Annotated in this window: 51 protein-coding genes (1 of these 51 running past the window's edge); 35 read left to right on the forward strand and 16 right to left on the reverse strand. The window is 60.9% G+C overall.

The window, feature by feature from the left end:
* On the reverse strand, positions 1-22 hold the start of the coding sequence (locus EM858_RS18975) for a MarR family transcriptional regulator (RefSeq protein WP_127757613.1). It extends 434 nt beyond the left edge of the window; 22 of the gene's 456 nt are visible here — the first part of the coding sequence; its start codon is at positions 20-22; the stop codon falls past the left edge of the window.
* 312 nt (positions 23-334) lie between these two features.
* On the opposite strand from EM858_RS18975, the gene EM858_RS18980 reads away from it, so the two are divergent.
* Entirely contained in the window at positions 335-1831 is a 1497-nt protein-coding gene (locus EM858_RS18980) for a replicative DNA helicase (protein WP_003520716.1), read from the forward strand.
* A 64-nt stretch (positions 1832-1895) separates the two neighbouring features.
* Here EM858_RS18980 and EM858_RS18985 read toward each other — a convergent pair whose 3' ends face one another.
* From EM858_RS18985 to EM858_RS19000, 4 genes are all read right to left on the reverse strand, one after another.
* On the reverse strand, positions 1896-3590 hold the full coding sequence (locus EM858_RS18985; RefSeq protein ID WP_127757614.1) for an ABC transporter ATP-binding protein: 1695 nt from the start codon (positions 3588-3590) through the stop codon (positions 1896-1898).
* 188 nt (positions 3591-3778) lie between these two features.
* Positions 3779-4081: an AzlD family protein gene (locus EM858_RS18990; RefSeq protein ID WP_127757615.1), complete on the reverse strand. Its 303-nt coding sequence runs from the start codon at positions 4079-4081 to the stop codon at positions 3779-3781.
* Positions 4078-4782: an AzlC family ABC transporter permease gene (locus tag EM858_RS18995; RefSeq protein ID WP_127757616.1), complete on the reverse strand. Its 705-nt coding sequence runs from the start codon at positions 4780-4782 to the stop codon at positions 4078-4080. The genes EM858_RS18990 and EM858_RS18995 overlap by 4 nt, the downstream gene beginning before the upstream one ends.
* Positions 4783-4919: 137 nt before the next feature.
* On the reverse strand, positions 4920-5777 hold the full coding sequence (locus EM858_RS19000; protein WP_164865484.1) for an AraC family transcriptional regulator: 858 nt from the start codon (positions 5775-5777) through the stop codon (positions 4920-4922).
* An 86-nt stretch (positions 5778-5863) separates the two neighbouring features.
* Between EM858_RS19000 and alr the strand changes: the two genes are divergently transcribed.
* From alr to rarD, 14 genes are all read left to right on the forward strand, one after another.
* Complete coding sequence (gene alr, locus EM858_RS19005) at positions 5864-7039, forward strand: alanine racemase (RefSeq protein WP_127757617.1); 1176 nt, start codon at positions 5864-5866, stop codon at positions 7037-7039.
* A gap of 65 nt (positions 7040-7104) precedes the next feature.
* Positions 7105-7374, forward strand: coding sequence for a type II toxin-antitoxin system ParD family antitoxin (locus tag EM858_RS19010; protein WP_127757618.1), 270 nt, complete (start codon positions 7105-7107; stop codon positions 7372-7374).
* Positions 7340-7681, forward strand: coding sequence for a type II toxin-antitoxin system RelE/ParE family toxin (locus EM858_RS19015; protein ID WP_236774926.1), 342 nt, complete (start codon positions 7340-7342; stop codon positions 7679-7681). Before EM858_RS19010 ends, EM858_RS19015 begins: the two co-directional genes overlap by 35 nt.
* 6 nt (positions 7682-7687) lie before the next feature.
* The gene (radA, locus tag EM858_RS19020) at positions 7688-9094 is read left to right on the forward strand and encodes a DNA repair protein RadA (RefSeq protein WP_003520708.1); all 1407 of its coding nucleotides are present in this window, start codon (positions 7688-7690) and stop codon (positions 9092-9094) included.
* Between the two features lie 89 nt (positions 9095-9183).
* Positions 9184-9771: a CvpA family protein gene (locus EM858_RS19025; RefSeq protein ID WP_035261832.1), complete on the forward strand. Its 588-nt coding sequence runs from the start codon at positions 9184-9186 to the stop codon at positions 9769-9771.
* Between the two features lie 139 nt (positions 9772-9910).
* Positions 9911-11419: an amidophosphoribosyltransferase gene (purF, locus tag EM858_RS19030; protein WP_003520704.1), complete on the forward strand. Its 1509-nt coding sequence runs from the start codon at positions 9911-9913 to the stop codon at positions 11417-11419.
* A 144-nt stretch (positions 11420-11563) separates the two neighbouring features.
* Entirely contained in the window at positions 11564-12304 is a 741-nt protein-coding gene (locus EM858_RS19035; RefSeq protein ID WP_080817292.1) for an SDR family NAD(P)-dependent oxidoreductase, read from the forward strand.
* 217 nt (positions 12305-12521) lie between these two features.
* Complete coding sequence (gene cysS / locus EM858_RS19040; protein ID WP_127757619.1) at positions 12522-13907, forward strand: cysteine--tRNA ligase; 1386 nt, start codon at positions 12522-12524, stop codon at positions 13905-13907.
* Between the two features lie 249 nt (positions 13908-14156).
* Entirely contained in the window at positions 14157-14525 is a 369-nt protein-coding gene (locus EM858_RS19045) for an endonuclease domain-containing protein (RefSeq protein ID WP_127757620.1), read from the forward strand.
* Positions 14522-14995, forward strand: a complete 474-nt coding sequence (locus EM858_RS19050) for a GFA family protein (protein ID WP_127757621.1) — start codon at positions 14522-14524, stop codon at positions 14993-14995. The genes EM858_RS19045 and EM858_RS19050 overlap by 4 nt, the downstream gene beginning before the upstream one ends.
* The gene (locus tag EM858_RS19055; RefSeq protein WP_127757652.1) at positions 14995-15459 is read left to right on the forward strand and encodes a GFA family protein; all 465 of its coding nucleotides are present in this window, start codon (positions 14995-14997) and stop codon (positions 15457-15459) included. Before EM858_RS19050 ends, EM858_RS19055 begins: the two co-directional genes overlap by 1 nt.
* The gene (locus EM858_RS19060) at positions 15456-15941 is read left to right on the forward strand and encodes a GFA family protein (RefSeq protein ID WP_127757622.1); all 486 of its coding nucleotides are present in this window, start codon (positions 15456-15458) and stop codon (positions 15939-15941) included. Before EM858_RS19055 ends, EM858_RS19060 begins: the two co-directional genes overlap by 4 nt.
* The gene (pip, locus tag EM858_RS19065; protein WP_127757623.1) at positions 15938-16894 is read left to right on the forward strand and encodes a prolyl aminopeptidase; all 957 of its coding nucleotides are present in this window, start codon (positions 15938-15940) and stop codon (positions 16892-16894) included. The genes EM858_RS19060 and pip overlap by 4 nt, the downstream gene beginning before the upstream one ends.
* A gap of 216 nt (positions 16895-17110) precedes the next feature.
* Positions 17111-18019 carry an EamA family transporter RarD gene (rarD, locus tag EM858_RS19070; protein WP_080817298.1) on the forward strand — a complete coding sequence of 303 codons (909 nt, stop codon included), beginning with the start codon at positions 17111-17113 and terminating at the stop codon, positions 18017-18019.
* A 53-nt stretch (positions 18020-18072) separates the two neighbouring features.
* On the opposite strand, the gene EM858_RS19075 is transcribed toward rarD, so the two are convergent.
* Positions 18073-19833 carry a penicillin-binding protein 2 gene (locus EM858_RS19075; RefSeq protein ID WP_127757624.1) on the reverse strand — a complete coding sequence of 587 codons (1761 nt, stop codon included), beginning with the start codon at positions 19831-19833 and terminating at the stop codon, positions 18073-18075.
* A 187-nt stretch (positions 19834-20020) separates the two neighbouring features.
* A complete protein-coding gene (locus EM858_RS19080; protein WP_080817300.1) occupies positions 20021-20641 on the reverse strand; it encodes a TIGR00730 family Rossman fold protein in 621 nt (206 codons plus the stop codon).
* Between the two features lie 155 nt (positions 20642-20796).
* Between EM858_RS19080 and EM858_RS19085 the strand changes: the two genes are divergently transcribed.
* The 6 genes from EM858_RS19085 to EM858_RS19105 all read left to right on the forward strand — a co-directional run bounded on the left by EM858_RS19085 (position 20797) and on the right by EM858_RS19105 (position 28554).
* The gene (locus EM858_RS19085) at positions 20797-22818 is read left to right on the forward strand and encodes a LysM peptidoglycan-binding domain-containing protein (protein ID WP_127757625.1); all 2022 of its coding nucleotides are present in this window, start codon (positions 20797-20799) and stop codon (positions 22816-22818) included.
* A gap of 110 nt (positions 22819-22928) precedes the next feature.
* Positions 22929-24815 carry an ABC transporter ATP-binding protein/permease gene (locus EM858_RS19090; protein WP_127757626.1) on the forward strand — a complete coding sequence of 629 codons (1887 nt, stop codon included), beginning with the start codon at positions 22929-22931 and terminating at the stop codon, positions 24813-24815.
* A gap of 163 nt (positions 24816-24978) precedes the next feature.
* Positions 24979-25677: a phosphatidylserine decarboxylase gene (locus EM858_RS19095; protein WP_003520681.1), complete on the forward strand. Its 699-nt coding sequence runs from the start codon at positions 24979-24981 to the stop codon at positions 25675-25677.
* A 22-nt stretch (positions 25678-25699) separates the two neighbouring features.
* Complete coding sequence (gene pssA, locus EM858_RS19100; RefSeq protein ID WP_035237101.1) at positions 25700-26569, forward strand: CDP-diacylglycerol--serine O-phosphatidyltransferase; 870 nt, start codon at positions 25700-25702, stop codon at positions 26567-26569.
* A gap of 172 nt (positions 26570-26741) precedes the next feature.
* The gene (locus tag EM858_RS27650) at positions 26742-26873 is read left to right on the forward strand and encodes a hypothetical protein (protein ID WP_272872488.1); all 132 of its coding nucleotides are present in this window, start codon (positions 26742-26744) and stop codon (positions 26871-26873) included.
* 388 nt (positions 26874-27261) lie between these two features.
* Entirely contained in the window at positions 27262-28554 is a 1293-nt protein-coding gene (locus EM858_RS19105) for a PleD family two-component system response regulator (protein WP_127757627.1), read from the forward strand.
* A gap of 15 nt (positions 28555-28569) precedes the next feature.
* Here the strand turns inward: EM858_RS19105 and EM858_RS19110 are convergent, their stop codons facing one another.
* Complete coding sequence (locus EM858_RS19110) at positions 28570-29331, reverse strand: SOS response-associated peptidase (protein WP_127757628.1); 762 nt, start codon at positions 29329-29331, stop codon at positions 28570-28572.
* 10 nt (positions 29332-29341) lie between these two features.
* Entirely contained in the window at positions 29342-29665 is a 324-nt protein-coding gene (locus EM858_RS19115; protein WP_003520675.1) for a YnfA family protein, read from the reverse strand.
* Positions 29666-29797: 132 nt separating this feature from the next.
* Between EM858_RS19115 and EM858_RS19120 the strand changes: the two genes are divergently transcribed.
* The 9 genes from EM858_RS19120 (at position 29798) to EM858_RS19160 (ending at position 35773) form a co-directional block, all read left to right on the forward strand.
* Complete coding sequence (locus EM858_RS19120; protein ID WP_127757629.1) at positions 29798-30214, forward strand: NUDIX domain-containing protein; 417 nt, start codon at positions 29798-29800, stop codon at positions 30212-30214.
* Between the two features lie 113 nt (positions 30215-30327).
* Positions 30328-30765, forward strand: a complete 438-nt coding sequence (locus EM858_RS19125; RefSeq protein ID WP_035260763.1) for a TIGR02301 family protein — start codon at positions 30328-30330, stop codon at positions 30763-30765.
* Positions 30766-30870: 105 nt separating this feature from the next.
* Complete coding sequence (locus EM858_RS19130) at positions 30871-31128, forward strand: hypothetical protein (protein WP_003501987.1); 258 nt, start codon at positions 30871-30873, stop codon at positions 31126-31128.
* A gap of 14 nt (positions 31129-31142) precedes the next feature.
* Positions 31143-31910: a hypothetical protein gene (locus EM858_RS19135; RefSeq protein ID WP_127757630.1), complete on the forward strand. Its 768-nt coding sequence runs from the start codon at positions 31143-31145 to the stop codon at positions 31908-31910.
* Between the two features lie 122 nt (positions 31911-32032).
* Positions 32033-32881, forward strand: a complete 849-nt coding sequence (locus tag EM858_RS19140; protein ID WP_127757631.1) for a folate-binding protein YgfZ — start codon at positions 32033-32035, stop codon at positions 32879-32881.
* 2 nt (positions 32882-32883) lie between these two features.
* A complete protein-coding gene (locus tag EM858_RS19145; RefSeq protein ID WP_164865485.1) occupies positions 32884-33507 on the forward strand; it encodes an HD family hydrolase in 624 nt (207 codons plus the stop codon).
* Positions 33504-34022 carry a tyrosine phosphatase family protein gene (locus EM858_RS19150; protein ID WP_127757632.1) on the forward strand — a complete coding sequence of 173 codons (519 nt, stop codon included), beginning with the start codon at positions 33504-33506 and terminating at the stop codon, positions 34020-34022. Before EM858_RS19145 ends, EM858_RS19150 begins: the two co-directional genes overlap by 4 nt.
* Positions 34023-34097: 75 nt before the next feature.
* Entirely contained in the window at positions 34098-34919 is an 822-nt protein-coding gene (locus EM858_RS19155; RefSeq protein ID WP_127757633.1) for a mechanosensitive ion channel family protein, read from the forward strand.
* Between the two features lie 167 nt (positions 34920-35086).
* Positions 35087-35773, forward strand: a complete 687-nt coding sequence (locus tag EM858_RS19160) for a metal-binding protein ZinT (RefSeq protein WP_127757634.1) — start codon at positions 35087-35089, stop codon at positions 35771-35773.
* A 52-nt stretch (positions 35774-35825) separates the two neighbouring features.
* Here the strand turns inward: EM858_RS19160 and EM858_RS19165 are convergent, their stop codons facing one another.
* The 3 genes from EM858_RS19165 to EM858_RS19175 form a co-directional block, all read right to left on the reverse strand.
* Positions 35826-36644, reverse strand: coding sequence for an ABC transporter permease (locus EM858_RS19165; protein WP_127757635.1), 819 nt, complete (start codon positions 36642-36644; stop codon positions 35826-35828).
* Positions 36641-37429, reverse strand: a complete 789-nt coding sequence (locus EM858_RS19170; protein WP_162936689.1) for an ABC transporter ATP-binding protein — start codon at positions 37427-37429, stop codon at positions 36641-36643. The genes EM858_RS19165 and EM858_RS19170 overlap by 4 nt, the downstream gene beginning before the upstream one ends.
* A 210-nt stretch (positions 37430-37639) precedes the next feature.
* The gene (locus EM858_RS19175) at positions 37640-38683 is read right to left on the reverse strand and encodes an ABC transporter substrate-binding protein (protein WP_127757636.1); all 1044 of its coding nucleotides are present in this window, start codon (positions 38681-38683) and stop codon (positions 37640-37642) included.
* 290 nt (positions 38684-38973) lie between these two features.
* On the opposite strand from EM858_RS19175, the gene EM858_RS19180 reads away from it, so the two are divergent.
* From EM858_RS19180 to EM858_RS19195, 4 genes are all read left to right on the forward strand, one after another.
* Positions 38974-40533 (forward strand): VOC family protein, encoded by a 1560-nt coding sequence (locus tag EM858_RS19180; protein ID WP_127757637.1) that lies wholly within the window; start codon positions 38974-38976, stop codon positions 40531-40533.
* Positions 40534-40737: 204 nt separating this feature from the next.
* On the forward strand, positions 40738-43509 hold the full coding sequence (locus EM858_RS19185) for a DUF2339 domain-containing protein (RefSeq protein WP_164865486.1): 2772 nt from the start codon (positions 40738-40740) through the stop codon (positions 43507-43509).
* Positions 43506-44150: an HD domain-containing protein gene (locus EM858_RS19190; RefSeq protein ID WP_127757638.1), complete on the forward strand. Its 645-nt coding sequence runs from the start codon at positions 43506-43508 to the stop codon at positions 44148-44150. Before EM858_RS19185 ends, EM858_RS19190 begins: the two co-directional genes overlap by 4 nt.
* Positions 44151-44161: 11 nt before the next feature.
* Positions 44162-45004 carry an MOSC domain-containing protein gene (locus tag EM858_RS19195; RefSeq protein ID WP_127757639.1) on the forward strand — a complete coding sequence of 281 codons (843 nt, stop codon included), beginning with the start codon at positions 44162-44164 and terminating at the stop codon, positions 45002-45004.
* A 113-nt stretch (positions 45005-45117) separates the two neighbouring features.
* Here the strand turns inward: EM858_RS19195 and EM858_RS19200 are convergent, their stop codons facing one another.
* On the reverse strand, positions 45118-45852 hold the full coding sequence (locus tag EM858_RS19200; protein WP_127757640.1) for a class I SAM-dependent methyltransferase: 735 nt from the start codon (positions 45850-45852) through the stop codon (positions 45118-45120).
* 181 nt (positions 45853-46033) lie between these two features.
* On the opposite strand from EM858_RS19200, the gene EM858_RS19205 reads away from it, so the two are divergent.
* Entirely contained in the window at positions 46034-47248 is a 1215-nt protein-coding gene (locus EM858_RS19205; RefSeq protein ID WP_162934057.1) for an MFS transporter, read from the forward strand.
* Here EM858_RS19205 and recO read toward each other — a convergent pair whose 3' ends face one another.
* From recO to EM858_RS19220, 3 genes are all read right to left on the reverse strand, one after another.
* The gene (gene recO / locus EM858_RS19210) at positions 47249-48028 is read right to left on the reverse strand and encodes a DNA repair protein RecO (protein ID WP_127757641.1); all 780 of its coding nucleotides are present in this window, start codon (positions 48026-48028) and stop codon (positions 47249-47251) included. It abuts the gene before it with no gap.
* A gap of 69 nt (positions 48029-48097) precedes the next feature.
* Positions 48098-48475 (reverse strand): response regulator, encoded by a 378-nt coding sequence (locus EM858_RS19215; RefSeq protein WP_080817320.1) that lies wholly within the window; start codon positions 48473-48475, stop codon positions 48098-48100.
* Positions 48476-48613: 138 nt separating this feature from the next.
* Positions 48614-49366 (reverse strand): Crp/Fnr family transcriptional regulator, encoded by a 753-nt coding sequence (locus EM858_RS19220; protein WP_080817321.1) that lies wholly within the window; start codon positions 49364-49366, stop codon positions 48614-48616.
* Positions 49367-49809: the final 443 nt, after the last annotated feature.

Below are 49809 nucleotides of genomic sequence, written 5' to 3' on the forward strand. Positions count from 1 at the left end.
CCTTGTCGGTCTCGCGGGACATGTCAGCAAGCCTTATAATTAGCACACTACTTATTTTCTGCCTATTTATTCGTAAGACTGACGATTTTCAAGTTTCTTTCACGCCGGGTCTGCCATGCGATAAACTCATGGCAGCGAATCACCTTGCCGGAAGGATCCGGCGCCTTGTCCCCAACCCGCCTGTGGATTGCTGGGGACAACTGAAGAAGTGATCGAGCTTCGCAGAGCGGACGTCAGCCTGCCATAGAGTGTTGCAACATTATCATTGACTGCCGTGCCCCAGGAAGCCAAACCCGAGGTTCAAGGACAAAGGCAAAGGGAGATCGCGCAAACCATGAACGACGCTGTGAGAAAGATCACCCCCGCGCAACCGGCGGAACCGCACTACCGCGAAGCGCCGAACAACATCGAGGCCGAACAGGCGCTGCTCGGCGCCATCCTCGTCAATAACGACGCCTATTACCGCGTGTCGGACTTTCTGAAGCCCGTGCATCTTTACGAACCGCTGCATCGCAAGATTTTCGAGGTGGCGGGCGATATCATCCGCATGGGCAAGACCGCCAATCCGGTGACAATCAAGACCTTCCTGCCCGCCGACGACAAGATCGGCGATCTGACGGTGGCGCAATATCTCGCGCGTCTGGCGGCGGAAGCCGTATCGATCATCAACGCGGAAGATTACGGCCGCGCGATCTACGATCTGGCGCTGCGCCGCGCGCTGATCCAGATCGGCGAGGATGTCGTCAACATCGCCTATGACGCGCCGCTCGACATGCCGCCGCAGGCGCAGATCGAGGACACCGAACGCCGCCTGTTCGAACTGGCGGAAACCGGCCGTTACGATGGCGGTTTCCAGTCGTTCAACGATGCAGTAGCGCTGGCGATCGACATGGCGGGCGCCGCCTTCGAACGCGACGGCAATCTCTCCGGTATTTCCACCGGCATTCATTCGCTCGACGCCCGCATGGGCGGGTTGCAGCGTTCCGACCTTATCGTGCTTGCCGGTCGTCCGGGTATGGGCAAGACCTCGCTTGCGACCAACATCGCCTACAATATTGCCGCATCCTATGAGCAGGAAGTGCAGCCGGACGGGTCGTACAAGGCGAAGAACGGCGGCGTCGTCGGCTTCTACTCGCTCGAAATGTCGTCCGAACAGCTCGCCACCCGTATCATTTCCGAGCAGACCGAAGTGTCTTCCTCGAAAATCCGCCGCGGTGACATTACCGAGGCCGATTTCGAAAAGCTCGTCGCCTGCTCCCAGATGATGCAGAAGGTGCCGCTTTATATCGACCAGACCGGTGGTATCTCGATTGCCCAGCTTTCCGCCCGCGCCCGCCGCCTGAAGCGCCAGCGCGGCCTCGATGTTCTGGTGGTCGACTACGTTCAGCTGATGACCGGCTCCGGCAAGAGCGGCGAAAACCGCGTGCAGGAAATCACCCAGATCACCACGGGTCTGAAAGCGCTCGGCAAGGAACTCAACGTTCCGATCATCGCGCTGTCACAGCTCTCCCGTGCGGTGGAAAGCCGCGAAGACAAACGCCCCCAGCTTTCCGACCTGCGTGAATCCGGCTCCATCGAGCAGGACGCCGACGTGGTGCTTTTCGTGTTCCGCGAGGAATATTACGTCAAGAACATGGAGCCGCGCGATATTTCCGATCCCAAATATGCTGAATGGGAAGCCCTGTTCGACAAGGTGAAAGGCACGGCCGACGTCATCATCGCCAAGCAGCGTCACGGACCGACCGGCACGGTGAAGCTCGCCTTCCAGTCCGAATTCACCCGCTTTACGGATCTGGCCGATCCGAGCTTCAGCCAGTACGAAGAACATTGAGGCGCCGCCGCGCCGGCTATCGACAAAAACGCCCCGTCCTGCTTCAGGATGGGGCGGAATCTTTTCAATGGCTTGGGACTGACACCTCAGACGCCGATTCATCGATTGTACCGCTCGGCAGTGCAATGACCTGATCGCCGGCGCGGATGCTGCTCTGGCGGTGGGTGATGGCGATGATGGTAATATCGCTGTCGACCCGTCTTAACTGGTCCATGATTTCCCGCTCCGTCTCCTCGTCCAGCGCCGAGCTTGCCTCATCGAGCAGCAGAATGGACGGTTCACCGTAAAGCGCACGGGCAATGGCAACCCTCTGACGCTCGCCGCCGGAAAGCTTCAGGCCCCTTTCCCCGACAATCGTGTCGAAACCCTCCGGCATCGCCTCTATCCTGTCGAGTATCGCGGCGCGCTCGGCCGAGCGGCGCAGTTTTTCCTCATCCAGCACCCGCCCGAGCACGACATTGCTGCGCAACGTATCGTTCAGCAATTGCACCTCCTGCGGAACGATGCCGGCAACGGCAAACCAGTCGTCCCGACCGATTGCGGTCAGATCGGTGCCGTCGATGGTGATACGACCCGATTGCGGCGCCATGGTTTTCTGCAGAAGCCGGAAGAGTGTCGATTTGCCGGAACCGGTCTCGCCGGTAATGAAGGTCAGACGCCCCGGCGTTGCATTGAAAGAAACGCCTTCGACGCCGCGACCGTTTTCGTAGCGAAAACCCACATCGTCGAATTCTATCGCTTTGCCCGATAGTTGCAGCGGGTTGGCATGGGGCGGTCCCTCCTCTTCCGGCGCATTCCACATGCGGGCATAGGGCGCGAAGTGGGCGAAGGATCGGACCGCCTCGCTGATCGATTGCCCGATCAGTTCAAAAGGCATGTTGAGCTGAAGCAGAAGTGTGTTGAAGAGAACGATATCGCCTATCGACAGGGCTCCCGCCTCGTAACGCGGCAACAGGAGATAAAAGCCGATGACCATCTGCATGGCGAGTGCCAGCGAGATGGTGAAGACGAAGCCGATCCGGCGCAGGGAATAAAGCCGCCAGTTGCGATAGATAGAGCCCGCATTATCCGCAAAGCGACGCTTCATCCACGCCGTGCTGCCCGTGTGCCGCAAAGGCTCGATCATGCCGATGGCGTTTCCGACAAAACCGGCATTCTCCTGCCCGGCTTCGATAGCCTTTTCCAGAAAAGGCGTGGTCAGGCGGTTCGAAGCGAGCGTGAGCGCGATGAAGGCCGCGCCGTAAACAACGACGATGGCGACCAGATCCGCACTGAGGACCGTTCCCAGCAACAGGGTGCTGAACAGGAACGTGGCGATGCCCGGCACGAAATAAATAAGGCCGATCTGCATGATCGCCGAGGCGGCCGAAGCGCCCCTTGTCTGCGCAGCCTGAATTTCCGCCGGGTTGTGATCGTTGAAGAACGACGGTTTTTTATGGACGATGCGCTCGAAGAAGCGCGTGGTCGCGACATATTCCAGCCGCTCCGAATGGATGACCGACATATATTGCGTGGAGCGCTGAATACCCGTCGCCAGCGCCGTCAGGCCCGCATAGAGCGAAAAACCGAGCATCCATTGCAGCGGCGCATCCGGCAGATCGTCGATCAGGCGGGAAAACACGTAAGGCCCGGCGGTGGCGAGAACAGACCCGAGCAGGATCGTCAGCAGCAAAAAGGTGATGGATGGCCATGACGTCTTCAGGTCTTCGGCATAGATTCGGGAAAGCGGTCCGAATGCAACTTCGCGATTGCCTGTCATCACTCTCTCCCGCCCGGCGCTGCTTGAAAGATACGGCAGGCACTGGATAACGGCTTGGAAGCGCTTGCTCAAGTCCGGACTATCGTCCTCAGTTCACATTCAATAGTGCGCATGGAACGGGTTTTCGCCCTGTCCCGCCCGTTCTGTTCCCAAGGGAGGAGTCTTTTCAACGGTTTGACCGGATTGTCTCACAATCCGATTCCGCGCAGCAGCGCCACGGCAGCAACACCGAGCGTTGCGGCTGGCAGGAGGCTGAGGCGCAGCGCCGCGATGGCGGTTACCGCGCAGGCGATGGTTTCCGCCGGTCCGCTGGCGAGCGCCGTCGGCGTCACCACGGCCATCAGGACGGCGGGCGGCACCACGCCGAGCGCCTTTTTCAGGCGTGGTGTCAGCGTAAAATGAGTGACCAGCAACAGGCCGCCAAGGCGCGTGGCGACGGTTGCCGCCATCATGGCAAGAATTGTCAGCAGCGTATTCGGGTCGAGCGTCATGCCGGCTGCTCCGCCTGTTCCTCGTGGCCAAAGGCGGCGACGGCGAGACCCGCCAGCGCGCCGGCGGCGATATACCAGGCGCCGGGAACCAGTGCGTGGGTGAGACAGGCGGCGGCGGCGCTTGCCAGAAGCACGAAGCCGGTTTCCCTGCCCTTCCAGAACCCCATGAGCAGCACGATGAAGACGGCGGGAAAGGCGAAATCCAGACCGATGACCGACATATCCCCCACCACCGAACCGAGCAGCGCGCCGGCAAGAGTTGCAAGGTTCCAGACGAGATAGATCGACAGCGCAGCACCGGTGAAAAAGGCCGCCGTCAGCCTGCCGGCGATGACGCGGAATTCGGACAATGCCCAGGATTCATCCGTCAGCACCAGCATGGCGGCACATTTGCGCCAGCCCCTGAAATCCTCCAGCTTGCCGGCTATGGAGGCGCTCATCAGCACATGGCGCAGATTGACCAGCAGCGCCGCAAAGCCGAGCGCGCTCCAGCTTGCCGGATGCGTCCATAAATCCATCGCCACGAATTGCGAGCCGCCGGCAAAGACCAGCAACGACATCAGCGAGGCTTCGAGCGGCGACAGGCCCTTGCCGATGGCGACAGCGCCGAACACCACGCCAATCGGCACCATGGCGACCAGCAATGGCGCGGCGGCCCGCAATCCCGCGCTGAATTCCGCGCCTTTTCCCGATATCGACATCGCGTTCTCCCTTTCGAAGGAGAGGGATTACGCTTGCGACATTATTCGGTCTTGAACGAAAGTGACGTCAGGCGGTTTTCTGCTGAAGCGTCGCTTTTCTTTTGTCGCATTTCCGAACGGAAATGCGGGCTTTGAACTCAGGCCACCCGGAACTGCCCCGGTGTGACACCGGTGCGGGCCTTGAAATGCCGGGTGAAATGCGCCTGGTCGGCAAAACCGCACATTGCCGCTACCTCGGCCGGCATCTCGCCGGCGCGCAGAAGCCGGCGCGCCCTGCGGACGCGCACATCCGTCAGATAGGCATGCGGGGTGATGTGAAACTCTTTCCTGAAAGCGCGGATGAGGTGCGCGCGGCTGAGACCGGCGATGGAGGCCAGTTCCTCCAGGCCGATATCGGTCTCGTAATTGTCGGAAAGATAGTCGCGGGCGGTATAAACCGCCGTTTTCTCCCGTGTTTCGACGGGCAGGATAATGGCGCTGCCGTGCCTGCCGAACAGGGCGGCGAGAACCGAGAACATGCCCTCATCCGCCTCCAGAGCGCCGGATTTCTCCTCCAGCCGCCGATGCGCCATCTGGAAGGCGGCCGCCACCTGCGGATCGCGCGGCAGAAATCTTGGGAAGGACGGCGTGCCGTGAAAGGCCCTGCCCGTCACATCCTCGATAATATCGCGCAGCAAGACGATATCGGGATAGATCATCCGATAGCGATAACCGCCGCCACCCGGTGCGCCATCGTGAACCTCATCCGGGTTGATGAGATAAAGATGCCCCGGCCCCGTCTGCTCGGTGGTGCCCTGAATGGTGGAAATCTGCGAACCGCTTTCGATGGCGCCGATCGAGAAGGTGTCATGCGCATGCGGCGAATATTCATGGGTCAGAAAAGTCGCGCTCAGGCACTCCATGCCGCCAAAACGCCTGTCACGCCAGAAACGGGTGGTTTCCGTCGTCGCAATCGGCATGACATCTATGGCCTGTTCCTGCGAAACATTGTGCATAGCGTGAGTTTAAAACATTCCATCCTTACCGTCTTGAACAAAAGTGCTAGGGTCCAAACCGGTTCAAGATCAACCGGACGCATGGCATGACAGACGACTTCGAAGACAGCTTTCCCGAAAACGAAACCGACATTTTCGAGCACGCACCGCTGAGGCTGACCGTCGATCTCGGCGCGCTCGCCGATAATTGGCGTGACATGAAGAGGCGTTCCGGCAGGGCGCGGACGGCGGCGGTCGTGAAGGCCGATGCCTATGGTCTCGGTATCGAGGATTGCGGGGCGACGCTTTACCATGCCGGCGCGCGCGATTTCTTCGTGGCCACGGTGGCCGAGGGTGCGACCCTGCGTTCCTATGCCCCGGAAGCGCGTATCTTCGTGCTGTCAGGCATATGGCAGGGCCAGGAACGTCAGGTCTTCGACAACGATCTGGTGCCGGTTCTGGCCTCCGAGGAGCAGCTTTCCTTCTGGATGGCGACGGTTGCCGAGCGGGGCGATCACCCCTGCGCGCTGCATGTGGATACGGGCTTCAACCGCCTCGGTCTGCCCCTCGACGACGCGCTGTTTCTGGCTGACGACGTGACGCGGCCGGCAAGTTTCGACCCGGTTCTGGTGCTGTCGCACCTCGCCTGCGCCGACACACCCTCCTCGCCGATGAACAGGGTCCAGCTCGAATCATTCCGAAAGGTTAGCGCCGCTTTCGAAGGCATCGAATCAAGCCTGTCGGCTTCCGCCGGTATCTTCCTCGGCTCGGACTATCATTTCGATCTCACTCGCCCCGGCATCGCCCTTTATGGGGGCGAAGCGGTCAACGGCATGGCAAACCCGATGCGTCCCGTCGCCACGGCCGAAGCGCGGATCATCCAGATTCGCGAAGCGGGCGAAGGCCAGACCGTGAGTTATGGCGGCACTTTCCTGCTGAAGCGCGCCAGCCGCCTTGCCATCGCTTCCGTGGGTTATGCGGATGGATACCAGCGTTCGCTTTCCGGTTCCGGCATTCCGCTGCGCGAAATGGGCCATGGCGGCGCTTATGGCGTCGTCAACGGCCACAGGGTGCCGGTAGCCGGCCGCGTGACCATGGACCTCACCATTTTCGACGTGACGGATGTTCCGGCCAATGCCATCCGTGCTGGCGACTATATCGAGCTTTTCGGTCCCAGTGTGCCCGTCGACGAGACCGCGCGGGCGGCCGGCACCATCGGCTACGAGATGCTGACGGGGCTTGGCCTGCGTTACGAACGGCAATATCTGATGGCCGACGACTGAGCCGCGCCTTTAGCCCTTGGAAAGCTGCGGTGACCTGTGCTAGAAGAGAACAAAAGGAGATCGAAATGCCCGAAATCCATTTGAGCGAGCAGGACGAGAAGTTCATCGAGGAGCAGGTGGCGGCGGGCATCTACAGCGATGCGGACGCGGTTATTCATGCGAGCCTGCAATTGTTGAGCAGTGATGAAGGCAAAAGAGCCGCACTTAAATTGCTGATTCAGGAGGGCATTGATGATGCAGAAGCCGGACGGGTTCACCGTTATGCCTCCCAGGACGACTTCCTGAGCGATATCAAACGCGTTGCTGCGCAACAAAAAACGGGGATCGATCATTAAGATTCGGATCCCTGTATGGACCACGAGGGCAAGGCGCGATCTCGTTGACGATCATGCCTATATCGAGGCTGAAAATCCCCTTGCTGCCGATCGCCTCGTTCTTGATATCTACAATAAAATTGAATCGACGGCGGCACTTGGTTTGACCGGCGTTTCAAGAAGCGGATACGGCGTTGGAATTCGTAGTATTGCGTACCGGGAGCGCGTGATTTTCTTTCGTGTCAGCGATAGCGAGCTTACTGTGATGCGCGTGCTTCACGGCCACCAAGACATCTCCGCCGACCATTTCAAACAAGAAGAAAACTGATAGAAGATGGCAAAAGCCAAGACCCAATTCGTGTGCCAGAACTGCGGCACGGTTCACACCCGCTGGGCGGGAAAATGCGAAGGCTGCGGCGAATGGAATACCATCGTCGAGGAAGACCCGATGGGCGGCATCGGCTCCGGGCCGGGCAAGACGCCCAAGAAGGGCCGGCCCGTCACGCTCACCTCGCTTTCCGGTGAAATCGAGGAGGCGCCGCGTATCCCGACCGGTATCAGCGAGCTGGACCGGGCGACCGGCGGCGGTTTCGTGCGCGGTTCGGCGGTTCTGATCGGCGGTGATCCGGGCATCGGCAAGTCGACGCTCCTCATGCAGGCCGCAGCGGCCCTTTCGCGGCGCGGGCATCGCATCATCTATGTCTCGGGCGAAGAGGCGGTGGCGCAGGTGCGTCTGCGCGCGCAGCGTCTCGGGGCTGCGGAAACCGATGTGCTGCTGGCGGCGGAAACCAATGTCGAGGATATTCTGGCGACGATCTCCGAAGGCAAACGGCCCGATCTCGTCATCATCGATTCCATCCAGACGCTGTGGAGCGATACGGCCGATTCCGCCCCCGGCACGGTGACACAGGTGCGCACCGGCGTGCAGGCGATGATCCGGTTTGCCAAACAGACCGGGGCGACCATGGTGCTCGTCGGCCACGTCACCAAGGAGGGCCAGATCGCCGGTCCACGCGTGGTCGAGCACATGGTCGATGCCGTGCTTTACTTCGAAGGCGACCGCGGACATCACCATCGCATCCTGCGCACCGTCAAGAATCGCTTCGGGCCAACTGATGAAATCGGCGTTTTCGAAATGTCGGATCGCGGTCTACGGGAAGTCTCCAACCCCTCCGAACTGTTTCTCGGCGAGCGCAACGAAAAGTCGCCGGGTGCTGCGGTTTTTGCCGGCATCGAGGGCACGCGGCCCGTGCTTGTCGAGGTGCAGGCGCTGGTCGCCGCCACTTCGCTGGGTACGCCGCGTCGTGCCGTGGTCGGCTGGGACAGTTCCCGCCTTGCCATGATTCTGGCCGTACTGGAGGCCCATTGCGGCGTGAAGCTCGGCCAGCATGATGTCTATCTGAATGTTGCCGGCGGCTACCGTATTTCCGAACCGGCCGCCGATATGGCGATTGCCTCGGCGCTCGTTTCCTCGCTTGCCGGTCTTGCCCTGCCCGCCGATTGTGTTTATTTCGGCGAAATCAGCCTGTCGGGCGCGGTGCGGCCGGTCTCGCATACGGGCCAGCGATTGAAAGAAGCTGAAAAACTCGGCTTTTCCGCCGCACTTCTGCCTTCTGCTTCGGCTGAATTGCCGAAAGGCGGCAAGGGGCGCTGGACGGAAATCGAAAGTCTTCCGGACCTCGTGGCCCGCATCGCCGGCTCCGGCAACCGGTTCAAACAGGTTGAGGACGACGAATATTGATCCTTTCGCCAAGGGAAACAGTGGTGTAAGAGGATCGCAAAATTGGCAAGGCAGCGTCTGACAAGGCGTCGCACCTCCGGAGTTGGTATATGCCCATTACAATTTTCGACGGCATCGTCATCGCCGTTGTTCTTTTCTCCGCCCTTCTTGCAATGGTGCGCGGTTTTTCACGCGAGATTCTGTCGATTGCGAGCTGGGGCGGTTCGGTCGCCGCCGCCTATTATCTCTATCCGGTCCTGCTGCCCTATGCGCGCAACTATACCGATGACGACAAGATCGCCATTGCCGGTTCGGCGGGCGTGGTTTTCCTCGTATCGCTGATCGTGATTTCCTTCATCACCTCGCGCATTGCCGATTTCATCATCGACAGCCGCATCGGCGCGCTGGATCGCACGCTCGGTTTCCTGTTCGGCGCGGCGCGCGGCATTCTGCTTTTGGTCGTCGCGGTCGCCTTCTGGAACTGGCTGGTGGATGTGAAGACGCAGCCGGAATGGGTGACGCAGGCAAAGTCCAAGCCCTTCCTCGACGGGCTGGTGGGCAAGCTGGAAGCGGTTCTGCCTGACGATATCGAACCGCAGATCCGCGCCCGCATCCTCGGAAAACCACAGGAGCCGGCAGCCACGCAGGCGCCTGCGGAAGATGTGCCGGCAACAAATCCGCCGGCAACGAATAATTGACACAGTGTCGCGCCTTGCAATGCATGCAAGGCGCGCTATTTGTGCTAAATATCAAGCACGACACAGACGGACCGACCGGGGGAAATACTCACCGGAGAGGTCTTTCTTTTTTTCTCGGTAGAGAGCAAGGGCAAGCCGGATGATTGAGCCGCTTTCGCATTCCCCGTTCCCTGGGGCCACTTTCAAGGAAGAGATCGACGGCGACACGCTGCATGAAGAATGCGGCGTGTTCGGCATTCTCGGCCATGCCGACGCCTCGGCGCTGACCGCTCTCGGCCTGCATGCGCTTCAGCATCGCGGCCAGGAAGCGGCGGGCATCGTCTCCTTCGATGGCAAACGCTTCCATCAGGAACGCCATATGGGCCTCGTCGGCGATCATTATACCGATCCGGCAACCCTTGCCCGCCTGCCCGGCTCCATCGCCATTGGCCACACCCGTTATTCGACGACAGGCGAAGTGGCGATGCGCAACGTGCAGCCGCTATTTGCCGAGCTGGAAGAAGGCGGCATTTCCATTGCCCATAACGGCAATTTCACCAATGGCCTGACGCTGCGCCGCCAGATCATCGCCACCGGCGCCATCTGTCAGTCGACGTCGGATACCGAAGTCGTCCTTCACCTCATCGCCCGCTCGCGCCACTCCTCCACCGCCGATCGCTTCATCGATGCCATCCGCCAGATGGAAGGCGGTTATTCGATGCTGGCGATGACCCGCACCAAGCTGATCGCCGCCCGTGACCCAATCGGCATCCGCCCGCTGGTCATGGGCGAGCTTGATGGCAAGCCGATCTTCTGCTCGGAAACCTGCGCTCTCGACATCATCGGTGCGAAGTTCGTCCGCGACGTTGAAAACGGCGAAGTCATCATCTGCGAAATCCAGCCGGACGGTTCGATCACCATCGATGCGCGCAAGCCTTCGAAGCCGCAGCCGGAGCGCCTCTGCCTGTTCGAATATGTCTATTTCGCCCGCCCCGATTCCGTCGTCGGCGGCCGCAACGTCTACACGACGCGCAAGAACATGGGCATGAACCTTGCCAAGGAAGCGCCGCTGGAAGCCGACGTCGTTGTCCCGGTTCCCGATGGCGGCACGCCGGCAGCACTCGGTTTTGCGCAGGAAAGCGGTATTCCTTTCGAATACGGCATCATCCGCAACCATTATGTCGGCCGCACCTTCATCGAGCCGACACAGCAGATTCGCGCTTTCGGCGTCAAGCTGAAGCATTCGGCCAACCGGGCGATGATCGAAGGCAAGCGTGTGGTGCTGGTGGACGATTCCATCGTTCGCGGCACGACCTCGGTGAAGATCGTGCAGATGATCCGCGAGGCGGGCGCCAAGGAAGTTCATATCCGCGTCGCCAGCCCGATGATCTTCCACCCGGATTTCTACGGCATCGACACGCCGGACGCCGACAAGCTGCTCGCCAACCAATATGCCGATGTCGAGGCGATGGCGAAATATATCGGCGCCGATTCGCTGGCCTTCCTGTCCATCGACGGACTTTACCGTGCGGTGGGCGGCGAAAACCGCAACCCCGCGCGTCCGCAGTTCACGGACCATTATTTCACCGGCGACTATCCGACCCGCCTTCTCGACCAGAATGGCGAGGCGATGGGCAGCAAGATTTCCATGCTGGCCAGCAACGGCTGATACGCCTTAAACAAAGCGGCCATCCGGCTTCCGGTGGCCGCTTTTTTCTTGCCTTTTGTCAGGCCCTCGCATGCGACGATATGATCGCTTGCGAAAAGCCAGCGGCGCTTCGTAGAAGGAAGCGCAATCATTTCGGGGGAGACCATGACCATCAATCTCAAGGGCCGCATCGCTCTCGTTACCGGCGCTTCGCGCGGCATCGGCTATTTCACGGCGCTGGAACTCGCCAGGGCCGGCGCGCATGTCATCGCCTGCGCCCGCACGGTGGGCGGCCTTGAGGAGCTGGACGACGCCATCAAGGCTGTCGGCGGCACGGCGACGCTGGTTCCCTTCGATCTCTCCGACATGAAAGCCATCGATGCGCTGGGCGCCAATATCTTCGAGCGCTGGGGCAAGCTCGATATTCTCGTCGCCAATGCCGGCGTTCTCGGCGTCATCTCGCCGGTTGGCCATATCGAGGCGAAAGTCTTCGAAAGGGTCATGAACATCAACGTCACCGCCACCTGGCGGCTGATCCGTTCGGTCGAGCCGCTGCTTCTGAAATCGGATGCCGGCCGCGCGCTGATCCTGTCCTCGGGCGCCGCCCATAGCTGTCGCCCCTTCTGGGGTGTCTATTCCACCTCCAAGGCGGCAGTCGAAGCGCTGGCCCGCACCTGGGCGGCGGAAACGCAGAAGAGTGCGCTTCGCGTCAACAGCATCAATCCCGGTGCGACACGCACGGCGATGCGTGCGCAGGCCATGCCCGGTGAAGACCCGGCCACCGTGCCGCATCCGTCAGAGGTGGCCGCGGCCATTCTTCCGCTCGCCTCGCCCGATCTGACCGAAACCGGCAAACTCTTCCTCGTGCGCGAGGGAAAATTCGTGGATTACCGCCAGCCGGAGTGAATATTTTCCGCTCGGGGCGGCGGTGCGGCCACCACGGTTGCTCTTGACCGGGCCGCACCGCCGCGCCATAAAGCAAGACATGAGAACGATGATCTGCACCTGCTGCTGAGATTTTTTTTGCTGGTTCGCCACCGGCCAGATCGTTTTCGTCTCCCGCAAGGTCAAGAAAGATAAACGTTCCGGCCAGGATAATATTCTGCCTTTAGGGAACTGCCGCATGTCCTTGCGCCTGAAATTTCACAATACACTCACACGCGAAAAAGCGGAATTTGCGCCGATCGACGCTGACAATGTGCGCATGTATGTCTGCGGTCCGACGGTCTATGATTTTGCCCATATCGGCAATGCGCGCCCGGTCATCGTGTTCGATGTTCTCTACCGGCTGCTGCGCCACGTCTATGGCGAGACCCATGTGACCTATGCCCGCAACATCACCGATCTCGACGACAAGATCAACGCGCGGGCGCTGAGGGATTATCCGCATCTGCCGCTGAACGACGCCATTCACGCGGTGACGAAAAAGACCGCAGACCAGTTCCATGAGGATGTGGCCACGCTCGGCTGCCTTCCGCCGACCGTCGAACCGCGCGCCACCGACTACATCGCGGAGATGATCGACCTCATCGAGAAGCTGATCGCCCGCGGCCATGCCTACACGGCCGGCGGAGAGGTGCTGTTCGATACCCGCTCGATGGCCGATTATGGCCAGCTTTCCAAGCGGCCGCTGGACGAGCAGCAGGCCGGCGCGCGCGTGGCGGTGGAAGCCCATAAGAAGAACCCCGGCGATTTCGTACTGTGGAAACTGTCCTCGGACAATGAGCCGGGCTGGGAAAGCCCTTGGGGTCGCGGCCGTCCGGGCTGGCACATCGAATGCTCGGCCATGTCCGGCCGATATCTCGGCGAGGTCTTCGATATTCATGGCGGCGGGCTCGACCTCATTTTCCCGCACCATGAGAACGAAATCGCGCAATCGCGCTGCGCCAACGGCACGCATGTCATGGCCAATGTGTGGATGCATAACGGCTTCGTGCAGGTGGAAGGCCGCAAGATGTCGAAATCCGAGGGCAACTTCGTGACGATCTACGAATTGCTGCACACGGAGAAATTCGGCGGCCGGAAATGGCCGGGCGAGGTTCTGCGCCTTGCCATGCTGATGACGCATTATCGCGAGCCGATCGATTTTTCCGTGAAGCGTCTGGAAGAGGCCGAACGCCTGCTCGCCAAGTGGCCGGCCGCGGAAGCCTCCGATGCTGCGCCGGATGAAACCGTGCTCGAAGCGCTTGCCGACGATCTCAACACGGTTGCCGCCGTGCAGGCGCTGCACGCGCTGGCCCACGCCGCCAATCTGGACCCATCCAGGCTGCCCGCCTTTGCGGCCAGCGCCGCCCTGCTGGGTGTCTTGCCGAAGAAGGCGGAAATGGATGAGGCCATCGTTTCGGCCGTCGATGCGCTGGTGCAATTGCGGCTCGAGATGCTGAAGGCGAAGAACTTTGCGGAGGCGGATCGTGTTCGCGACGAGCTTTCGGAGAAGGGCATTCAGCTGAAGGATGGCAAGGACAAGGAGACGGGCGAGCGGACGACGACGTGGGAGTTGAAGCGGTAGGCTCCGCATTCGAGGCTCACCCCCCTCTGCCCTGCCGGGCATCTCCCCCACAGGTGGGGAGATTAACTGGAGCAGCCTCCCGCTCCCTATTCAGCGTTAAAGATGGGCGAGCGATAGCCGCAATTGATCTCCCCACCTGTGGGGGAGATGCCCGGCAGGGCAGAGGGGGCCGACGGTCACCACAATCCTCTTGCGGTTTTGAGTTACCTCAACCAATCTAAGCTGAGGCACTAAACAGCGAGCCAAATCATGCCGCATGCAGACGTAGATCCGATGCATCGCAAATATGCGAAGCAGATGCGTAAAGTCATGACGGATGCCGAGCTGAAGCTCTGGAATGCCATTCGCGCTCATCGCCTTGAACGACTAAGTTTTCGCAGACAAATGCCGATTGCCGGCTTTATCGTTGATTTCGCCTGTTCGGATCATCGTCTGATTGTTGAGGTCGACGGTTCTCAACACACATCTGAAGCGGCACTGCGCTACGATCAGGCAAGAACTGCGCGGCTTCAGGAGGACGGCTGGACAGTCCTCCGTTTCTGGAACGAGGATATCCTTAGAGACATAGACAATGTCTGTCTCCACATTATCCGAACGGTGAAGGAGGACCGACCATGACGACATATACAGGCGGATGCCAGTGCGGCGCGATCCGTTTTCGCGCTATCGGCGAACTGAAAGACAGTTCCATCTGCCATTGCCGCATGTGCCAGAAGGCTTTCGGGGCCTATTACGCGCCACTGGTTTCGGTGCGCGGCGTAGAGTTTGAATGGACCCGGGGAGAGCCGAAACGCTTCCAGTCATCCAGCGTCGTTAAGCGCGGTTTCTGTCCCGAATGCGGAACGCCGCTCACCTATGAGGCGCCTGACGGTGTGGCGGTGGCGGCCGGGGCTTTTGACGATCCGGCCGCGCTGCCACCAACCATTCAGTGGGGCGTGGAGCGCAAGATCGATTTCGTCGACACGCTTCACACGCTGCCTGCCGTTGCCACCGAGGACGACCTGACGCAGGTGGACTATCTCGCAGATCTGGTTTCCTACCAGCATCCCGACCACGACACTGAAAACTGGCCACCGGAGAACAGATGATGAGCGAAGCGGGATTTTTCGGCGGATGCCAGTGCGGCGCCGTGCGTTTCCATGCGGGCAAGCTCGGCCGGGCCTCCATCTGCCATTGCCGCATGTGCCAGAAACATTTCGGCAATTTCTTCGGCGCGCTGGTCAGCGCCGATCAGGCGCATCTGACCTGGACGCGCGGCCAGCCTGCCCTCTTCCGCTCCTCGGCAAAAATCCATCGCGGTTTCTGCAACAAATGCGGCACGCCGCTGACCTATCATTATCCCGGCGGCGTGGAGATCGCCATCGGCGCTTTCGATGAGCCCGAGCTGATCGAGCCGCAGGTGCAGGTCAATTTCCACAAGCGGATGCCGTGGATCGAGCAGCTGTTCGGCAAGCCGACCGTGGAACAGGGCGTGGACGAGGCCGAAATCACCTCCTATCAGCACCCGGATCACGACACGCAGGTCTGGCCGCCGGAAGACGAGCGCGCATGAGCGAAACCGAGGGTTTCAGCGGTGGATGCCAGTGCGGCGCGGTGCGTTATCGGATAGGGGGCGGTCTTCGTTATCCGCATCTGTGCCATTGCCGCATGTGCCAGAAGGCATCGGGCAATTATTTCATGCCGCTTGCCGCAGCTGCGCTTACGCAATTTGAAATGACCCGTGGCGAAGCAGCGTGGTTCCAGTCTTCCGATCACGTGCGTCGCGGTTTCTGCGGCCGATGCGGCACGCCGCTATTCTATGACATGCCGGGCGCCGATTTCATCAATATCACCCTCGGTTCTCTGGACGAACCCCAGCGGGTAAGACCCGAGGCGCAATCCAATCTCGCCGGCAAAATGCACTGGTTCGGCGCACTCGATGGCTTGCCGGTCGAGCCGGAACCTGCAACGGATAGCCCTCCCCCTCGGGTGAACAATTGCCAGCACCCGGACCATGATACGGCCGAATGGCCAGCGAAGGACGATGACCCATGACCGAAGAATTGCGCGGCCTTTACCCCGAGATCGAACCTTTCGAGACCGGCATGCTCGATGTCGGCGACGGCCACACGATCTATTGGGAAAGGGTGGGCACGCGCGGTGGAAAACCGGCGGTTTTCCTGCATGGCGGCCCCGGCGGCGGGGTGAACCCCACGCATCGCCGCGTTTTCGATCCCGCCCTTTACGACGTCATCCTGTTCGATCAGCGCGGCTGCGGCCGCTCCACGCCGCATGCGGAGCTTGAAGCCAACACCACGTGGCATCTCGTTGCCGATATCGAAAGGCTGCGCGAACTCTGCGGCTTCGAAAAATGGCTGGTTTTCGGCGGTTCCTGGGGCTCGACGCTGGCGCTCGCCTATGCCGAGACCCATCCGAACCGCGTCAGCGAACTGGTTCTGCGCGGCATCTACACCGTCACCAGACCGGAACTGGACTGGTATTACCAGTTCGGCGTTTCCGAAATGTATCCGGATCGGTGGGGAAAATTCATCGCGCCCATCCCGGAAGCCGAACGCGGCGAGATGATGCAGGCCTATAACCGCTATCTCACCGGCACCGACGAGGCAAAGAAACTCGAATGCGCCAAGGCATGGAGCCAGTGGGAAGGCGCGACCATCGCGCTCGTCACCGATCCCGACCGTGTCGAGGATTTCGGCGAGGATAAATACGCCATCGCTTTCGCGCGTATCGAGAACCACTTCTTCGTCAATGGCGGCTGGCTGGAGGAAGGCCAATTGCTGCGCGACGCCGGCAAACTGAAAGATATTCCCGGCGTCATCGTGCATGGGCGTTATGACATGCCCTGCCCGCTGAAATATGCCTGGCAGCTGGCCAAAGCCTGGCCGAAGGCGGATTTCCACATCATCGAGGCGGCCGGACACGCGATGAGCGAGCCAGGCATTCTTGACCAACTGATCCGCGCCAACGACCGTTTTGCCGGGAAATAACCAGTCCTTTCAGCGCCTTGCAACGGCCGGATAAGACAATGATTCACGCGGGGCTTCCTGCGTGAATCATCTCCTCCAGTCGGGGTGCAGCCCATTTCAAGGGCAGCGCGCCTTTTATTAATGCAGTTTTTCTCATGGACCCTTCACGGAAATGAATTGGCCGCCACTGTGGCGATCCGTTATAAAACGCTATCCGAACAATTGGCGGTACTCCCCATGGCACTCGACAAATCGCTCCCGGCCCAGGAGGGCGGCGACAGCGCGCGCGGTTTTGCTTTCGCGCTTTCCGCTTATCTGCTCTGGGGGTTCCTTCCCTTTTACATGAAGGCGGTTGCGCATATTTCGCCGATCGAGGTCATCGTCCATCGCGTCGTCTGGTCGGTGCCGATTGCAGCTGTCGTGCTGATTGCGCTCGGACGCACGGCGGAAATCAGAACCGCGCTCAGAACCCCGAAGATGCTGGCCATGGCCAGCCTGACGGCCATCCTCATCAGCATCAACTGGGGCGTCTATATCTGGGCGATCGGCGCAGGCCGCGCGCTCGATGCCGCGCTTGGCTATTTCATCAATCCGCTGTTCAGCATTTTCCTTGGTGCGGTTCTCCTCAAGGAAAAGCTTTATCCGGCCCAGATCGCCGCCATCGGCCTCGTGGCGCTGGCGGTGGCCATCCTCACCTGGCATGCGGGCAGCCTGCCCTGGGTGTCCATCGCACTTACCGTGTCCTGGGGTTTCTACGCCTTTTTCCGCAAGACCTTGCCGATTGGCGCGACGCAGGGCTTCCTGCTGGAAGTCATGCTTTTATCCATCCCCGCCGTGCTGGTGATGATCTGGCTTGCCTTCAACGGACAGGCGCATTTCATGGGCGGCAATTCCGCCGATACCTGGCTTCTGGCGGCAAGCGGGCTCATTACGGCCGTTCCGCTCATCCTCTATGGCAATGGCGCGAAACTGCTGCGGCTGTCGACCATCGGCATCATGCAATATATCGCGCCGACGATGATCTTCCTCATCGCCATCTTCATCTTCAAGGAGCCGTTCGACATGGTGCGCATGGCGGCCTTTGCGATGATCTGGGTGGCGCTGGCGATCTATACCGGCTCCAGCCTGCTGCGGCTCAAGCGGTAATCCGGGCTGCTTCCCTCATTCCTTTACCATCACGGGAATGGGGAGAAGTAGCGTCAATAATCCACCAGCAAATGCGGGTTGGCATCATAGCCGAAACGTGGTTTGACGCCGAGAAGGCCCGCCGTCTGGGCGATGATTTCGCGGGTCATGGGGGCCGCGGTGGAGGCCGCCGTTCGCCCGCCGTTCACGCCGGTTCTCGGCGCGTCGATCATCGTCAGCACGACATATTTCGGCTTGTGCATTGGAAAACCGGCCACGAAAGCGTTGAAATTGATATCCTTGGCGTAACGGCCATTGATCACCTTGTCGGCGGTTCCGGTCTTGCCGCCCACATGAAATCCCTCCACCTGCGCGCCACGGCCGGAACCCTTTATGCCGTTCCAGTTGAACAGGTAACGCATATCGGCGCTCGTCCTGTCGTTGATGACGGTGCGCGCGAGCGATGCGGCAGCTTCTTTCGACCGCGGCAGGAAGGTCGGCGAAATCAGGTTGCCGCCATTGATCAGCGCGGCAGCGGCCACCGCTGTCTGCAACGGGGTGGTGGCGACGCCGTGGCCGAAGGAGATGGTGACGGAATTGATCTTCTTCCAGTTTCTCGGCTGGGTGGGCGTGGCAACGCCCGGCATTTCCGTGTCCATTCTGGTAAGCAGTCCGAGCTTCGTCAGGAACTGCTGATGGCCTTCGACGCCGACCCTGTCGGCCACCGCCGCCGTGCCGATATTCGATGAATATTGAAACACTTCCGGAATGGAGAGCGGCCGGTTCCGGCCCTTGAAATCCTTGATGGTGAAGCCGCCCATGCGGATCGGCCGCGACGCATCCACCACCGAACCCAGCGTGATCGCCCCGGCATCCAGCCCCATGGCGAGCGTGAAGCTCTTGAAGGTGGAGCCCATTTCGAAGGTGGCGTTGCTCATCCGGTTGAACCAGCCCTTTTCGTACTCCTTGTCTATGCTGCCATCGGCAAGGGTGCGGGAAGGCTCATTCGGATCGTAATCCGGCACCGAGGCCATGGCCAGTACTTCGCCCGTCTCCACATCGAGGATCACAGAGCCTGCCGCTTCGGCCTGATAGGCGCTTTTCGCCTTCACGACCACTTCGCGGACGATGTTCTGTACCCTGAGATCGATGGAGAGCCGCACCGGCTCCAGCGGCGCGCCGCTGGCAAGACCCACGGCGCGAAGATCGGCCAGACCCTGCTGGTCGAGGTAACGCTCCATGCCGGCAAGCCCCTGATTGTCGACATTGACGTGGCCGATAATATGCGAAGCGGTGGGACCACCCGGATAAAACCTTCGTTTTTCCGGCCGGAAGCCGATGCCCGGTATGCCGAGATTGAGAATATCCGCCTGCTGCCGGGGCGTCAGCTGGCGTCGCAGCCATTGAAAGCCGGTATCGGAGCGCAACCGGCGGTGCGTTTCACGCCAGTCGAGATTGGGGATAACGGTCGCGAGCTTCTCCACCACCTCATCCGGATCGACGATCCGGCGCGGATCCGCATAGAGCGAGACCATGTTGAGATCGGTCGCCAGAAGCGTGCCGTTGCGATCGACAATATCCGGCCGGGAGGCGACGGCGTTGGCGCCGGTATTGATCCATGCGGTCGCCACCGGTTCGGCAAGACCATATTGGACGAGACGCGCGGCGACGACGCCATAGATGACAGCGAAGACGGCGATCACGATGCCGAGCCTCATGCGCGCATCGACCCTGCGGCGGGCGGCGGAACCGAGGAGCGCCTCCCTGCCCCGCGCGGAATTTCTCTGAATAATAAAATGCGCCCGGCTTTTGAGCCGCACCACAAAAGCAATCATTTCCCGATGACACCCACTCTCATGGCGGCGAAACGAATTTCGCGACACCAACGCCTTATTGAGGCTGGCACAGGATCAGTCGCGGGGCCATGAAAAGAGAGGGCGGAGCGATGCCGCCGTTAAATCTGTATTAATATACACTAAAATTGTAACGAGCCGCCCGGGCGGCCGTTAACAAACGGCAGACCTAGAGGCGGGAAATCACCGAAGGGTCGCCTTCCGGGTTCTGCTGCGCCAGCGCCCGGTCGATGATGGCGGGCACGATGTCCTTCACTTCGTCGACGATGAGCGGGTTGAGAAGATGCGCGCGGTGGATGAAACCCTGGTCGCGCATGTGCTGCACCAGTTCCAGCATCGGGTTCCAGAAACCGTTGATATTGGCAAAGACCATCGGCTTGGCATGGCGGCCAAGCTGCGCCCAGGTCATGATCTCGACGATCTCCTCCAGCGTGCCGACACCGCCCGGCAATGTCACGAAGGCATCGGAGCGCTCGAACATCATATGTTTGCGCTCATGCATGTCCTTGGTGATGACAAGCTCGTTCAATTGTCCGAGAGAATGGCGCGTCGCCTCCATATCGACCAGAAATTCCGGTATGATGCCGGTCACTTCGCCGCCATTGGAAAGAACGCCGCTGGCAACCGCGCCCATGATGCCCTTGGTGCCGCCGCCGTAGACGAGGCGAATGCCGTTTTCGGCAATGGATTTCCCAAGCGCGCGGCCCGCTTCCATATGGGCCGGATCACGTCCGGGCTGGGAGCCGCAATAAACGCAGATGGATCGAATCGCTGTATTTTTGTCCGTCATGAAGGGAAGGAACTATGTGCGATGCGGCACGTCAAGAAAATTTGGGAAATCCCTTGCAAATATGGCCTTTCGGCCACTCGCCGCTTGTCTGGGAGAAGGTAAGACGCTAGCAATCTCAACTCGTGTGAAAAGCTTGAAATACCCGGAGCATCAGGATGAAAAACAATAAGGCCGGTTTGCTGGCGCTGATCGTGCTGGGCGTTGCGTCCCTGCTCATGATCTTTTTCGTCCTGCCGCGGATTTCAAACGACGGCAAACCGATCGGCGACGCCATCAACGAAGCCGGCAACGCCGTGAAGAACAGCGTGGAAATGGGCGCCGACAAGGCGGGCGACATTCTCTCCGACGCCGCCGAGGAAACCGCCAATATTGCCGACAAGGTCGGGCGGCGGGCGGCTTCCGCCACCCAGTCGATCAAGGATCTGACGACGCTTTTCGCCGATAGCAAGGTTCCCTCCGACGCCGATTTCGCGGCGGCGCGCAAGAAGGTCGAGACCTCGCTCAAGGAACTGACGAATATCGAAATTCCAGAGTCGCTGGACGAAACGACGTCGCGGCTCATCACCACCGCCCGCACGGCCGCCGAACGCACCACGGCGTTCCTGCGCGGCCTGCCCGACAATGCGGCGGCGGCGGCGGCACAGGTGCGTCGTCTGGCAGGCGTTTTCGCCGGCACCGACGATGGCGCGCCCGAACCGGCAAAACCGGCCGCCGCACCCGCCGACGCGGCACAATCTTCTTCCGCCACGCCGACTTTCGACGTGCTGCGCGTCGAGCCGGACGGTTCGGCCGTGATTGCCGGCAAGGCACAGCCCGGCGCAAAGCTCGAAATCTTGAGCAATGGCAAGGTGGTCGCCCAGACGACCATCGACGGCACCGGCGACTTCGCTGCCGTTTTCGACAATCCGCTTCCCCCGGGGGATCACGAGCTGGTGCTGCGTTCGACCGATGCCGGCGGCAAGGCGACGCAATCGGAAGAAGTGGCAACGGTTTCTGTGCCTGACGGCAAGACGGGCGAGCTTCTGGCCATGGTTTCCAAGCCCGGCAAGGCAAGCCGCGTGCTGGCCATGCCGGAGGCGGCTCCTCCGGCGCTTCAGCCGCAAGCCGCGCCGTCGCAACAGCCTGCGGCAACGTCCGAAACCAGCGCCAACACCGCTTCCGCACCGCTCGCCGGTACTGCGGCTCCGTCCGCGCCCGGCGCAGCGTCAGGTGCTCCGCTCACCTCGAGCGTTCAGGTCACCGCCGTCGAGTTCGAGGGATCGAAGATTTTCGTCGCCGGTTCCGCACCCGCCGGTTCGACGGTGCGCGCGCTGGTCGATGACAGGGAAATCGGCAAGAGCATCACGGAAGCCTCCGGCCATTTCGTCGTCGAAGGCGATGTCGATCTTAGCGTCGGCAGCCACATCATCACCGTCGAGGAACTGAATGCCGACGGCACCGCGAAGGTGCGTGTGCGCGTTCCCTTCGAGCGGCCGCAGACCGACCAGGCAACCGTCGCAATGCAGTCGCCGTCCGCTTCGTCGTCAGCGACCACGACCGCAGCGCCGGCCGAAAACCAGAGCACGGCAAGCGACCGCGCCGCTTTCGAAAAGCTGCGCGCCGATGTCGCCAAGGCCTTCGGCATTCTTTCCAACCTCTACAAGGATCAGGCCACGCCGGCGCTCGATCAGGCCATTGCCGGCCGCTCCGCCGTCGTCATCGGTCTCAAGTCGCTTTCGGAATTCCGCACCGCAGCCGCGACCGAACCCGCCTTCACCGCTTTTGCGGGCGATATCACCGCCAAGGCGCGCCAGTTGCTGACATCGGTTGAAGCATGGCCGAACGATGTGGCGGCAATCGGCAAGGGTATCGCCTCGCTGGCAAGCCGGTTGGCGGAACTCCACATCACGGCACCCGCCGCTCCCGCGCCACAGGCGCCCGCTGGCCCGCAGACCTTCGAGCAGGCGCCGCTGGCCGAGAGCCAGAACAGCGTCATCATCCGCCGTGGCGATACGCTGTGGCAGATTTCCCGTCGCGTTTATGGTCAGGGCGTGCGTTACACCACGATCTACCTTGCCAACGAAGATCAGATCAAAAACCCCGATCTGATCGAGCCCGGCCAGATTTTCGGCGTGCCGAAAGAGGCGCTGCCGAATGCGGAAGAACTTCACCGCAAGCGGCTGAAGAGCGGCTCCTGAGCATTTGAAGCGTTGCGGTGAACCCGCAACGACCCTATCTGTGACACGCGCGGCGGCTTGACCAAAGCCGCCGCCCTGCTGTCGGCTTCCGGCAGTGACCGGAGCGAATGATGGCCACGAAGAAAAAAACCATTTCGGCGGATTCCAGCAATCCCACCCAGACGCTGATCAATCTCTGGCCCTATATGTGGCCGGAGGGACGCTGGGACCTGAAGATGCGGGTGATCTGGGCCACCGTATACCTCGTCGTCGCCAAGCTGGTGCTGATCTCCGTTCCCTATTTCTTCAAATGGGCGACCGATGCGCTGAACGGCCGGCTTGACATGGCCGGGCTTGTTCCCGCCTTCATGCTCGGCGCCGTCGCGCTGGTTATCGCCTATAATCTGACGCGGCTGATACAGGTCGGGCTCAACCAGCTTCGCGATTCGCTTTTCGCCAGCGTCGGCCAGCATGCGGTACGCCAGCTTGCCTACAGGACCTTCGTGCACATGCACCGGCTTTCTTTGCGGTTCCATCTGGAGCGCAGGACCGGCGGGCTGTCGCGGGTCATCGAGCGCGGCACCAAGGGCATCGAAACCATTGTCCGCTTCACCATTCTCAACACCGCGCCGACCTTCATCGAATTCCTGCTGACGGCGATCATCTTCTGGGCCTCCTACGGTTTTTCCTACGTGCTCGTCACGGTCATCACGGTCTGGGCCTATATCTGGTTCACCGTGCGGGCCAGCAACTGGCGTATCGGCATTCGCCGGGCCATGAACGACAGCGACACCGACGCCAACACCAAGGCGATCGACTCGCTTCTGAATTTCGAAACCGTCAAATATTTCGGCAATGAGGAGATGGAGGCGCGGCGTTTCGACGTCGCCATGGAGCGTTACGAAAAATCGGCGATCTCCATCTGGACCTCGCTCGGCTGGCTGAACTTCGGCCAGGGTGTGATCTTCGGCATCGGCTCCACCGTCATGATGGTGATGTCGGCGCTTGCCGTTCAGCGCGGCGAACAGACCATCGGCGATTTCGTCTTCGTCAATGCGTTGCTGCTGCAGCTTTCGGTGCCGCTCAATTTCATCGGTTTCGTCTATCGCGAAATCCGCCAGGGCCTGACCGACATCGAGCAGATGTTCGATCTTCTGGAGGTGGAGGCGGAAGTCACCGACAGGCCGGATGCAGAACCGCTCGCGGCCGGACCGGGCGCGATCTCCTTCCGCGACGTGCACTTCGCCTATGACCCCGAAAGACCAATCCTGAAGGGCGTTTCCTTCGACGTGCCGGCCGGCAAGACGGTGGCCATCGTCGGCCCTTCGGGTGCGGGAAAATCGACGATCTCGCGGCTGCTTTATCGTTTCTACGATATTCAGGAGGGCGCGATCACCGTCGACGGGCAGGATATTCGCGATGTGACGCAGAAGAGCCTGCGCTCGGTGATCGGCATGGTGCCGCAGGATACGGTGCTCTTCAACGACACGCTCGCCTACAACATCCGTTATGGCCGCCCCTCGGCCACCGACGGGGAACTGAGGGCTGCGGCGGATGCGGCGCAGATCAGCGCCTTCATCGGCAAGCTGCCGGAAGGTTATGCCACCATGGTGGGTGAACGCGGCCTGAAGCTTTCCGGCGGGGAAAAACAGCGCGTGGCGATTGCCCGTACGATCCTCAAGGCGCCGCCGATCCTCATTCTGGACGAGGCCACCTCGGCGCTCGACACGCATACGGAACAGGAAATCCAGAGTGCGCTCGACATCGTCTCGAAGAACCGCACGACGCTGGTTATCGCCCACCGCCTTTCCACCGTCATCGGCGCGGATGAGATCATCGTATTGAAGGAAGGGCAGATCGCCGAACGCGGCACGCACAGCTCGCTGATGGGGCAGAACGGCCTCTACGCTTCGATGTGGAGCCGCCAGCGCGAGGCGATCCGCGCCGAGGAAATGCTGCGCCACGTGCGCGAAACCGACGATCTGGGTGTCATCGACCGCGGGGAACCCGCCCATTGATGGGTATAGCCGGGGTAACAGGGCCGCCAGAAGAACCCCACCATTGCCGGACGGCCCTTTTGGCTGTAACCAGCTAGGCAAAATTTGTCGCATTGCCGTGTGGATCGTGTCGTATCACGACCACATATAGACGCGACAGACGGAAACCGGAGCAAGGAATCTCATGAATCTGTTCGACACCATTCGCAACACCATCGTACCGATCCACAAGGAAGGTTATGTCTTTGTGGCGGCCTTCTTCGTCGCATCGCTGGTGCTCGGCTGGATCGCCGAACCGCTGTTCTGGGTCGGTCTGGTGCTGACTGCCTGGTGCGCCTATTTCTTCCGCGATCCCGAGCGCGTCACGCCGCAGGATGACGACCTCATCATCAGCCCGGCCGATGGCAAGGTTTCCGCCGTGCAGAGCGTCGTTCCGCCGCTGGAGCTGGAACTCGGCAAGGAGCCGCTGGTGCGCATCTCGGTGTTCATGAACGTGTTCAACTGCCATGTGAACCGTTCGCCGGTACGCGGCCGCATCGTCAATGTCGCCTACCGTCCCGGCCTCTTCCTCAATGCCGAAGTGGACAAGGCTTCCGAAGACAATGAGCGCAACGGCCTCGTCATCGAGACATCGCACGGCAAGGTCGGCGTGGTGCAGATCGCCGGCATGGTTGCACGCCGCATCGTCTGCTGGGTAAAGCCGAATGAACCAGTCGATGCCGGTGAGCGTTTCGGTCTTATCCGTTTCGGTTCGCGTCTCGATATCTTCCTTCCCGCAGGTTTCGAGCCGCGCGTATCGGTCGGTCAGACGGCGATTGCCGGTGAAACCGTGCTCGCCGAATTCGGCTCCGCCAAGGGTCCGGTCGTCAGCCGCCGCGGCTGACGGAAACAGGAAGGGCATGCGCATGGAAACGCCGATCGCCGAGCCGCAACAGAACGGCAAACCAGAGGGCCGCAGCGACAGCGGCCGTGGACCGCGGCTGAGGGAAATTCCCTTTCGCCTCGTCGTTCCCAATCTCATCACCGTTCTGGCCATCTGTGCGGGCCTGAGCGGCGTGCGTCTCGCCATCGAGGGTCGCTTCGAGCTGGCCGTCGGCATGGTGCTGCTGGCCGCCTTCCTCGATGGCATAGACGGGCGCATCGCCCGCATGATGAAAGCGACGTCCAAATTCGGCGAGCAGATGGATTCTCTGGCCGATATCGTCAATTTCGGCGTCGCCCCTGCGCTGGTGGTCTATGCCTACCTTCTCGATCAGGCGCGCTCCATCGGCTGGATCGCAGCCCTCATTTACGTCATTGCCGCCGGCCTGCGTCTGGCGCGTTTCAACGTCATGATCGAGCGGCCGGTGAAGGCGCCCTGGCAGAATGAGTTCTTCGTGGGCGTTCCCGCCCCGATGGGCGCCATGCTGGTGCTGCTGCCGGTTTATCTCGGCTTCCTTGGCGTCGAGCCGGACAAGCCCTTCGCCTATGTCGCCGCCGCCTATACCGTGCTCATCGGTTATCTCCTCATCAGCCGCCTGCCGGTCTGGTCGGGAAAATCCGGTACCAGCCGCATCCGCCGTGATCTGGTGCTGCCGATGATCCTCGTCGTCGTGCTCTATGTAGCGATGCTGATGAGCTTCACCTGGGAAGTTCTGGTTCTGACCGTTGCCGCCTATCTCGTCTTCATTCCCATCAGCGCCCGTCTCTGGCATCGTCGCTACGGCACGCTGACCATCGAGGAAGACGTGCATGACGACGCCAATGGCGGCAACGGCCTCGATCGCGGCATTTAAAACCGCAGGTTTATTTTTTCTCGCACAAGCCGGCGCAGGATGTGACGCAAAATGTCGCAGCCTGAAAAGCCGGCTTCGTTTTTCTTCGCCTCGAATCCGTCAAGATTAGCCGCGAAAGAAGTGGCTCACACGCATCGCAACGGCGATTGGCGTGAATTGTGGAGAGAGAGAAATGACGAACGAGACGAAGGCGCAGTCGCAGGCGAAGCCCGACCTCAACAGCCACTACCGCCCGCTCGGACTGAAGGCCGTTGCGGCCGCGGCCCTGATGCTGAAGCGCAAGCCTGCCGCCAAAACCGCCTGAAAATATTCGATTTTTTTGATTTTTCGAATTTTGCGGACTGCCCGGAAAACGGAACGTTCCCAACGGAAAATCGACAATCACGCGGCGCCTTTTCCGGGCGCCGTTTTTATTTCAAGCACTGCCGCTAAACCGCAGAGCGTCAGTCATTCATAAAATCGGCAGCCTCTGTAACGAAGCTGCAACGAAAGTGTAGTAAAAAGCTCGCCTTCCACAAGAAGGCTATACGAACACCGACGTATAGATTAGTGAATACAAAAGAACTTTTCTATTCCGCATTTTTTTCCACAACAATGCATAAGCCGGTTTTCGAATCCGCAGACACGCGGATGACGAATATTCGGCGTTGAGGGAAGATTGTGAAGACAGGCCAGGGGGGCTTGGGACGGCCATGCAGGATAAAATCCTTCTGATTGAAGATTCCGTTGCTCTTTCCATGCTGCTGAAGACGCGGCTTTCGGAAGAAACGGAAGCCGAGGTCGTCCATTGCGACAGCATGGCCGCGGCCGATACCCTCATGCAGGCCCATGATTTCACGCTGGCGCTGACGGGCCTCAACCTGCCCGATGCGCCGAAGGGCGAGATTCTCGCACTTTTATCCGAGCGCAAGGTGCCGGCCATCGTTTTCACCGCCACGGTGGATGAGGAGGCGCGCAAGCGCTACGCCGAAAAGAAGATCATCGATTACATTGTCAAGGACGGTCATCGCACCGTCGATGCGGTGGTCAGAACCGTCCAGCGGATTTTGAGCAACAAGCTTTTTTCGGTCCTGGTGGTCGATGATGTGCGTACGGCGCGTTCCGGTCTCGTGGAGATACTGGAGCGGCAGAATTTCAGGGTCAGCGAGGCCCATTCGGGCAAGCAGGCGCTGGAAATACTGTCGGAGGATCCGACGATCCAGCTTGTCATCACCGACTATCATATGCCCGACATGGACGGTTATGAGCTGACGCGCCGCATCCGCGACAGCCGCTCATCCGAAGATTTGCGGGTGATCGGCATATCGTCCTCCACAGACCGGTTGCTTTCGGCAAGTTTCCTGAAGGCTGGCGCTTCTGATTTCGTCTACCGCCCCTTCGTGCCGGAAGAATTGCAGTGCCGCATCGATAACAATATCGAGACGTTGAAGCAGCTTAAACGCCTGCGTGAACTGGCCGAACGGGACCACCTCACCGGCCTGCCGAACCGCCGCTCCTTCTTCGAGCGCACGCGGGCGCTGATGGATGTCATCAACGACAATGACGAGAGCGGCGCCGTCGCCATTCTCGACATCGACCATTTCAAGAAGATCAACGACACGCTGGGCCACGATGCCGGCGACAGGGCGCTGAAGAAACTGGCAGAACTGCTGCATGACATGTGCGGCGAGCAACGCCACATTCCCGCCCGCCTCGGCGGCGAGGAGTTTGCCGTGTTCCTGCGCGGGCTGGATGCACGCGCCGCCTATCAGTTCTGCGAGGAGCTGCGCGGACAGGTGGAAAAGAACGGCCGGCAGCTGAGCGGCAGCAGCCTCGCCCTGACGATCTCGCTCGGCGTCGTGGAGATCGAAAAGGGCGAACCCTTCGACAACCAGCTGAATGCCGCGGACCAGCTGCTCTATCTCGCCAAGGCGAATGGCCGTAACCGCGTCTATTCCGACATCATGATCCAGGAAGGCCTGCAGAAGATCGGGCGGAACGGCTGATTCTCTCGGGTGCCGTCAAAACAATGACATCTGCCCTTCGTCTTTTGCCGGCTTGATCTTCGCCAGCGGCGCGCTTTCCGGCACCGGTTCGATGAGATCCGCGCCGACATTGGCGACCTTGTTGACCTTGTCCGATACCGGGATCATCTCGAAAAAATCATCCTGAACCGGCCGCATCAGATCGGCGACCTCGCGCGGCTCCTGGGTCTTGCAATCGAGCCAGCGGCTGAAATCCTCGGGCGCGATGACAACAGGCATGCGGTCGTGAATACGGGCGATCGCGGCATTGGCGGCGGTGGTGAGGATCGCGCCGGTATCGACCTCCGAGCCATCGGCGGAAGACCAGGTTTCCATGAGACCGGCGAAGGCGACGATGCCGCCGCTTTTCGGGCGGATGAAATAAGGCTGCGGTTTGCCGCCCTCCTCCTTCGGCGGGCGTCGCCATTCGTAAAAGCCGGTAGCGGGCACCAGCACGCGGCGATGGCGCATGGCGGCGCGGAAGGAGGCCTTGCCGATGGCGGTTTCCGACCGCGCATTGATGAGCAGCGGAAAATCCTTCGGGTCCTTCACCCAGCCCGGCAGAAAACCCCAGCGGACCAGCACGGCCCGGCGATTGGGCAGGTTGCTGCCGCGCTCCTGCCGCTCCCCCTCCATCACGATCAAAATGGGCTGCGTCGGCGCGATGTTGAAACGGGCGGGAAAATCCTCAAGGCCGATCAGATCGAGATAATCGGCGATCTCCTCGGGCGTCGCCTTCAGCACGAAACGTCCGCACATGCTTTTCTCCTCAACCCCTTGGTCCGAACAGGATGATGGCGGTGCCGGCAAGGCAGACGACGCCGCCGGCAATATCCCACCGGTCCGGCGCATGCCCTTCCACGCCCCAGAGCCAGAAGAGCGAAGCAGCAATGTAAATCCCGCCATAGGCGGCATAGGCCCTGCCCGCCGCCTCTGTCGGAACCAGCGTCAGAAGCCACGCGAAAGCGGCCAGCGCCACCATGCCGGGCAGCAATATCCACCCGGTCCTGCCGAGTTTCAGCCAGGCCCAGAAGGAAAAGCAGCCGGCAATTTCGGCAAGAGCCGCCAGGACATAGATAAGATAGACCTTCATTCCACCGTCTTTAGCATGCACAATCGCGCCCGTTCCGGACTATAAGCATCGACACGGAAACCGGAATCGATTTTTCCGAGCCAGGTACCACTATAGACAGGCCGGCAACGGCCGAAACAAGCGAAACCATTCATGACCCTCCGTATCAAGCCCCGCCCCGCCTCCTCCGCCATCGTCAGGAACGGCGACCGGCTGCTTCTCGTGCGCCGCATCAACCCGCCCTCCAAGGACATGTTCGCCTTTCCGGGCGGTCGCGGCGAAGACGGCGAAACGCCGGCCGAAACGGCGCTGCGCGAATTGCACGAGGAAACCGGCATCGTGGCGCGCAGGCCACAGCTTTTCGCGACATACGATCTTCCCTCCCGCAACGCCGAAGGGGTGCTGACGAGCCACTATTTCCTGTCAGTCTTCACCGTGGAAACGGATGCCGATCCGCTCGTGACTGTCGGCGACGATGCGGCGGATGCGGGCTGGTACACATTGGCGGAAATCCGCCTTCTGCCGGCGCCGGAAAGCGTCGTGGAATGCGCCGAGCGCCTGCTAGCATGATTGCCAGCCAGCCAGAATCGCTATTATCTAGGGCTGATCCGCCCGCCGGATGGTCACGAGCCAACAGTTCACGAGCCAATAGTTCACGAGTATGTGTGGGGCAGAATAGAATTTTGATACGGCCAACCATCTTCCTGTCTCTTTTTCTGACAATGCTTGCCACTGCCGGGCATGAGGGCATCGCTTATGCGCAGCCTTCAAAACCCGGTTCCGAGGTGCGTCCGGCGGAAGCCGCACCGCCCAAACCCGCCCCTTATGACGACAAGCTCGCACGGCTGTCGGAGATACTGGGCGCGGTGCAATATCTCAGAACCCTGTGCCCTTCTTCCGGACCGGAGGACTGGCGCAGATCGATGAGCGATCTTCTGGCTGCGGACACGGCCAACGAACCTGAACGACGTCAGCGCATGACGGCTGCATTCAACCGTGGATATCGCTCTTTTGCGGCCATCCACACCAGTTGCACACGCGCCGCCATCATGGCAGAAGAGAACTACCGTAACGAAGGGGCAACACTCGCGCAGGAAATCGCGTCCAGGTTCGGAAATTAAAGGTTTATTAACCTCTTTTCGCCGCAGGCCGTGCCGTTTTGATAAAAGGCTGCTAGTGTTGTTAACAGGGTGGTAAGGACTTGCCCGCCCTGTCGAGGATGAAAGATGCAGACAAGCCGTAACGAAATCGACGATATGATCGTGCATGAAAAGATGCAGGTCGCTCTGGAACACCAGAACGAGGCATGGGCTGACGGCATGGCCGACGGCATCGAGCCGGAGATCATCGCCGATGCCGCCATCGCTCTGGCCATGCGCGAAACCATCCGTATCCATGGCGAGGCCGGCGCTGAAGCAATGCTGGAATCGCTGCGCCAGCGCATGCTTCAGGGCGAATTTTCGCCGCAGCGGGTAATACAGTAAAGCCGGGGTCTATCATGTCTTGCCTGAGCAAGGGGCTTTTGCGCTCTTCCGCCCTGCTGTCCATCCTGCTTGCCCTGACCGCCGGGCCGATTGGCATGCCAGGCCGCGCCTTTGCCCTTTCCGAACTGAAGCCGGCGCAGAACACCGAAAGCGAACCGAAGGCCGAAAATGGCGGTGAGCCGCAGCAGGCCCAGCCCGCGGAGCCGGACGAGATCGAAGGCGATTCGGAAGGCATTCCCCTGCCCGATCCGCTGGTGGACCGTTCCGCCAATCAGGCAAACCAGCAATCCACCAAGCCCGACAACACGCCTGAAATGTCAGTCGTGATCGAGCACGACATTTCCAAGGCGCCGGAACCCGTGCGCAAGCTGCGCCAGCAGATCATCGAAGCCGCCGCCTCCGGCGATATCGAAAAGCTGCGGCCCTTCATCGCCGCCGGCCAGAAGGAATTCCGCATCGACGGCAATGACGGCGAAGACCCGATTGCGGCGCTGAAAAGCTATTCCGGCGATCCTGACGGGCTGGAAGTTCTGGCAATCATCATCGATCTGCTGTCGACCGGCTATGCCCATATCGATGCCGGCACGCCTGACGAAGCCTATGTTTTCCCCTATTTCGCCGGAAAGCCGCTGAATACGCTGACTGCGCCGGAAAAGGTGGAGCTTCTGCGCATCATCACGGCGGGCGATCTGGCGGACATGCAGGAATATGGCAATTACAGCTTCTACCGGGTCGGCATTTCGCCCGATGGCAAGTGGAAGTTCTTCACCGCCGGCGATTGATCGCATCGCGGTGCTTGCCGTTCTCTGGCAAAAATCCTAACTGTGCGGAATGAGCATTCCGGCAAAGCGCATCTGCTTTTTGCCGGAGATCACAGAGTCTCGACGAACCGAACGGTGACGCCATGCCTTCCGCCCTTCTTGCCGACCGCCGCCTGATCCGGGTTTCCGGCACCGGCGCCGAGGAATTTCTGAACAACCTCATCACCGCAGATGTTGAAAACCTGCCGCAAGGCGAAGCACGCGCCGCAGCCCTTCTGACGCCGCAGGGCAAGATTCTGTTTGATTTCCTGATCTGGCGCGATGTTGGCGATTATCTGATCGAAACGGGCGCTGCCGAACAGGATGCGCTGCTGCGCCGCCTGACCATGTACAAGCTGCGCGCACCGGTCGATCTCAAAGCCGAGACGGTCGAAGGCGTGAGTGTTTTCTGGAACGAGACTACCGCAGCGGCGGGCATCCGGGATGGCCGTTTCGGCAAGGCTGGTATCGATCTTTACCGTATACCGGGCGCGTCCGCATCCGGCGACATCGCGGCCTATGATGCGCTCCGTGTCGAGCATGGCATTGCCGAATCCGGCCGCGATTATGCGCTGCAGGATGCTTTTCCCCATGATGTGCTGATGGATGTGAATGACGGCGTTTCCTTTAAGAAGGGCTGCTTCGTCGGTCAGGAAGTCGTCTCGCGCATGAAACATCGCGGCACGGCAAGACGCCGCGTCGTCACCGTTTCGGCCGAAAGCGCGCTTCCCACCAGCGGGACGGAGATTACCGCCGATGGCAAACCGGTCGGCACGCTTGGAACCGTTTGTGGCAACGGGGCGCTTGCCATTGTGCGGATCGACCGCATTGCCGATGCGCTCGCATCCGGCACACCGCTTCTGGCGGGGACTGTTCCCGTGACCGTGGCTCTACCGGCCTGGAGCGGCCTTTCCTTCCCGGCGGCCGATCCGGCGGCGCGGGCGGAGGACTGAGAGTGGCTGCTGCAAAAAGCCCGCGCGCCTGGCAGCGCATGCTGTCCGGCCGGCGGCTCGATCTGCTCGATCCTTCGCCGCTCGATGTGGAAATCGCCGATATCGCCCATGGTCTTGCCCGCGTTGCCCGCTGGAACGGCCAGACGCGTGGCGACCACGCATTTTCCGTCGCCCAGCATTGCCTCATCGTCGAAACCATCTTCTGCCGCATGTGCACAGGCGCGACGCCTGATGACATGCAGATGGCGCTTCTGCACGATGCGCCGGAATATGTCATCGGCGACATGATCTCGCCGTTCAAATCCGTGGTCGGCGGCGGCTACAAGACCGTGGAAAAACGGCTGGAAGCCGCCGTGCATCTGCGTTTCGGCCTGCCGCCGCATGCATCGCGAGACTTGAAGGACCGCATCAAGAAGGCCGATACGGTCGCCGCCTTTTTCGAGGCGACGGAGCTTGCCGGTTTTTCCACCGCCGAGGCGCAGAAGTTCTTCGGCCTGCCGCGCGGCATTACCCGCGACATGTTCGACATCACGCCCCTGCCCTCAACCGAAGCGCAAAAGCTGTTCATCGAACGTTTCGAAGCCATCGAGGCGATGCGTGCGGTCAAGACGGGAAGCGCGACATGACGGCCATTGTCGTATCGCCGCTGTCGCGGATCGCGGAGATGGCCGTCAAACACAAGGCCCGCGAAATGGTGACGCTGATCGCCAAAGAGCAGACCTTTCACCGCCCCGCCGTCATTGCCGCAGACCGGCATCTGACGCTTGCCATGAACGACATCGCATTCAAGGGCACCGCCGATCTCATCGCGCCTGACGATGCACATGTGCTGAAGCTGATCGATTTCGCCCGGCAATGGGACCAGTCCGCGCCGCTGCTCATCCATTGCTGGATGGGTGTTTCCCGCTCACCCGCCGCCGCCGTCATCGCCGCGCTCAGCCTTTATCCGGATCAGGATGAGATGGAACTTGCGCTGCGCCTGCGTGCCGTCTCGCCCTATGCCACGCCCAATGCCCGCATCATCGCCATCGGCGACCGCCTGCTCGGGCGCGAGGGCAGGTTGGTGGCGGCGATCAAAAAAATCGGCAGGGGCGCGGATACGGATGGTAACGTGCCCTTCGTGCTGCCGCTTGGCGGCTGAGGCCGTTTTGGCGGAACCCTCACGGCGTCCAGTCGTTACCAACCCTGAAGAAAAATGAAAATCACAGGATAATTCATGGAACAACAGGCAACGGATATCATCGTCGCATCGCAGGCGGCGTTGCAGCAGGCAAGCGCGCTTGCGGTGCAATATTCCTTCTCGGTAGTCGGTGCGCTTCTGCTGCTGATCATCGGCTGGCTGGCCGCCACCTTCCTGCAACGCTGGGCATTTCAGGGCCTGTCGCGCATTCGCGGTTTCGATGCGACACTCGCCGGTTTCTTCGCCGGCGCCATCCGCTATGTGGTTCTCATTCTGGTGCTGGTCATGGTGCTTGGCCAGTTCGGGGTGCAGACGGCCTCCATTCTGGCCGCCCTTGGCGCCGCCGGTCTGGCCATCGGCCTTGCGCTGCAGGGCACGCTGCAGAACATTGCCGCCGGCATCATGCTTCTGGTGCTGCGTCCCTTCCGCGTCGGCGAATATATCGAGACCAGCACGGTCAGCGGCACGGTGATCGAGATCGGGCTGTTTGCGACCGAGCTGAAGACCAGCGACGGACTTTACCGTCTCGCGCCCAACTCCACGCTCTGGAACGTACCGATCACCAATTACAGCCGCTTTCCCTCGCGCCGTCACGAACTGAGCCTGACGGTCAAGAATGACGAGGATCTGGCGGCCGCACAGGATATGCTGATGAAAGTCGTGCGTTCGGAGAGCCGGGTTTTGCTGGACCCCGCCCCCGTCACCTTCGTCGATTCGGTCAGCGCCGACAGCGCCACCGTCAAATTACGCTACTGGGTGCGCAGCGACACTTATTTCGCGACGACCCGCGATGTGACGAAAGCCATGAAACTTGCCTTCGACGAGCGCAAGGCGGAAGTAAACGCCCAGCCCGCCTGAGACCTCACGTCTCCCCCTTTTTTCAAGCGCGGTGGCTGCAACAGCCATCGCGCTTTTTCGTTGCGTCACATTGGAGCGCACACTTGCATCCCGCGAATGTGGCCTCTATAGGTCGATACGTAATGTTATTACGTAACTATCTTTATCGATATGAGAGGGCCGAAACAATGCAGAAGATACTCACCCGCGTCACCGGCGCAGTCGCGCTTGGTTCCATGCTGCTGGCGGCGACCGCTGCAATGGCTGCCGGTGGCGACAAATCCGCAGCCCACAGCCACGACCATGGGCACGATCACGGCCACCAGATGACCGAGGCTGAAAAGCAGATCTACAAGGGTTATTTCGAGGATGCGCAGGTGAAGACACGCACGCTTTCCGACTGGGAAGGCGACTGGCAGTCGGTCTATCCCTACCTGCTGAACGGCTCACTCGATTCCGTCATGGCCGAAAAGGCGGCCCATGGCGATAAGACCGCCGCCGAATACCGCGCCTATTACGAAGTCGGCTACAAGACCGATGTGAACCGCATCGTCATCAAGAGCGACAGCGTGGTGTTTTATAAAGACGGCAAGCCCGCTGAAGGCACCTATGTCAGCGATGGCCATGAAATCCTGACCTACAAGAAGGGCAATCGCGGTGTCCGCTACATTTTCAAGAAAACCGGCGGAGATGAGGCCGCACCGCAATTCATCCAGTTCAGCGATCACTCCATCGCCCCGGTCAAGGCGGGCCATTACCATCTCTACTGGGGCAACGACCGCAAGGCATTGCTGGACGAAGTGACCAATTGGCCGACCTATTACCCGTTCCTGATGGACGGCGGCGATATCGTGGAAGAAATGGCGGCGCATTAACTTCGCACGACATTCCGGCACGGGCATATTCTTCATGCCCGTGCTGCATTCCTTACTGCCCCATGGTGGAGCGATGCGCCCAGCCGGTCATGCGCTTTTCAAGCCAGGCCATGATCGCATACATGACGATGCCTTCCACCGCGAGCATCAAGAGGCCGGCAAAGACGAGCGGCACATTGAACTGGCTCTGCGCCGAACTCATCATGTTGCCGAGGCCGTAATTGGAGGCGACGGTTTCCGACACGACCGAGCCGACGAAGGCGAGCGTGATGGCGATTTTCAGCGAGCCGAAGAAATAGGGCATGGAGCGCGGAATGCCAACCTTCAGCATGATGTCCATTTTCTTTGCGCCTAGCGCCCGCAACACATCTTCCGTTTCCGGCTCTATGGTGGCAAGCCCGGTCGCGACATTGACGACGATGGGAAAGAAAGAGATCAGGAAGGCGGTCAACACGGCAGGCACCGTGCCGATGCCGAACCAGATGACGAGGATCGGCACCAGCGCCACTTTCGGGATGGCGTTGAAGCCGATCATCAGCGGATAAAGCCCGGCATAGATGGTTTTGGACCAGCCGATGAACAGGCCGATGGCGAGACCGGCGGCCACCGCAATGGCGAAACCCAGCGTCGTGGTATAAAGCGTCTGCAGCGAATTCTTCCAGATCGGCGACCAATATTGCACGATGGCCTGTCCGACCCTTATCGGTGACGGCAGAATGGTGGGCGGCATTTTCAGCGCGTAGACCAACAGTTCCCACAACACGAAAAGCGCCAGCGTATAAAGCCAGGGGGCGGCTTTCACCCAGTTGACGCGGGCAATCAGCGGCTTGCGCGGCTCGGCCGCAACGGTGCCTTCCATGATCGCGCTCATGCCGCCACCCTCGCCTGCGCGATCTCGCCATGCAGTGCCTGCACCATGTCGTTGAAACCCTTGTCATACATGATATCGAGTTGGCGCGGGCGGGCAAATGGCACGCGGTGTTCCGCCAGCACCCGGCCCGGCCTTGCGCTCATCACGAAAATCTTGTCGGCCAGAAATGTCGCCTCGCGCAGATCATGGGTCACGAGGATGATGGTGACGCGCTGCGCGGCGTGCAGGTCGCGGATGACGCACCACAATTCCTCGCGGGTGAAGGCATCGAGCGCGCCGAAAGGCTCGTCCAGCATCAGCAGTTCCGGTTCATGGATCAAGGCCCGGCAAAGATTGGCGCGCTGCTGCATGCCGCCGGAAAGCTGCCACGGATACTTCGAACCAAAACCCTTCAGACCGACGATTTCCAGGAGACGCTCGGCTTTCGCGACATATTCCGCCTTGTGGGCGCGCAGGCGCCGGCGATGTTTCTCGACGATCTCCAGCGGCAGCAGGATGTTCTCAAGCGTGGTGCGCCAGGGCAGCATCGTCGGGTTCTGAAACGCCATGCCGACAATGGAAACCGGCTCCGTGACCTGCCGCCCGGCAACGATGACATTGCCCTTCTGCGGAATATGCAGTCCCGTTACCAGCTTCATCAGGGTCGACTTGCCGCAGCCGGAGGGTCCGACCACGGCGGCGAATTCACCCTTGTCGACCGTCAGGTTCAGGCCGGATACGGCCAGCGTGCCGGCGGAGCCGCCATAGCGCATGTCGACGCTGTCTATTTCCACGAGATGTGACATTGCTGTTCCCGTTTTAAGTTGCTGATCGGGCTGTTTAATCCCGCGGCGTTGCCGCTTGTTTCTTCTCCCCAAGGGGGAGAAGGTGGCCCGAAGGGTCGGATGAGGGGGCAACGGTAGAGATATACGGAGAGATCGCCCCCTCATCCCGCTGCCGCGGACTTCTCCCCGGCGGGGAGAAGTCCGCGGCACCCGCCCGTTCTTTCTTCCGCGTCAGGGAAGCATGCGCTCTTCCTTGGACGGCAGGTAGGTCGCGTCGAACACCTGCTCCGCCTTGACGTTGCCCTTCAGGCCCATGGACACCTTGAGCGTTTCCAGCGAGGCCGCGAGCCGGGCCGGATCGACGCCGCCCATGCCGTTTTCCACCACATAGGGCGTCCTGATATTCATGCTATTGGCCATGTTGAGGCGTTCAAGCTCGATGGCGCTGTCGAGCGTCTCGTTGCGCTTGAGCACGGCCGCCACGCCCTCTTCGGGATTCTTGACGGAATCGGCGAAGCCCTTGGCCAGCGCTTTCAGGAACCCCTTCACGGCATCCGGGTTTTTCTCTGCGAAATCAGTGTTTACCAGCACCGCATTGCCATAGAGATTCAAGCCGTGCTCGGCCATCAGGATGGTCGAGATATCGTCATCGGCGATGCCCTGTTTCTTGAGGTTGAGGATCACCGAAAAGGCAAAGCCGAAAACGGCGTCGACATCGCCCTTGGCGAGCATGGGTTCACGCACCGGAAAACCGATCGATTCGATCTTGATCTTGCTGTCATCGAGACCCGCCACCTGCTTGAAGGCGGGCCATTGCGCAAACGCGCCATCCGGTGGCGGCGCGCCGAGCTTCTTGCCTTCCAGCGACTTCGGATCGCCGGTGACACCGAGCGACTTGCGGCCCACCACGGCAAAGGTCGGGCGCTCATAGACCATATAAACGGCCTTGATCTTCTGGCTCGGATCCTCGTCGAGGAACTTCATCACCGAGTTGATGTCGCCGAAACCCATCTGATAGGCGCCGGTCGCCACGCGCGGAATGGCTTCCACCGAGCCGTTGCCGCTATCGATGGTGACATCGAGGCCTTCAGCCTTGAAGTAACCCTTGTCGAGCGCCAGCAGGAAACCGGCGGCGGGGCCTTCGAACTTCCAGTCGAGCGTGAATTTCACCGGCGTTTCGGCCCGCGCCTCGACGACCGGCAGCGAAAAACCAGCGGCTACACCGATGGCGGCAATGGTCAGAGCCCTGATCAACAACCTGCGCGTTAAAATCATCTATTCCCCCTGATGGTTTTGTTGGATTGGTTGCATAAGACCCAATTCCAGCCCTCAAGGCAAGATAAAATTGCATACAAAATAGCCGTTATTTTGTATGCTTATTTTATATGCACAAACACGCACAAGGCAGGCAAAAAGCCGGCATTTTGCCCATCGCGCATGCAACGAAGCGAAAGCGGGATCGTTCACGCAGAGAACACAGCGTTCTCATTTGCCGGGGTTGCGGATCAGAGGCAGCGTGCGACAAATAGGGCCACGAACAGCAGGCGAAACAGCGGGACGGCAAGATGAATTCTGCACTGGGCATACACCACATCACCATGATTACCCGGAAGGTGCAGGCGAATGTGGATTTTTACGCCGGCTTTCTGGGCTTGAGGCTGGCCAAGCGCACGGCCGGTTTCGAAGACGCCATGCAGCTACACCTGCTTTATGGCGACGATATCGCCTCGCCCGGCTCGCTGCTCACCTTTCTCGTCTGGGAAGATGGCGGCCAGGGCCGTGTCGGTTATGGCCAGACGCTGGAGATTTCCGTGGCCATCGATCCCGCCGCCATCGGCTTCTGGCTGACGCGGGCGCTGAAATTCGGCATCCGGGCGGAAGGCCCCTCCGATGAGTTCGGCGCTCCGGTCATCCGGCTGAAGGATCCCGACGGCCTGATCGTCAAGCTGGTCGGCACGCATGCCTTTGCCGATGCGACGCCGCATGTGACGGACGATATTTCCGCGGAGGACGCCATTCGCCGAATCTATGGCGCGACGGTGCTGAGCGAAGTGCCGGAAGAAACCGTGGCGTTTCTGGAGAAACATTTCGGTTACCGGCAGGAAAGCCAGGCAGGCGCAATCCGCCGGCTCGTTTCCGAAAGCGGCGACATTATCGATGTGCGCGACGCAACCGGCTTCTGGTCGAGCGCGCCGGGCACCGGCACCGTCGATCATATCGCCTTCCGCGCGAAGGACATGGACGAGTTGAACGAGGTTCACACGGGGCTGAAATCTCTGAATTCCAGCACCACCAACGCCCATGACCGCAAATATTTCCACTCGCTTTATGTCCGCGAACCGGGCGGCGTGCTGATCGAAATGGCGACCGACGGGCCGGGCATGACAGTGGACGAACCGTTGGAATCGCTCGGGGAAAAACTGTTCATCCCACCGCTCTTCATGAAGGACGAGGCGGATGTGCGTGTCGCCCTGCCGCAATTTGCAATGCCGGGCGAAGAGCGCATCGTCTATCGCGACCTGCCCTTCGTGCACCGTTTCTATACGCCCGAGGAGCCGGATGGCAGCACCATCATCCTGCTGCACGGTTCCGGCGGCAGCGAAACGAGCCTGATGCCGCTGGCGCACCGGGCAGCGCCGCGCGCCACCCTTCTCGGCGTGCGCGGCCGCAGCACGGAGGAAGACATCGCCCGCTGGTTCCGCCGTTATCCCGATTTCAGCTTCGACCAGAAGGATATCGCCTCGGAAGCGGAAGCCTTCGCCGACTTCGTGGAGGGAGCGATACGGTCCTATGGTCTCGACCGTTCGAAACTGCGGTTTATCGGCCATTCCAATGGCGCAAATTTCTACGCGGCCTTTGCCGCGCTTTATCCCGAACTTGCCGGAGACGCCCTGCTCTATCGCCCGATGCCGGTTCTGGAAACATGGCCGCAGACCGATCTTTCCGGCCGCAATGTCCTGCTTGTGGCGGGAGAACGGGACAAATATCTCGACAAGGCGCACGAATTGCAGGGCCGACTGGCGGCGAGCGGTGCAAGGGCCGAAATGGAAACGGTCGAGGACGGGCACGAGCTCGGGCTTGCCGATATCGAAACGGCACGGCACTGGCTGGCGGCTGCTTCCTGATTTTCGAGCGATACGCATGAGCCGAGGGGGCGACGCAGCGATAAACTGAGAGCTTGCCCCCTCATCCCGCTGCCGCGGACTTCTCCCCGGCGGGGAGAGGAAACAAGCGGCTTACTCCCTCGCCAGCCGCATCCGTCATCAACCGGGCCTTGCATAAATTCACCAAAAGGGCTTTAAAAACAGCTTCGTAATTGGAGAATCCGTTTGGAAATCCCGCTGTTTATCCTCGCCCTCGTCGCGGCCTTCATCTACACGCTGGTCGCGAGCATCCGCAATTCAAGTCGAATCAAGTCGCTGGAACGGGAAGTTCTCAGCCTCAAGCGGCTGATGGCTGCGGGCGTGACGGCGCCTGTGGCGGCGCAGGCGGAGAGCACGGAATCCACGGCAAAACCGGATTTCGAGGCGGAAGAGGAAAGCAGGACACCTGCGGAAGACGCAGCCTTCCAGGCTGAATACGCCTCCGAACCGCAGGAAGCCGCCGCCATGGCGCAGGCGGAAGACGCCGTCCGCGAGGAAGCAGCCTCCGCTCCTGCGAGCGATACGGCATCCGCACCGGCAACGAAGGAAAGCTTCGAAAGCCTGCTCGGCGCGCGTTGGGCGGTCTGGGCCGGTGGGCTGGCGCTGGCGCTCGGCGGTATTTTCCTCGTCAAATATTCGATCGAATCGGGGCTGCTCAGCCCGGCGGTCAGGCTGTCTCTCGCCGCCATTTTCGGCCTCGCCCTCGGGATTGCCGGCGAGGCTGTCCGCCGCAAGGCGGTGCCGGGCATCGCCGCCACCTATTCCAACGCCATGATACCGGGCGTGCTGACGGCGGCCGGCGCCTTGACGCTGTTCGGCGTGGTTTATGCTGCCTATGGCATTTACGGCTATATCGGCCCCGGCACGGCTTTCGGCCTGCTTGGGCTCGTCGCCTTCGCCACCATCGGGCTTTCGCTGCTGCATGGGCAGGCGCTGGCCGGTCTCGGCCTTCTCGGTTCGATGCTGACGCCGGCGCTGATTTCCACCGAAACGCCGAATATCTGGGCGCTCTTCCTGTTCCTCACCATCTCCTGGCTGGCAACAGCGGCCGCGGCGCGCAGGCAGGGCTGGACCGTGGTTCCGTCTCTGGCCAATGCCGGCCTCGGCCTCTGGGCGCTGGGATATATCGGCTTTTCCGAAACGATCAGCGCCGAACCGCCAACGCTTGCCCTGCTCGTCATGCTGGCGGGAACCATATTCCTCTGGCCGGGCAAGACATTCGACACGCCGCCTGCCGAGACCGGCGAAACCGCCGCTCCCGAGCGGCGCGCCATCCGCGCCATGCGGCTTCTGCTGCGCCCATCGCTCGCCCTCAACCTCACGGTGTCGATGGCCGTGATCCTGCCGGCCATCGGTTTCCTGTTTGCCGATGGCGGTATCGATACCCATCCGGCGCTCATCGTTTCAGCGCTCGTCGCCGCCCTTGCGGCGCTTGGCGCCGCCCGCCACTATGCGGTCTGGCCCGCCATTATCGCAGCGCTCGGTGCGCAGGCTGCCGTGTCGCTGATGTCGCGGCAGGGCATCGACTTCATCGGCCTCATCAACGATACGTCCGTGTTCCTTCCGCCCGTATCGGTCGGCTACACGGCGGAAATCGCGATGGCGCTTGGCCTCGGGGCTGTCTTCGTGCTCTGCGCCTTCTCCTTCCTGAAGCGCAAGGGCGCTGACGATGCGGACTTCGCCCAGCTCTGGGCCGGTATCGCAGCACTTTTCCCCGTCTGGCTCGCCACCGCAAGCTTCGTCGAATACGGCAATCTCGGCCGTGACTGGCTGCACGCCGCCTATGGCGTCGGCCTCGGACTGGTGTTGCTTGCAGGCGCCGAATGGCTGCACCGGCAGAACGACGAGGCCTATCGCAAGCCGCTGAACATCCTCGTGCTCGGCTCCTTTGCCGCCTTCGCGCTTTGCCTGCACACGCTGACGGAGGGGCTTGCGACGACCATGCTGCTCTCCGTCATCGGTTTCATCTATGTGCTGGCAAGCCGGTACCGCAACTGGGATGTGCTGCCCTGGGTGATGGCGGTGGCAAGCGTTGCCGTTCTCGGCCGCATCGCCTGGGAACCCACCATTGTCGGGCCGCAGAACCTCGGCACCACGCCGGTCTTCAACGCGCTTCTGCCGGGTTACGGCATTCCCGCACTGCTGGCCGTCGCCTCGGCCTGGCTGCTGCGCGACTGGCCGGGGGTCAGGGCGAAGAACTTCCTGCAGGCGATTGCCAGCGTCATGGGGCTTCTCGCCGTCGCCATCCTCATCCGCCACGCGATGAATGGCGGCACGCTGGATGATAGCGTGCCGACGCTTGGCGAACAGTCGATCTATACGCTGCTGACTATCGGCTTCTCGGGCGTCTTGATGACGCTGGACCTGAAGAGCCCCAGCCCCGTCTTCCGTTACGGCTCGATGATTGCCGGCGTGATTGCCGTCATCAACGTGCTGACGATGCATTTCTTCACGCTCAACCCCTATTTCACCGGCGAAAATACCGGCAGCATCCCATTCCTCAACCTGCTCCTGATCGGTTACCTGTTGCCGGCGCTCGCCTATGGCGGCCTTGCCTATTATGCGCGCGGAAAACGTCCGCCGCCCTATGTCAGCATGCTGGCGGTGGCAGGTGCGGCACTCGGTTTTGCCTGGGCGACGCTTTCCGTGCGCCGCTTCTGGCAGGGCGAGAACATCGCCGACTGGAAGGGCTTCCTGCAGGGAGAGACCTATAGCTATTCGGTGGTCTGGCTGCTGATCGGCGTGTTGCTGCTGGTGCTCGGCTCGCGCTTTAATGCCCGCAGCCTGCGTCTGGCATCGGCCGCCTTCGTGCTGATCTCCGTCGCCAAGGCCTTCCTGATCGACATGAGCAATCTTGAAGGCGTGCTGAGAGCCCTGTCCTTCATCGGGCTCGGCGCGGTGCTGATCGGCATCGGCCTATTCTACCAGAAAATTCTCACCCGGAAGCCGCAGGCATGATCGCGGCCGAGGCTTTCGCGCCCTATGCGGCGCTTGCGCAGGATTTGATACCGCACGCCGCCGATGCGGGCGACGGCTCGCATGATCTTGCCCATATTCACCGCGTCTTCCGCAACGCCATGCGCATCCATGCGGGCGAAGGCGGCGATGGCACCGTGCTGGCCGCCAGCGTGCTGTTGCATGATTGCGTGGCGGTGGAGAAGAACTCGCCGCTCCGCGCGCAGGCCTCACGGCTTGCGGCGGAAAAAGCCGCAGGCATTCTCGAGGCGCTCGGCTGGCAACAGGCGGATATCGACGCCGCCGCCCATGCCATCACCACCCACAGCTTTTCCGCCAATATCGAGCCGGAGACGCTGGAGGCGAAAATCCTTCAGGACGCCGACCGGCTGGACGCCATCGGTATGGTGGGGGCGGCGCGCTGCTTTTATATTGCCGGACGCATGGGCTCGGCGCTTTACGACCCGGTCGACCCGCTGGCGAAGGAGCGGCCGCTTGACGACCGCGCCTTTGCCATCGACCATTTCGAAACCAAGCTGTTCAAGCTGGCCGACGGCTTTCGCACCGAGACGGGCCGGCAGATGGCCAAGGCCCGCCATGAGCGGCTGAAACAGGTGCTGGACCTGTTTCTCGACGAGATTTGAGGAGACCCGAGATGCGTGTGACCGAACTCAACATCTATCCGCTGAAAAGCGCGCGCGGCATTCCCCTCTCCGAAAGCATTGTTTCGGCCGAAGGCCTGCCGGGCGACCGTCGCGCTATGCTGACCGACCCCACCGGTCATTTCATCACCCAGCGCGAATTGCCGGCCATCGCCACGGTTCTGGCCCGGCATGAGGATGGCGGCATGGTGCTTTCTCGGGAAGCGGACGGCGAGGTTCTCGCAAGACCTTCCGGAGAGCGCATGGATGTGGCGGTGTGGAAGTCGATCGTCAGCGCCAATATCGCCGATGTCGAGACCAACGACACGCTCTCGGCATGGCTGGGGCGCGAGGTGAAGCTGGTGTTCTTCGACGACGCCTCGAAACGCATTGCAAGCCTAGAATGGACCGGCAACGAAACGCCCGTCACCTTTGCGGACGGTTACCAGATTCTCGTCACCACCACCGCCTCGCTTGCCGCGCTGAACGACAATATGCGCGCCAATGGCGAGGACGCGGTCGGCATGGAGCGGTTCCGGCCCAATATCGTGCTTGATACGGACGAGCCATGGGCCGAGGACCGCTGGGCGGCCATCGAGATCGGCGGCATTCGCTTCGATCTGGTCAAGCCCTGCGCCCGCTGCATCATGACCACGCAGGACCAGACGACCGGCTCCCGCGATGTGCCCTCCCCGATGAAAGCCATGGGCCGCATCCGCATGTCCGGTGACCGGCGCGTGCCCGGCCCGCTGTTCGGCTGGAACGTGACGCCGCGTGGTGAAGGCCGGCTGTCGGTTGGCGATGTGGCGAAGGTGATCGAGGAAAGGCCGGAAGGCTGGGCGATCAAGCGGCGGTAAGTTACTGGTTCAGCTCAACCGAACATAGCCACGGTGCAATGTTTAGGATGGCGCACCCTCTCTCCCTCATCCTGCGCTCGTCACAGGAATGAGTAGACGGAGGGTTCATCACCTCACGGCTTGCGCGCCCCGACGATCAGGAAAATCGGGCGGCGATCTTCGTGCCTGAGTTCCGGCCGCTCGGCCATCAGGGCTGGATCAGGCCTCGGTTCCGCCAGCCGCTTCAAAACGAATCCGGCGGCTAGGAGACCGTTGAGAATGCCTGACACCGTGCGGTGATATTTGACCACGTCTTCCGCCATCCAGTTGGAGTGGCGCACGCCCTCGCTTTGATAATTATCGAGCGGCCAGTGCAGGATTTCGCCATCCTCGCCATAAAACCAGTCCTGTTTTTCCAGCGCCGTGAAAACGGGATGTTCGATGGAAAAGATGAAATCGCCGCCGGATTTCAGCACGGCGAAAATCTTCGCGAATGCCCCGTCGAGATCGCGGACGTAATGCAGGGCGAGAGAACTCAGCACCACATCGAAACTTTCCTGCGGAAAATCGATGTCTTCGATAGCGGCGCGACGGTATTCGATGCCGGGCCCGCCATTTATCTCGGCGGCGCGGCGCAGCATATTCTCCGACAGATCGACGCCAACGATATGAGCAGCCCCCTGTTCTGCGGCATAACGGCAATGCCAGCCGAAACCACAGCCGAGATCGAGAAAATCCTTGCCTTTCAGGTCCGGCAGCATGGCGCGCAATTCGTGCCACTCGCCGGCCTGACGCAAACCTTCCACGGAGCGCGGCATGGCGCTGTAGCGCTCGAAAAACCCGGGATCGTCGTAGATATTCTGTTTCATCGTCGTCTCTCCGGTGGCCGGCATGCGAGGGCATTCCATCAATCCCATGAATAGTGGCCGTCAAGAAAAGTCGCTAGTGGGACCGGCTGACAAAAGATAATATTCATCCCACCGTAGCGGAATCCGCGGCAAGCCATGTCCCTCTTTTTGGGAGGCGAGGCGCCGCGATGGGGGAATATTCATGTCGCAAGCCACACGCCAGACCATGCCCTGGCTGATTATAGCCGCCGGGTCGCTGATTGCGGTCATGACCTTCGGGCCCCGTTCGGCCATGGGCTTTTTCCAGCTGCCGATGCTCGCCGATACCGGCTGGGACCGCTCCACTTTCGGTCTCGCCATGGCCCTGCAGAACCTCTTCTGGGGGCTCGGCCAGCCCTTCTTCGGCGCCATTGCCGATAAATACGGCACGGGCCGCGTGCTCGTGCTTTCCGGCCTGCTCTATGCCGCCGGCCTCATCTGTATGTCCTTCGGTACCTCGCCCTTCTGGCTGCATTTCGGCGGCGGCGTTCTCGTCGGGCTCGGCATTGCCGCCGGCTCCTTCAGCGTCATCCTTTCGGCCTTTGCGCGCCATGTCACGCCGCAGCAGCGTTCGCTTGCCTTCGGCATCGGCACCGCGGCGGGTTCGGCCGGCATGTTCCTGTTCGCGCCGATCAGCCAGGGCCTGATTTCCACCTATGGCTGGTCGGACAGCCTCGTCTGGCTTGCCGCGATGATGATGCTCGTGCCGCTGCTCGCCTTTCCGATGCGCGGCAATTCCTCTTCCGGCAGCCAGTCGCAGGCACAGTTCCAGCAGACGGCGGGCGAAGCGCTGAAGGAGGCGCTCGGCCATAAAAGCTACCTGCTTTTGACCACGGGCTTTTTCGTCTGCGGTTTTCAGGTGGCCTTCATCACCGCGCATTTCCCGGCCTATCTCGGCGATATCGGCATCGAACCGCGCTACGCCGTCATCGCCATGGCGCTGATCGGCTTCTTCAACATCATCGGGTCGCTTGCCGCCGGCGTCATCGCCCAGCGTTATTCGAAGCCCTATCTGCTGGCCTATATCTATCTCGCCCGTTCGGTTGCCGTCACCGCTTTCCTGCTTCTGCCGCAATCGCCGCTTTCGGTCATCATCTTCGCCGCCGTGATGGGCATTCTCTGGCTTTCCACCGTGCCGCCGACCAATGCGCTGGTGGCGATCATGTTCGGCACGCGCCATCTAGGCATGCTCGGCGGCGTCGTGTTCCTGTCACACCAGATCGGCTCGTTCCTCGGCGTCTGGCTCGGCGGCTTCCTTTACGACAGGCTGGGTTCCTATGATCTCGTCTGGTGGCTGGGCGTCGGCATGGGGATTTTCGCGGCCATCGTGCATTGGCCCATTCAGGAACGGCCGGCTCCGCGGCCTGCAATGGCCTAGTCAGACAGCCTTATCGAGGGCGGGCGGCATCGCCCTACCGTCGATCACCCGGCCTTCCAGCGCCTTCAGCGCCGCCTGCACGAAACCGTCGCGGGCGGCGTTTTCGTTGAGCCCACGCGGATCGTAGACATGCCGGTTGAGGAAATGGGCGGTGAGGCGGAAAGCAGCCGCAAGGCTGTCAGGATCGGCGGCCTTCGACTGGCCTTCGCTTAAGAAGGCCGGAAGCGACAGCATCCGCTCCGCATAGGGCGCACCTGCCGTGCGGCAAACCGCCCTGCCCGTTTTCGGCGATACATAGATGAGGTCGGTGCGCAGCCCCGTCGCCGCGCATTCGCTAAGATCGAGCCCGAAACCGAGTTCGTTCAGCACCGCCAGTTCGAAGCGCACGAACAATTCCCCGGCATCGACGGGGTCATGCAGATTGTCGAGAATGATATCCAGCGCCTGATAAAGATGCGGGTGCGGATCGCGCTCCGGCAGAAGCCTGAGCAAGGCGCCCATGGCCTGCACACCGTAAACGGCGGTCGCCGTTTCCATCAGCTGCGCAGCGCGCAATTGCAGCGGCTCGATGCGGAATTCACCCAGATGATCGTGAAGGCGCGCCCGCCAGATCACATCAACCCGGTTGCCTGCCTGTAGCACCGGCTGCATGCTGCGGGAACGGCCGGAACGCACCAGCCCCAGATGGCGGCCACGCGAAGGGGTCATCACCTCGGCGATGACACTCGTCTCGCCATGGCGTTTGACGCCGAGAATGATTGCCTCTTCCTGCCACTGCATGAAACGCGTCCGAATTTCGATTCAGGATTTCGATTCAGGCCCGATCATACCCGATCTGGCGGCAAAACGTTATTCTTTTACGGCATCGTCGACCACGCCGACGAGGTTGAGAACGAAATCGACAATTTCGTTTTCCCCGAAGGGCTTGCCGAGCAACGGCGCGTGCATGAGATCATCCGGAAAACCCGTCGTGTCGCCATAACCGCTGACGAAACCGAAGGGAATGCCCGCATCGCGCAGCCCGCGCGCGAAATCGTAACTCTTGCCATCGGTCAGGCTGACATCGAGAAGCACGCAATCGGCGCCGCCCTCTTCGACGGCCTGCCTCGCCTGCGCAAGCGTGGTGGCGATGGCAACGGATTCCACCCCCATGGACTGGAGAACCGCTTCGACATCGAGCGCCACCAGATATTCATCCTCAACGATGATAACCCGTTGTGGCACCATATGTTTTCTTCTTCCTAAAAAAATAGGACCGCACGGCTCGAAGCTGCGGTCTCCGACACGATTCTCCCGTGAGATATCACGACAGGAGTCGCAAATTACGGCTCCACCGTCATTTAAAAAAGACATGTCAAAGGAAGATCAGATGAAGGGTCTTTGCCGCTTTTCATCGCTTTCCCAACCCGCCAGGTTGCTCAAGCCGGCATCGTCCAGCACCAGACAGCCCTTGTCCGTCCAGCGGATGAGACCGCGATCGACCAGCTTTCTCAAGGTCTTGTTGGTGTGAACGATGGAAAGGCCGAGTGTGTCGGCCACATGCTGCTGGGTGACCGGAATCGGCGTTTCCCCCCTTATGAGGTTGACCGCCTTTGCCTTGCTGTAGAGGAAAACTATCAGATAGGCGGCGCGCTCCAGCGCCGTGCGCCGCCCGATGCTGAGGAGATGGCTGTCGAGCATGCGTTCCTCGCTCGCCGCGATCCAGGTCAGGTCATAGGCAAGCGTCGGATGATCCGTGAAGAGGTTGTTGAGGCGGGAGCGCTCGAAAACGCACAGCGTTACCGGCGACAGCGCCTCCACCGAATGCTGCATTTCCCCCATCACCGTGCCCTGAAGACCGACGAGATCGCCGGGCATGACATAGTTGAGTATCTGCCGCCGGCCGTCCTCCAGCGTCTTGTAACGGAAAGCCCAGCCCTGCAAAACGGTGTAAAGATGGGCGCTGTGCGAGCCTTCCATCAGGATGACGGAGCCGCTTTCCACCGCAAGTTCCCCCGTCTTGAAACGTGAGACGAAATCCAGCTCCGAAGAGGAAAAATCCCGGAAATGCGGCAGGTCGCGCAGGGGACATTGCTGGCACGGGGTGGTGGAAATTCCGTTCGGTTTTTTTGGCGACATGAATATCCGTCATCGAAAAAGGTTGCGCCCAATTGTTTTGGAACAACCCGCCCGGACCTATTCGGTTCCCGATGGTGGGTGAAGATATTCAGTTCGTTCTTTGTGCGTCGTTCGGTTTCCCCCACTCCACCTCATTCCTGTGCTCGTCACAGGAATCCTGTGTATTGGATTTGTGCTATGTAGAGTGCGGGCGGAAGGCCGTCGGAATCCTGGTCGTTAGAGACCGCCTGCTGGCTTTTGGACCTCCGCCCGCTCTGATAATCCCAACCTGAACAGTTGATGGAGGCCGTGAGCGCGGACCTCGTAGCACAGGATGAGGCTTGCCATGGTACACCCTGTTTACATCGGATGCGACGTCTCAAAGGCACATCTGGATCTTTTCGATGCCGCAACACAAAAAGCCGTCCGCATCGCCAATACCGGCACCGCCATTGATGAATGGC

This window comes from Agrobacterium sp. CNPSo 2736, assembly GCF_004005385.1.
Lineage (GTDB): Bacteria > Pseudomonadota > Alphaproteobacteria > Rhizobiales > Rhizobiaceae > Agrobacterium > Agrobacterium leguminum.

Bases quoted from the DNA above. Each gene is read 5' to 3' on its own strand.
- rarD (WP_080817298.1), top strand. From the start codon at position 17,111: ATGGCACTCGACAAATCGCTCCCGGCCCAGGAGGGCGGCGACAGCGCG.
- EM858_RS19120 (WP_127757629.1), top strand. From the start codon at position 29,798: ATGACCCTCCGTATCAAGCCCCGCCCCGCCTCCTCCGCCATCGTCAGG.
- EM858_RS18985 (WP_127757614.1), bottom strand. From the start codon at position 3,590: ATGACAGGCAATCGCGAAGTTGCATTCGGACCGCTTTCCCGAATCTAT.
- purF (WP_003520704.1), top strand. From the start codon at position 9,911: ATGATTGAGCCGCTTTCGCATTCCCCGTTCCCTGGGGCCACTTTCAAG.
- alr (WP_127757617.1), top strand. From the start codon at position 5,864: ATGACAGACGACTTCGAAGACAGCTTTCCCGAAAACGAAACCGACATT.
- EM858_RS19150 (WP_127757632.1), top strand. From the start codon at position 33,504: ATGACGGCCATTGTCGTATCGCCGCTGTCGCGGATCGCGGAGATGGCC.
- pssA (WP_035237101.1), top strand. From the start codon at position 25,700: ATGGAAACGCCGATCGCCGAGCCGCAACAGAACGGCAAACCAGAGGGC.
- radA (WP_003520708.1), top strand. From the start codon at position 7,688: ATGGCAAAAGCCAAGACCCAATTCGTGTGCCAGAACTGCGGCACGGTT.
- EM858_RS19105 (WP_127757627.1), top strand. From the start codon at position 27,262: ATGCAGGATAAAATCCTTCTGATTGAAGATTCCGTTGCTCTTTCCATG.
- EM858_RS19010 (WP_127757618.1), top strand. From the start codon at position 7,105: ATGCCCGAAATCCATTTGAGCGAGCAGGACGAGAAGTTCATCGAGGAG.
- EM858_RS19200 (WP_127757640.1), bottom strand. From the start codon at position 45,852: ATGAAACAGAATATCTACGACGATCCCGGGTTTTTCGAGCGCTACAGC.
- EM858_RS19170 (WP_162936689.1), bottom strand. From the start codon at position 37,429: ATGTCACATCTCGTGGAAATAGACAGCGTCGACATGCGCTATGGCGGC.
- EM858_RS19000 (WP_164865484.1), bottom strand. From the start codon at position 5,777: ATGCACAATGTTTCGCAGGAACAGGCCATAGATGTCATGCCGATTGCG.
- EM858_RS19220 (WP_080817321.1), bottom strand. From the start codon at position 49,366: ATGTCGCCAAAAAAACCGAACGGAATTTCCACCACCCCGTGCCAGCAA.
- EM858_RS19160 (WP_127757634.1), top strand. From the start codon at position 35,087: ATGCAGAAGATACTCACCCGCGTCACCGGCGCAGTCGCGCTTGGTTCC.
- EM858_RS19110 (WP_127757628.1), bottom strand. From the start codon at position 29,331: ATGTGCGGACGTTTCGTGCTGAAGGCGACGCCCGAGGAGATCGCCGAT.
- EM858_RS19135 (WP_127757630.1), top strand. From the start codon at position 31,143: ATGTCTTGCCTGAGCAAGGGGCTTTTGCGCTCTTCCGCCCTGCTGTCC.
- EM858_RS19095 (WP_003520681.1), top strand. From the start codon at position 24,979: ATGAATCTGTTCGACACCATTCGCAACACCATCGTACCGATCCACAAG.
- EM858_RS18995 (WP_127757616.1), bottom strand. From the start codon at position 4,782: ATGTCGATATCGGGAAAAGGCGCGGAATTCAGCGCGGGATTGCGGGCC.
- EM858_RS19025 (WP_035261832.1), top strand. From the start codon at position 9,184: ATGCCCATTACAATTTTCGACGGCATCGTCATCGCCGTTGTTCTTTTC.
- EM858_RS19050 (WP_127757621.1), top strand. From the start codon at position 14,522: ATGACGACATATACAGGCGGATGCCAGTGCGGCGCGATCCGTTTTCGC.
- pip (WP_127757623.1), top strand. From the start codon at position 15,938: ATGACCGAAGAATTGCGCGGCCTTTACCCCGAGATCGAACCTTTCGAG.
- EM858_RS19115 (WP_003520675.1), bottom strand. From the start codon at position 29,665: ATGAAGGTCTATCTTATCTATGTCCTGGCGGCTCTTGCCGAAATTGCC.
- EM858_RS19045 (WP_127757620.1), top strand. From the start codon at position 14,157: ATGCCGCATGCAGACGTAGATCCGATGCATCGCAAATATGCGAAGCAG.
- EM858_RS19035 (WP_080817292.1), top strand. From the start codon at position 11,564: ATGACCATCAATCTCAAGGGCCGCATCGCTCTCGTTACCGGCGCTTCG.
- EM858_RS19080 (WP_080817300.1), bottom strand. From the start codon at position 20,641: ATGACGGACAAAAATACAGCGATTCGATCCATCTGCGTTTATTGCGGC.
- EM858_RS19140 (WP_127757631.1), top strand. From the start codon at position 32,033: ATGCCTTCCGCCCTTCTTGCCGACCGCCGCCTGATCCGGGTTTCCGGC.
- EM858_RS19085 (WP_127757625.1), top strand. From the start codon at position 20,797: ATGAAAAACAATAAGGCCGGTTTGCTGGCGCTGATCGTGCTGGGCGTT.
- EM858_RS19180 (WP_127757637.1), top strand. From the start codon at position 38,974: ATGAATTCTGCACTGGGCATACACCACATCACCATGATTACCCGGAAG.
- EM858_RS19175 (WP_127757636.1), bottom strand. From the start codon at position 38,683: ATGATTTTAACGCGCAGGTTGTTGATCAGGGCTCTGACCATTGCCGCC.
- EM858_RS18990 (WP_127757615.1), bottom strand. From the start codon at position 4,081: ATGACGCTCGACCCGAATACGCTGCTGACAATTCTTGCCATGATGGCG.
- EM858_RS19165 (WP_127757635.1), bottom strand. From the start codon at position 36,644: ATGAGCGCGATCATGGAAGGCACCGTTGCGGCCGAGCCGCGCAAGCCG.
- EM858_RS19075 (WP_127757624.1), bottom strand. From the start codon at position 19,833: ATGATTGCTTTTGTGGTGCGGCTCAAAAGCCGGGCGCATTTTATTATT.
- recO (WP_127757641.1), bottom strand. From the start codon at position 48,028: ATGCAGTGGCAGGAAGAGGCAATCATTCTCGGCGTCAAACGCCATGGC.
- EM858_RS19055 (WP_127757652.1), top strand. From the start codon at position 14,995: ATGAGCGAAGCGGGATTTTTCGGCGGATGCCAGTGCGGCGCCGTGCGT.
- EM858_RS18980 (WP_003520716.1), top strand. From the start codon at position 335: ATGAACGACGCTGTGAGAAAGATCACCCCCGCGCAACCGGCGGAACCG.
- EM858_RS19060 (WP_127757622.1), top strand. From the start codon at position 15,456: ATGAGCGAAACCGAGGGTTTCAGCGGTGGATGCCAGTGCGGCGCGGTG.
- cysS (WP_127757619.1), top strand. From the start codon at position 12,522: ATGTCCTTGCGCCTGAAATTTCACAATACACTCACACGCGAAAAAGCG.
- EM858_RS19205 (WP_162934057.1), top strand. From the start codon at position 46,034: ATGTCGCAAGCCACACGCCAGACCATGCCCTGGCTGATTATAGCCGCC.
- EM858_RS19195 (WP_127757639.1), top strand. From the start codon at position 44,162: ATGCGTGTGACCGAACTCAACATCTATCCGCTGAAAAGCGCGCGCGGC.
- EM858_RS19215 (WP_080817320.1), bottom strand. From the start codon at position 48,475: ATGGTGCCACAACGGGTTATCATCGTTGAGGATGAATATCTGGTGGCG.
- EM858_RS19090 (WP_127757626.1), top strand. From the start codon at position 22,929: ATGGCCACGAAGAAAAAAACCATTTCGGCGGATTCCAGCAATCCCACC.
- EM858_RS19130 (WP_003501987.1), top strand. From the start codon at position 30,871: ATGCAGACAAGCCGTAACGAAATCGACGATATGATCGTGCATGAAAAG.
- EM858_RS19155 (WP_127757633.1), top strand. From the start codon at position 34,098: ATGGAACAACAGGCAACGGATATCATCGTCGCATCGCAGGCGGCGTTG.
- EM858_RS27650 (WP_272872488.1), top strand. From the start codon at position 26,742: ATGACGAACGAGACGAAGGCGCAGTCGCAGGCGAAGCCCGACCTCAAC.
- EM858_RS19190 (WP_127757638.1), top strand. From the start codon at position 43,506: ATGATCGCGGCCGAGGCTTTCGCGCCCTATGCGGCGCTTGCGCAGGAT.